We start from the raw sequence: 53,717 nt of genomic DNA on the forward strand, positions 1-53,717 counted from the left end.
TCGCAGCTACCCACAACCTGCTGAAGTTGTTCAGGTTCAGGCGATCACAACAACAGGCGCTGGCGGCGGCATCGGGATGAGGGGCAGCCGCCCTGGCCGATCTGGCCAGGGCGGACTGAGGCCCATCAAAGGGCACGGCCTGCAGAACCCAAGGCGTCTGCATCCTTGCATTCGCTCACATCAGAGGGGTCATTAGACGTGGCCAGAGGGCCGCTGCCCTATTGGCAACAAACTCCTAGGGCACCTGGCCCACCCCACTTCTCAGCGCCGACAAGGCGGCCGACCTCGGTGCCGTTGAGGCGGACGGTAACCACAGGCTGGAGCACATTGGCGCCGTTTTCGTTAATGCGCCGCTGCTGCTGGGCGCTCACCTCAACTGGACCATTGCGCAAGCTGCCGCTGAGACGGTTGTTCTGATAGTCCATCTTCAGAACCTGCCCCAGAGCAGGGCTGCCGAGCAGAGCCCCCATGCTGATCAAGGTAGGAATCAGACCAGCACGCAGATCCACTGGACGAGTAGCTGAGGAGTATCACTCTTCACCGTAAGCAGGGAGGTCATGGAGGCAAGCAGGCTGAGTTGCCGCTTGCCTCACTGACGCAGGTGCCGGCGACTCCATCCCGTGATCGCGGCTTCCACGTTCTCTCCATGCCACTGCAGGGGTCCCTTCCCCTGGGTGCAGCCCCAGCGGCGGAAGTGCTTGCCGGGTTGCAACACCCCCCGCAGCCGCAGCTGACGGAGGGTTTCGCGGCTGATGCCCAGCACATCGCAGGCCTCGGCCGTGGTGATCCAGACCCGCTGGCGGCCCGATGATGCAGCGCTGTCCATCAGCCCAGCTCCCGCACCACATCAACGACGGCGGGGTTCCAGAGGACCTGGTAGCCGCTGTGGCCGTGACGGCAGTAGGGCATCGCCTCGGCCCATTCCTGGCCACGGTCCGTGAGTTCCCATTCATCACGGGCGTTGCGGAACTGCAGGCCGCAGGCTTCCAGGTGTTGGTTGGTGACCCGGGCGGACATGCCCAGCCGCTGGCCCAGTTGGGTGGGATTGAGTGAGCAGATGGGATCTTCTGCTGCCGGTAGAGCCCGACGCAGGGTGTCGACCGCCAGACCGGTGTTCTCCTGGATGCACGTGAGCGTGGCGGCCATGGCGATGCCTGGCTTAACGCCGGGGACTTGGGCCACTGCCTGACCGATCAGCAGCAGGGCGCCGACGCTGTCCTGCTTGTCCGCTGTCAAGGCCGCTGGCTTGGGTGCGATGCCGGGCACGGTGTAGAACCCCGTGCGGCGGATCGCCGGAAGCACCTCATGGGTGACCCAGCGCTTGAAGCGCTTGGCTTCCGGCTTACGGCTGCCCAGTACCAGGTTGTAGAGACCGGGCTCGTTGACCGTCGTCATGGACTGCTCGCCGCCGGGGGTCTCGGTTGAACCGAGACCCTTTTCATCGTCATCGAGGCGACTGAGCGCATCGCTTGGGTTCCGGATTGCCAGGCATGCGCAGACATCGGCGGCGACAAACCAGGGTTCACCCTGCTCATCTGTGATCACCCGGACCTGGCGGCCCTCGAAATCGAGTGGCACCAGGGAGGATTCGCTGCTGCTCATGGGAACTGAAGCGGGGTGACAGGGGTGGATCCGCCGGCAGTGATGTCGGCTGCGGAGGTGAGGAAGGCCTGATCGGTTGCTGGGACCGGCGTCAGCCGCGGCGGCACGGGCCCAGCGATCACCAGCAGCAGGGTGCTCAGCTGGAAAACCAGGACCAGCAGCAGCAGTTGGTAGAGGTGCCGAAGGCTGCTCACGTAGACGGTTGTGGTGGGCCGGCGGGTGCGGCAGAAGGCCGGCAGCTGGGGTTTGCCCCCCTGGGGGCGTCCGCCGCCAACACCGCCGCGGACGCTGTGGAGGTGAGTCATCAGAAGGGTGCCTCCTCGTCGTCATCGGCGGCCCAGTCACTGGAGCCGGTGGATGTGTTGACCGCGGAGTAGCCGTCGAGCTCGTCGAAGCCATCGGTGGGATCGACCTGCTCGTAGGGAACGAACTCGACGACCTGGATGGCCCTTGGCTGGAACGTCATGCCGCAGCCGTTCTCGCCGTCCCAGTCGTAGATGTCGAAGGCGACGATCACCTTTGAGCCGTTGCCGATGGCAGCGCCATCCCAAGGCTGCTTTCTCGCGTCGACAATGCGGGGCCCTTCGGAAAGGGAGCCGTCGCGCCGCTGAAACTGCGGGATCTTGAAGCGCAACACGGTGAGCTCGCTGGGCTTGTCCTTGTCGGCCTTCCAGGGGAAGCCCTTCTCAGCGCGGCGCTTGCGGCTGCCGTGCAGGGCGATGAACTGATCCTCCATCGCCAGCAGGAAGGATTGGGCCTTCTCGTCGGTGTTGGGCAGCAGCAGGTCGCAGGTCCAGGCCAGCGGTTTGCTTTTGTCGAGCTGATGCCTTGGGGTGATCAGGTGGGCCCAGCGCACGGCGGCGAGGGGCGTGCGGAACAGGTCTTTAGCCATGGTGTGAATCGGTGGAAATGGGGTTTTGATCGAAGGGCGGAAGCGGCGGCAGGCCAAAGCGCTCCCGCAGCAGGTGGTGCACCGCTCCGCTGGCGGAGAGGTTGCGGGCCTCCATCAGCTCGCGGATCCGCAGGTAGACGTCGGTGCGCACCTGGGTCTGGATGAAGTGGCGGCCGGCCAGTGAGCGGGGCTGCTCGCCGTAGCGACGGGGCGGCCTGGGGCGATGGCTCGGGCTCATGGGGCTGGCGGCGTGGGAACGACATCCGGCTCCATGCCCCGGCATTCCTCGAGGAAGCGCTCGATGAAGTCGCCGTGGTGGCGCTGGGTGATGCGATCACCGATCGAGCGGGCGTTGCGGGGCACCTGGAAGTGCTCACGGAACGCATGGGTGAGCTCGCGGCGTACGGCCGGCGGCAGATCAAGCACCCGGCGGTGGTAGCCGCTGATCTCCTCGGGCGTCAGTGGAAGCAGTGCTGGATCGCCACCTCCATCGGCGCCACCGCTGCTGCTGGCCTGCTCGTCGACCTGCTGGTCTGAAGCTTGTGCCTCAACATCGGGCACCGGCCGAGCCACAGCCGTCAGCGATCCGTCGGACTTGTCGACCCCACTCTGCTCTGCACTGTCACAGGGCTCTGCAGTCCAAGCCTGCGAGGACACAGGAATGCCCAGCAGCATGGCCAGCATCAAGCCGGTCATGTCCGCCAGAGCGCTGGGCTCGTCGGCCCAGGTCTCGCTGCTGAGCTCAGCGCCAGCGGCGTGCCGCACCGTGACCTGCAGCCTGGAGCGGCCCTGCTGCTCGTCCAACTGGGCGGACCAGCCGATGCCCTGGCGGAAGACAGGGCGTGCAGCCTGCGCGACGGCCCCAAGGTCGGAGAAAGGGATGGCGGATACCTCGGCCTGGAAGCAGGCCAGGGTGTGGGTGAGCTGTTGCTCAGGGGGTTGATGGCACAGGCCCTCCACGGGCCTGGATGGTGTGACCATGGCGAATCAGATCGGGCGGATGCCCGCTGATCGGAATCTTAGGGCTCTTTACTTGCAGCCGCATTAGTAGCGACTGTTAATTCCTAGCCATCAGGCCGAGACTGGCTTCTTGCCCTTGCTGTTGCCGGGTTTGCGCGGCTGGCGGTGGGCGGTCTCCCACTGGTCCAGCCAGCGCTTGGGCTGATATAGGTCGCCCTCGATCCAGAGTGGGGCCAGCTCCTCGGGCTTGTAGTCGCCAAAGCCCGTGAGGACGGCATAGAAGCGCTTGCGGTGCTCCTCGCAGGCTTCTGCCGCCAGGGCGGTGATGGCGTCGCTGGGGTCGAGCGCGCACTCGTCGACCACCCGCCGCAGCTGGTTGCGCCACTTGGCCGACAGCTCGGCGGCCTTGCGCTGGCCGATGGTCGGGGCCGGCGTGGTGCGGAACGCATCCGGCACCTCCCGCAGGCCGCAGTAGCAGGCCCAGAACTCCAGCGGCGTCCAGACCGGGTAGTCGTTGTCTCCGATCGGAACCGAACCCTTCAGCTTCTCCTTGATCGCCTGATCCTTGAGCGGACCCCACTCCTCATTGGCGATCCGACGGTTGAGTTCCCCTAGTTGCCAGAAGGCCTTCTGCCGCAGCTCGCCCGCCTTGCCCTGCTCGATCACCGAGAGGTTGCCGTAGGAGATCGTCTCGAAGCCAACCTCTTCCGCCCAGCTGCAGGCGGTGTACTGAGTCCAGCCGTTGCGTCGGCGCCAGTTCAGCAGCATGCGTCCGAATGCAGCACGGTTCTCCTCCTGGCGCTCAAGCAGCTCCGCGTAGGTGATGGCCACGTTCTGAACTCCGAGTTCTTAGCGGGAAGCTAAGACATACTTGGCAAGCGCAGCCAGAGCCTGTCATGTCTTGGCATGACAGAACCGGTCAGAACCAAGCCTGTTGAGGATGTGCTTGGCTTGTTGCCCAGTGATCGCTTTCCCTGTTTCCACCTGCAATCTCAAAGCCAGGGTGTAGGGATGCTCGCCGGGGTGGGCCTGAGCCAACCGCCTGAGCCGCTGCTGCAGTTCTGGCGGATCCATCAGCGGCTTGGCCGCATCGAGCTCGTCACGGAGAGCGACTGCTCGGCCTCCTCGATGGAGCGGCAGACGGCCGCCACGCCCCCGAGCTGCCCCACGAGCTGCAGAAAGGCCCACTGCTCGGAGCTGACGGCCCCATGGGGGGTCTTGATCTCCAGGGCGACGAACTGGGCGATTCTCTGGCCCACCATCTCGGGCGTGATCTCCAGCGAGCGCAGGCCGATCAGGTCGCTACTGCCCCTGCACAACCCGAAACGCACCAGACGGCCCTGCTGATCGACCAGGGCACCGGTGTTGTTGCGCCACAGCCGCACCGGCCCATGGCCGCAGGCCAGGCGGATGCGCTGCTGGATCTCGTATTCGCTGGGGGAGGAGGCCATGCCTCCTCTTGCCGTGTTGCCCAGGCCTCGCCCCACAATCCCGCTTAGAGTTGGTCATCTAGATGGACAACGGGATGAGGCAGGTCACGGTGGCGGAAGCCAAGGCCCAGCTTTCGAGCCTGCTCGATGCGGTGGAGAGCGGCCAGCCGGTGGTGATCACCCGCCGCGGCAAGGCCATCGCTGAGCTGGTGCCCAGGCATGCCGTGCGCGATCTCCTGCCCCAGCTTCAGGCTCTACGGGACTCTCTGCCCCATCAGGCCACCAGCGGGGTGGAGACCATGCGCGAGCTGCGGGATGAAGCTGGCTCCTGATGCTTTACGTCGATACCTGCGTGCTGCTGGCGGCTCTCACACCGGAGGCCCACTCCGATACCGCAGCGGCCTTTCTCGAGCAGGCCACAGCACCACTGGCAATCAGCCCCTGGAGTGCCACCGAGCTCCATTCCGCTCTCGGGCTCAAGGTGCGCACCAAGGCCCTGACCCCGCCAGAGGCCGAGGCGGTGCTGCTGGGCTTTGAACGCAGCCTGGCCCCAGGCCTTCTGATGCTGGAGGTGGAACCGCAGGACTTCCGTAATGCGAATGCCGCTCTGCGCGGCTGGACCACGGCCTTGCGGGCGTCCGATGCGCTGCACCTGGCGATCGCCTCCGGACGGGGCGCCACCCTTTGCAGCCTGGATGCCCCGTTTGTGCTGGCGGCCCAACAACTGGGGCTCGATGCCCAGTTGATTGGGGCTAACTCAACCTCCGTTCAGACCTGAAGGCCCCGCTGCCGGGCCGCCCAGACATGCTTGGCCCAGCCGGGTTTGTAGCCCCGCTCCTGCTCCCGCTGCTGCAACTGCTCGAAGCTGCGGCAGCCGGCCGAGGGCGACCTGTGGCGTGGCCGCTGCTGTTGGCGGGGCTTGGGCCGGTGGGCACCGGCGATGATCTCGACGAGTTCGCCCTCGAGCTGCTGGAGTCCGCGGCGCTGCTCATCGCACTCTTCGCTGAGGAACAGGTGGCCGCAGTCGTGGCACTGCTGGGCCGCGCTGGGGCAGCTGCAGAAACAGAGCGGGCAGTCCTTGATCGGTATCGAGACGCCCTCCCGCTTGCGGCGGCCAGCCAGATTCCACTCGCGCTCGTCGGTGGGCAGGCCGTGGCGATGGGCATTGCCGACGTGATCGAGGATCACCGCCTCACCCTTCCCCGGGGCAGGCCGCAGGGCCCGGCCGACCATCTGCAGGTACAGGCTCAGGCTGGCGGTGGGGCGCATCAGGATCGCGCCGCCGACCGAGGGGATGTCGGTGCCCTCGGAAATGATCATGCAGCTGGTGAGCACCTCCACCTCGCCGGTGCCCAGCCCGGCGATCAGGCGCCTGCGCACCTCGGCCGGGGTGCCGCCGCTCACCGCCGCTGCCCTGATGCCATCGGCGCGGAACGCAGTCGCCATTTGCTCGGCGTGCTGGATCGTGCAGCAGAAACAGATCGCCGTGGCCGGGTGCAGCCGGCGCCGGTAGTGCGACACCGCATCGCCGATGGCGGCCCGATCGCCAAAGGCGCGTGCTGCCTGCTCCAGGTCGAACTCGCCCATCCGGCGACGAAGTTTGCTGTTGCGCGCCCCTGGCCAGGAGAAGACTCGGGGCCGGGCCAGCCAACCCTGCTCCACCAGCCAGGCCGCTGAGGGCCCCAGCACCAGGGCTTCAAAGAAGCCGCCCGCTTCCACTCCGAGCCCCTTGCCGTCGAGGCGCTCGGGGGTGGCGGTCTTGCCGATCAGGTGGGCACCTGGCCAGGCGTTGATGATCCGGCCCCAACTGTTACCGCTCACCAGGTGGTGGGCCTCGTCCTGAATGATCAGATCCGGAGCCGGCAGCTGAGCCAGGCGCCTCACCACGGTCTGCACCGAGCCCACAGCCACCTGCCGCCCCTGGAGCTGGTGACCGGGGGCGATCAGGTCGGGCTCCAGGCCCCAAGCCCGCACCGTGGCGCTGAGCTGCTCGATCAGTTCGGCCCGGTGGGCCAGGACCAGCACTCGGCGCCCCTTGCCGGCCGCGCCTTGCACGATCGCGCCGATGGTCTGGCCCTTGCCGGCGCCGGTGGGCATCACGGCGCAGACCCGCCTATGCCGCTTCAGGGCGGTGCGCAGGTCGGCCAGGAGCTGGAGCTGGTAGTCGCGCAGGACGATCGGGGCCATGGAGAGGACTGGATGCTTGGCGCTGATCAGCGCGGACTGACACTGCTCAACTTACCAAGCCTTGCCCAGTGTGCTTAGGCTGTACTGCAGATTCCTAGCGAATATGGCTTCCTTTGCTCCGCCCCTGAGCTTCTCGATCACCGAGGGGCAGCTGACTTGGCTTGACCAGCGCCGCCGGCACGGCGCCCTAAGCCGCTCGGCGGCGCTGCGGCAGGTGCTGGATGCCGCCATCGCCGCTGAGCAGAGCGCCAGCAGCGCCCTGCCTGTTGCTTCCGGGACCGCGCTTGTTTCCCAGCGCTGACCCGAGGCGATCACCATGGCCACCGATGTTCTTGCGGCGGCCAGTGGCCGCTGGAGCGAAATCCTTGAGGCACTGGCCGCTCTGCCCCCCGAACAACTGAGCAACCGCCATCAGCCCTGCCCTATCTGCGGCGGCAGGGACCGCTACCGCTTTGATGACCGGGATGGCAGCGGCTCCTGGTTCTGCAACCAGTGCGGCGGCAAGGACCACATGGGTGGCGGTGGCTCCGGGATGGACCTGCTGATGCGGGTCCGCCACTGGAGCTTTCGCCAGGCCTGCGAGGAAGTGGAACGCCATCTGGGCCTGGTGCCCGAACCTGATCAACGACACCGGCCTCAGGCCAGCGCTTCCTCCAATGGCTCATCCGGCAGACCAGCAGCGGCATCGGCTGCCGGCCTCCCCGGCCATGGCGGTCGGCCCTGGCGGCAGCCCGAACTGCCTCCAGCCGATGCACCCCCGCCTGCTCTGGAGCAGGGCGCCATCGCCCAGTGGTGCTACCGCGATCCGGCCGGCGCCCAGCTGTTCTGGATTCAGCGCCTCTGCTCCGGCCGCAGCGGTCGCAAGGCTTTCCTGCACCGCGTCTGGCTCGATGGCGGCTGGCACCGGCCCAGCCGCCGCGACCCCTTTTCCTGTGAGTGGCCTGCGCCCCGGCCCCTCTACGGCCTTCATCACCTGGTCGCCCGCCCGGAGGCACCGGTGCTGGTGGTGGAAGGGGAAGGCACAGCCGATGCGACAGCGCTGCTCTTCCCGCATCACGTGGTGATCAGCTGGCCCAACGGCACCAACGCCACCGCCAAGGCCGACTGGAGTCCGCTGGCGGGGCGATCGGTGACGCTCTGGCCCGATGCCGATGCACCGGGCCGCAAGGTGATGCAACGCCTCGCCCCCCTTCTGGCAGAGCAGGGCTGCCTGGTGCAGCTGGTGGAGCCGCCGGCCGAGTTGCCGCAGGGCTGGGATTTGGCCGATGCCGACTGGACGCCGGCGGAGGCGGCTGAGCGCCTGCAGGCATGGCTCATGCCCTTGCCGGCTGATGAGGCAGAAGGAAGCACGGGTCATGCGGCCGCTGACAGCAGGGCTTCCGGCAGCGAGCCCCCGCCCCCCACTGGCCGCGCAGCTCCGTTTCAGTGCCTTGGCTACGACAGCGAGGCGAACTACTACCAGCCCAGCAGCACCGGTCAGATCCTGCGGCTGGGCCGCTCCTCTCACACGGCAACCCAATTGGTGGCCCTTGCTCCGCTGCGCCACTGGGAGACCCTTTACCCGAGCCGCACAGGCGTGAACTGGGCGGCGGCGGCCAGCGACCTGCACGAGCGCTCCGCCGCCACCGGGATGTTCGCCCCGGAGCGCATCCGCGGCCGTGGTGCCTGGTGGGACAGCGGGCGCACCGTGCTGCACCTCGGTGACCGCCTGATCACCCCGGACGGGGAGCACCCGATCACCGAACCCTTCCCCTCGCGGCACATCTACCAACGCCTCAAGCGCCTCCATGGGCCCGGCGGCGTGAAGCCCCTTTCTGTGGAGGACGCGGCCGTGATCGTGAGCATCGCCAACCGCTTCCGCTGGGAGGTCCCGGCCTCCGGCACCCTGCTGGTCGGCTGGGTGGTGCTGGGCCCGATCTGCGGTGCCCTGCCCTGGCGGCCTCACCTGTGGCTCACCGCTGGTGCGGGAACAGGCAAGAGCGCGATCCTCGATCGCTTCGTGGTGCCACTGCTCGGGGACTTCGCCCTGGTGGTGAGCGGCGCGACGACGGAAGCGGGCCTGCGCCAGACGATCTGCTGCGATGCCGTGCCGGTGGTCTTCGATGAGGCCGAGAGTAACGAGAAGGGCGATCAGCAGCGCATGCAGGCGATCCTCTCGCTGGCGCGGGTGGCCAGCAGCGAAAGCAGCGCCGCCATGCTCAAGGGTTCACCCAACGGCGAGGTGAGCCGCTACAGGGTGCGCTCGATGTTCCTGCTCAGCTCGATCGCCACCGCCCTCAAGCAGGGCGCCGACAAGAGCCGCTTCGCCCAGCTCACCCTGCGCAGCCCAAGCGACATCCCCAAGCAGGAACGGGAAGCCCATTGGGCTTCCCTGGACCGTGATCTGGACTGCCACATCACCCCGGAGCTCAGCCGGCGCCTGATCGCCCGCACCGCCGGCCTGATCCCGATGATCCGCCAGGCCGCCGGGGTCTTCACCCGTGCGGCGGCGCGGCACTTCGATTCCCAGCGCCTCGGCGATCAGTACGGCACGCTGCTGGCGGGCGCCTGGTCACTGCTCAGCGATGTGGGCCCTACAGAAGCCGAGGCCGAGCTCTGCATCGCGGCCCACGAGTGGGACAGCTACAGCCAGAGCACCGAGATCCCCGATGAGCGGCGCTGCATCCAGACGATCCTGCAGCGGCCGATACGGGTGGAGACCAATGACAAGCCGCTGACCCGCACGATCGGCGAGCTTGTGGATCTGGCCACCAGCCGCGACAGCTGCATCGAGATCTCACCGGACCTGGCCGATCAGACCCTGGCCCGCCATGGGCTGCGGGCCGAGCCGGACCGCCTCCTGGTGAGCAACACCGCCAAGGCGATCGAGCAGATCCTCGCTGACACCGCCTGGGTGAACAGCTGGCCGGTGGTGCTCTCCCGGCTGCCTGGAGCAGTGCGCTCCGGCCCCGTGCGCTTCCGCGGCGCGGGGATGGTCACCCGCGCCGTTGCGGTTCCCCTCACTTCCCTGTGACAGCCAATGCGTCACGCCATGGGCCCCCGGAACAGCATCAGTCACGCCGAGAACGGTTGCGGCATCCGGGTTTACGGCATGCGTGACGGTGTGACGGTTCTGGCGGGGCAGAGCCCCCCTTACAGAGATCAAGAGGAATCCCCCTCTCTACTGATCCATCTTCTGCTGCTTGCTAAAGCTTCTATGCCTCTACAGATGGTTACCTCGTTACAAGGGGCTCCAACCCTGCTTCCAGCCAGGGATCTGGGTTGTGACGCTCTCCGTCACCCGCCGTTGCAGCCGAAACGGCCATGCTGACCAGCACCTGGCTCGATCCGATCCCCGGCCTGTGGCGGGAGGAGGCTGCCCACCGCTACTGGCTGGGTGAGCACCTGTTCCCGGTGTCGATCACTGGCGTGCTGGCCCATGGCCTCAGCGCCACCGCCCGCAAGGCGATTGCGGCCAAACGGCCGATCTGGGAACCACGCGGCACCACCGTGCACACGGCCCTGGAGCACTACAGCCAGGCCCGCTTCCTGGTGGGCCGGAGCCCTGAGCAGGCCCTTTTGGCCATCGAGGAGCTGCCGGGGCACCACCGGTACCGGGACTGGATCCTGCCGCTGCTGCAGCTGCCCCTCTGGGACGAGGTGCAGGTGATCGCCAGCGAACGGCTCAGCTGCTGCCTCACCCGCAACCTGGCTGGGGGCTTCGATGGGGCCTATGCGTCACCGGCGCTCAGTGAGCGCTGGGGCCGCGAGGTGAGGGTGCTGTACGACCTCAAGACCCTCTCGGCCCATGGCCGGCCCTATTCCACCGCTGCCCAGCTGGGGGGCTACATGGTGCTGGAGGCTGCCCAGGGAAACCACTACGACCTGGGCCAGACGCTCTGGAGCAAGCCGGGCGAGGCAACTCCCAGCACCTTCTACAGCCGAGAGCAGTGCCTGGCGGCCTGGGCCGCCGCCTGGAGCAGCTACTGCCTGGCCCGCAGGCCCTTCTGAGCTGCCACTATACGCCGATAGGAATTAACAGCCACTGTGATTGCGGCTCTGAAAGCAGAGCCAATACACTGATCTGAGCGCCAGACTGTGTTTCCCTGGCTTGCCTTTCGTTGTGTCGGCCGTCATGACCACCGCCCCCGCCGCTGCTTCTCCATCCGCACCAGCAGCGGAAGCGATCGACGCCCTGCTGGATGCGGTCACCGCGCTCAAGGCACAGCAGAAGCAGCTGGAGCAGCAGCTGGAACCCCTGCTGGAGGCACTCAGCGAGGCGATGGACGCCGGTGAGCTGGATCCCTCTTTCTCGCACAACGACTGGGCCTTCACTCACAACGCGGGCCGGCTGAGCTACGAGTTCCCGCCGGCGGTGCAACAGATCGAGCAGCAACTCAAGGCGGCTCGCGATGCCGCGATTCAGCAAGGCAGCGCAATGGAGAAGCGCGGCAAACCCTTCTGGACCATCCGCCCTCCGAAAGCAGCGGCCCTGCCGATCTGAGCTCCATGCCGCCCTGGTCCGCTGCACCGACTCCAGATCCGATCGAGGAACTGCGCTCCGCTGCCAACGCAGAGGATGACGACGGCCAACCGCTGTATGAACCGACGGATCCGGCCAGGCCGATCGGGCACGCCAATCCTCCCCGCCGGCCCAGGGGCATCGCCACACAACGGCCGCCGAGGCCCTCGCGGCTTGAGGTCGAACGTCGCATCGCCGAGGCGCAGTTGTGGATCGCCCAGCGGATTCCGCTGGTGTTGATCTACGAAAAAGGTCGTGAAAGCTGGGGGGTGAACAACAGCCAGACGATCAACAGGTATCTCAACCTCGCGCGCGAACGGATGGTTGAGGAGCTGATCTCCGATCGCAAGCGTCACCAGGCCGAGCAGATCTACGCCCTGATGGATTGCGCCCGCCGTGCTGCGGACGCCGAGCAGTTTTCTGCTGCCGTCGGTGCCCATCGGGTGATCGCTGAAATCGCCGGGATGCTGCGCGCCCCTGCCAAGCCGTATTCGGAGCGGCCATGACGCCGCTGATGCCACCCTCCACTGCCCTGCTTACCTGGGCCGGTCGCCCTGTCGATGGGGGCCTGCTCCATGGCCCGTACCACCCGGACCCCTGGGCTGACCCCGGTGTGCTGGCCTACCGCGATCCCGACGCGCTCACCGCTGGTGCAGGGCCGCTTTCCCTGGAGCAGTTCATCGCCCTGGCCTATCCCCGCTATGCATTCCACCGCTGGGCACAGGTGCTGATTGCCCTGCTGCAAGCCATCGCCGATGGCGAGCTGAGCCGGCTGATCGTCACCTGTCCGCCGCGGCTGGGAAAATCGCTCTTGGTTTCCAAGCTGTTCCCCGCCTACTTCATCTACCGCCACCCCCATCTGTTCGCCGCCATCGCCAGCTACTCCGGGGAACTGGCCTACGCCCATTCCAGGGAGGCTCGGCACTACTACCGGGTCACCGGCAATCCGCTCTCGAAGGATTCAGCGGCGGTCGGCAACTGGCTGACGCCCGAGCGTGGTGGCTGCATCGCTGCCGGTGTGGATGGACCCTTCACGGGCAAGGGCTACTCGCTCGGCATCATCGATGACCCCTACAAGGGCCCGGCCGATGCCGGCTCCGCCCGGGTGCGGCAGCGCTTGGTGGAGTGGATCAAGGCCGTCTGGTTCCTGCGCGCCGAACCGCAGTTCATTGAGGCCGGCAAGGGAGCCCTGCAGCGCAACCTCTCGGCTCAGGTGATCGTGCTCACCCGCTGGGACCACGAGGACCTGATCGGCTGGCTGCTTCAAGAGGAAGCCGGCGATGCCCCCCACAGCTGGCACCTGCTCAACCTGCCGGCAATCGCCGAGCATCCGGCAGACCGGCAGACCTTCCCGCGGACCTGCACCGTCGAGCCCGACTGGCGCCGGGCCGGTGAGGCGCTCTGCCCCGAGCGCTTTCCGCTCTCGGAGCTGCTCAAGATCCGTTCCCGCTCCGGTTCGTACTGGTGGCAGGCGCTGTACCAGCAGCGCCCTTCCCCGGCCACCGGTTCAATCTTCCTGCGCCAGTGGCTGCGCCCGCCCTTCCCTCGCAGCAAGCCACGTCGCTATGCGCCCCTGGTGCTCTCCTGCGATCTGTCCTTCAAGGGGGAGGAGGACTCCGACCACTGCGGCTTTGTGCTGATGGGGCTGCTGGCACCGGAGCTCGCCCAAGGCGAGACCCAAAGGGCCGGACCCCAGCGGGGCGGGCCCCAGGCCAAGGCCAGCCCGCAGGAGCTGGAGATCGAGGTGCTCTGGGCGGCGCGGCATCGCTTCGGGTTGCCGGAGACGATCCGCTTTCTGCTCTCCTCCCTCGCGGCCCTCCACCACCAGGGCCTCAAGCCCGACGCGGTGCTGATCGAGGACGCCGCCAACGGTCCTGCGGTGCTGCAGATGCTGCGCCGCAAGGTACCGGGCCTGCTGCCGATCCCGGCGCGGGGCAGCAAGACCTTCCGCGCCCATGCCGTCGCGCCGCTGCTGGAGGCCGGCCAGGTTCGTTTTCACCCCCGCGCCAGTCAGCTCACCGAGGAGCTGCCGCGCTTCCCGAAAGGGTCGAAGGATCTGGTGGATGCCTTCGGGCATGGGGCCCTGTGGCTTGAGACCCGCTACTGGCGCGGCCTGGGCATCAAGCGTGATCCGCTGCCGATGCTGCTGACGCGTTGAGCCATGGATCAACTCGCGCTGCCGATCACGATCGTTGCTCCGCCAACTAAGCGGTGCTCTCGCTGTCGCCTTCGTGCTGCCTCACATCCTCAACAGGGTGATGAGCAGCTCTCCCTCAGCCTCCGGCCCTGCCGCCCGCGGCCACGTCGACACCGGCCGAGTAACCCGAACGCCGCGGCACACGCCCTGGCGCTGGCGCACCTGGATCTGGCGGACAAGATCGCCGGCAACTTCGCCCGCCGCACCACCCATTCCTTTGATGATCTGCGCCAGCTCGCGGTGATCGGATTGCTCAAGGCTGCCGCTCGCTTCGATGGCACGGGCGGGCGTTCGTTTCGCCCCTACGCCCGCACCTACGCCAACGGCGAGATCACCCACTACTTGCGGGACCACGGCTTTGCGATCAAGGTGCCCCCCTCCTGGCGCGATCTCTACGCCAGTGGGCAGAAGTTTTTGCGGGAGGGGCTGCCGCCCCATGCGGTGCCGGAGCGGCTGGGGATCACGGCCGAGCGCTGGCGGGAGATTCAGGACGCTTGTTCGATCACGGTGATTGCGCTGCAGCCGGATACCTGAGGGCTTGGTCAATGAGCTGCAACGTTCAAAATCAGAAACGGGCAGGGACTTGAGCATAGGCGGGTCTCTGCGCTCCCGTCTTCTGTATCTTGAGCGTTGGGCTGCCTGCATGCCATCAATCCAATGAACAGGCATAACTAATGTCACGCAACAGCTATGAACAAGCCAATAAGAAAGACAAGCATCGAAAGAACAATCAACGTCTTGGCGCCTTTCAGGCAGTCTGCGTAGAAATCTGCTCTACAGCCCAAGTCCGTGATCACCTCATGAAACATCTTCCGAGTTCTTAGATCAAAGAAATCCGACCTAATGTAATCATCAAGATCTACTACTTTAGAAATGGTGATAGACAAAGGCTGTAATGACAAAAGTATGCCGAGAATTGCAATTATTAAACATGCAAGCAATATGCTCTTTGGATATTGAGTCGACAGGATGCCGGTGAGGCTATAAAGGCCTGCCAAGACCGATTGCAATGACAGCAAACCTCCTAGCTTTGTTTGTAGTAGAGCGATCTTAGTTGTGGCTTGCTCGTGCAAGAACAGTGCCAACTCCCAATGATTGGGCCTATCAGTATAACAAGGATCATTGTCATATCGACAGTTGCTTACCTCGCTAATCCTTACGTTTCCCTCCGGGAACAAGAGGATCCTGAGGAGCATAAAGACTATTCGATCCGAAAACCATCCAACCCACCTATTCATGGCTGAACATCTAAATTAGCAAAGAAGAAATTCGATGCGCTATACTCAAGGAACTCGTCCATCCATACCCATTGGCCATTTGGATTATTCTCAAGGAAGAACCAACTCCCATCTTTAGTGACAACAAAATCAGATGTACAGAAGCGAAGACCGTTCTTTCTCATCAAGTGGATATATCCTTCTGCCACGCTAGAAGGTGGCTCAAGTATCTGATACTGGATGTGTTCCATCTCATTTCTGCGGACATCTAATGGCCCACCGTACAACCCAATGAATAGCGTACTCCCATTTAAGTATACCGTCCTTACGTCAAAGGCTTTCTCCAGCCTTTTCTGAATAAGCGTAGGACACAGGCCAATCAAGGATAGGTTGGTATCAGAAGACTTAAGTTCGTTCGTATAAATGTGCCAGGATTGTTCTCCGTGTGTAACGTAGCCGCAATCTATAGGCTTAAGAATACATTTCCACTCATGCTCCTCTATAAATCTTTTTGCTTCAGTAACTTTGTTTGTGATCACCCATTCTGGGGTTAGGAGGCCACAGTCGTGTGCCAGCATTAACTGGGTAGCTTTCTTGTCAGCCATCCAGTTGTGGGTCGGGAAATTTATCCATTTGTGGATTGGGATCTGCATCATCAGGTTCCACATGGCCTCCTCTATTTCCGCTAGCCGCAATTTTTCTCCAACTGATGTCGGAGTCGCATTATTCTCGAACGGCCTTCTATACCAAAGAAAATCTATATCAGAGAAGGGCTTGGGCTGATTGCTTCCAATTGTGAATACGGGTACGTCGTCTGAATTGATCACTACGCATGTAAGCCAATCAGGTGCCCTTTGAACAATATGAGCTACCGTAGCGTCTGAAGAATTACTCCAAATGCATAGCTTCATAAAGGCTTAAATGAAATAAGTGATCTGTCTGGTGCCTCTTTTGAGACATCTGTCCTGGTCTTTAATCCCTGAAACTCAAACCCATATGATCTCATGCGTGTAACGTATTTGTCGGGTGATTCGCCTGATGTGCGCGTAACAGTCTTGGTCACACTGGATACATTGGATCTTGCTGCCACTAATTCCAAAAAGCACTCAAGCAAGCATTTGGCCTGTGAGTCGCAACCTTCCTGACCACTTAGGTTGTTGTCGTAGTGCGCCAATCGCTTACCGCATGAATCTGCAAGAATAAAGTGTAGTGTGTTTTGCTTATTTTGTCAATTACACTGGCATTCACATTTTTTTGGACGGAGGTCCTTCGTCTGCTGGTTGCTCGCAGCCTGCACAATGCTGCCCTTGAGTGGCAGGCAAGGAGGCTGAGGTTGCGGTGCAGAGAGCTGATGGCGGCCTGTCCACTGGAGGGGCTTGTTGGCTGGTGCTACCCAGTCAATCACCACGCATCTTTCTAATAACGCGCTCAAGTACATTATTGGGAAATAAGCGATAGCGAATTGTGCAGTCTTTCGCAACCCCAGCTTCGAGATGGCAATCAGCTTTTAGTATTGGAGGTGACTGTATGACACCAGCCTGAATCAATGCAGCGACTAGAGATCCTAAGGTCAGAAAGATGATTGCCCCCTGAATTCTCATCGATTGCCTGTGGCGTTGTCTTGATTGTTGAATTTCACTAAGACTTTTAAATGCGCCTGGCAAGACTCTGTATTTATAATCAGCGGTAGGCTGAAGATCCCCGGTAACAGCAAGTGAGCCAAGAAGATACTCAGTCCTCTTCCTCGCGCTGTTTGCCCCTGGATGTAAATACCAGCGATAATTATACATACTAGTCAGGACAGCGCCAGAATCAAATGTTGATCCAGAGACGGCGTATTCATCTACCACGTACTCAAGCAACTTATCTCTATCGATCTCAAGCTGGCTTCGCTGATTAAAAAGGGTTCTTGAGAGATGAGCCCATATTCGCCTCAAGGCTAATAATAGGTGAGGAACCCGACTTAATTCACCGAGCCAGAAATGAGAAGCGCTACTGTATTCAATCTCGCTCGGTCCAATGTAGTGGACTATCTTCAGGCTGAGCGTTGCCGCATAGGGAGTCTGAACACGTATGATCCCGGCATACCTATGCTGGTCTTGATACCAGAGTTTTCCCTGGATATGAGTATCTCCCATGTCAGTCACTAGCAAATAAGGCCTTTCCTCATCATCAATTAGCGTCGAAAAACAATTGACTTGATCAGCAGCTTTGCCGGATCGAGGGATCCGGCTTGGACACTGCTTTGCGAGGGACATCCTTAGACAGGATTTAAAAAGCAGCAGGCTGATTCTCATCATTAAGCCTATGACTAGCCTTTTGGGCCACATTGTCGGCGATGATGTTGTTGTCAACTTGATGTGTTGATATTGTTTAGATGATAGATCTTCTGTGGCCCAGCCAACTTTTTCTTCGACAGATCAGTAGATCACTTCCGATCAGTCTCTCCTTTCCGCTGAACACGGTTTGTATCCCAGCTGGACGCCCTCCAAGATTAGCTCCCGCAGTGACTCCGACTTTCCCGTACTGACCGGCGCCCATGTCTGCCGGTCTGCAAACCACTGTTCGGCAGTAACCATTCAGCCTGCATGCCGGCGGACACCCAGGGCAGGAAGCTTTAGTTGAGTAGGTAGCCCCCACACCTCCTGGTGTTGCTCATCTCCAAGTGACACAGGCGTCCCTGAATCGTGCGGATCCCCTGGACGCCGTGCAGAACGCGGCTGGGGGAAAGGTTCCGCCGTTGGAGTCCGTCTGATGCCAGCCATGGGGGCACTCTCATTGGCACCCACCGGCTGGTAATAGTCCTCAGCAGCAACAGGCGCTTGGCCTCCAGGAGTCGCAACCGATCCCGCAACAAGTGGCTGCCGCTCTCTCCGCCCGAGGCGCAGGCCCTGGCGGCGGTAGGCAGCGCCCCGCTGCTGCAGCCCTGGCGTGAGCACGCCACCCTCCGCTCCCTGCGTGAGCAGTTGCAGCTCTGCTTTGACTGTTGGAACCTGCTAGAAGCACCCGGCGGCACCAGCCGCCGCAGCGTCTACCTGCCGCCTGGCGCCAAGGAGCCTGACGCCAACTACCGCAACCGGGTGGAGAACGCCCGCCCTAGCGGCTTCTTCCGTGATGCGCTGCGCACCTACGCAGGGATGCTCTCCTTCCTGGAGTACCTGGCCCTGCCGCCCTCGCTGCAGCGGGTGATCTCCGATGTGGATGGGCGCGGCACCGACCTCGGGGTGTTCCTGTTCATCGCCGATCTGCTGGTGCTGCGTGATGGCGGCTGCTTGATCCTGGTGCTGCCGCCCCTGCGGGGCTGGCCATCGGAAGGCCACTGGCTCGAGGCGATCCGCCGTGGTGATCGGCTCTCGCTGCCCCGTCTCTCGCTGGTACCGCGTGGTGATCTGCTGGATTGGCATCTGCCCAGCCCCGACAGCCCACCACATCGGATCAGTTGGCGTCAGGACCGCAGGGCACCGCAGCCGCCGCTCTATGACAGCGCCATCCCGGCGCATCACCTCGGCCCTCTGGGTCTGGGCCCGGCTGGTGCCGATGGCGTCACATCGCCACGGCTCGAGGACTGGCTGTACCACCAGGCGACCCTCGGTGATGACGGCCTGGCCGTCGAAACCTTCGCTGCCGTGCCCAAAAGCGCTGCCGCCAGCGGGTACTCCGCCCAACGGCTCGGCCCGCCGCTGCTTCTGCCCCGTCAACACACCATGCCGGTGGTCTGGTACGCCGCTGATGGGGCGGCCTTTGGCGAGGGCGATCTGCCCCACCTGGGCCTCGCGAACCAGTATCTCACCCACTACAGGCTCAAGAGCGAGTACGAGGACCTGCTCAGCCGCTGCGCCCTGCCGGTGGGGGTCCGCAGCGGCCTGGTCGATCAGTACGGCTTCCAGCGCAGCGAGGACGGCGAACCCCGCCCTCCAGAGCAGCTGGTGCTCTCCACCTCCACCTTCATGGACCTACCCGAGGGGGCGGACTTCAACTGGAAGGAGATCCGCGCCCGCTCGCTCGCCGAGCACCGCGCCTACCTGACCCTGCTGGATGAAACCATGCGCCGTGATGCGCTGGTGCCGACCCAGAACCGTGGCGCTGGCCGCAGCGAAACCGAGATTTCACTCACCGCTGGCCAGGCCTACGCCTTGCTGCAGTCGCTGGCCACCCAGAAGACCTCGGTATTCGCAACGGTGCTGGAGCACTGGTGCTCGCTCACCGGTGACAGCCTGGTGCCAGGCGCCGGCCTGGCGCTGACCGTGACGCCGCTCACCCCGCCGCTGCGGCCCCAGCCGTCGGTGGGCGAGTGGCTCACGCTGCATGAACGCGGGGTGATCAGCACCGCTGAGCTGCGCCACCAGCTCTCTCTCGCCGCTGCACCGGGTGTGGTCAACCCGATCAGCGGCTCGGCGACGGAATCGTTCGCCGTTCCCTGCCCGCAGCACAGCTGATGACCAACCCACCTGCCAACCCCACCCCCAACCCAAACGCCTGGCGTCCTGCTGATCTGGAAGCGATCCGCCGCGCCTTGCTGATCCCCGTCGCCGCGCCTGCTCTGCGGGCCATCAATGACGCGATGGCCCAGCTGGAGCGCAGCTACCCCGAGGCGATCCCTGGCGCCAAGGCCTCGCTCGACGCGATCGCTGTGATCGATGCGGGCCTTGCCACTGGCGGCACGCCCGCTGACCCGTTCGTGATCAAGACCACTCGCAAGGCCGCCGCCGGGCCGGTGCCAGCTGAGCTGCCCAAGAAGAAACTCGATGTGATCGAGTACGCCACCGAGCTGCTGATGGAGGAGGTGTCGACGGAATACGCCGAACCGACGGCCAACAGCTACGGCTTCAGCTCCGCCTCCCAGCGGCGCGGCCATGTGGCCAATCTGCTGCTGATGCTTCCCGGCCTGGCCTCCTGGTGCCCGCCGGCGCCGACGCCGTTCTCCGGCACCTTGATCCGCTCCTGATGAGCGCCACCCCGCTCACGGCGCTGCAGGAGGTCGCCAATGTGCGCCTGATGCTTCAGCAGCAGCAGCATCCCGGCGCCAAGAACCCAGTCACGGTCTGCCGCCAGGTGATCGACTGCGCGATTCAGCAGAGCAAGCTGATCTCCAGCCGCGACAACGGCCCCGGCATCGACACCGGCGACATCCTTTGCGAGGGCTACCTCACCCGCGCTGCCCTGCTGCCGCCAGCCACGGCCCTGTCCAACCCCTGGGATTGGCTGGCAGCCGCGCAGGCGTGGCAGACCCCCGGCCTGCGGGCCACCTTCCAGCCGCCGCCGGTGCCGCCAGCAACCGAGTCCCCTCGGCCAACCACCTTGCAGGTGCCCGCCGAGGGGGTGTGCTGGCTGGGTGATCTGTCGCTGCTGCAAGCGCCGGGCGTGCTGCCGCTCAGCCCCCGGGCCGTGTTTGCTGGCGCCAGCCTGCTGATGATCGGCCAGGCCTACGGACCTGGTGGCATCGGCCTGCAGGTGCAGCCGGAGCTGGGGGAGGCGATCAGCTTTGCCCTCAAGCCCAACCGCGTGCTGGTGATCGAAACCGGCGACAGCATGAACCTGATCGCCGAGCGCTACGGCACCACCGTGCAGACCCTGCGAGTGGTCAACCCGGATCTCGCCCAGCAGGGGCCGATCACCACGGCGGCCGGCGACACGCTCAACGTGCTGGCCAGCCGCCACGGCACCACCGTGGATTTCTTGCGCAAGCTCAACCCGTCGCTGTTGCGCGCTGATGGCCACACCACCGCGGCTGGCGACACGCTCAAGCAACTGGCGATCGACTACGACACCACGGTGGATTGGCTGCGGCTCTACAACCCGGACTACGAGCGCTGGCCCCGCAGTGATCCACTTCCGGTTGGCGTGCCCCTCGATGTGCCGGCGATCCGCCCGTCCGATGAGCTAGACGTGGGCCAGGTGTTGCAGGTGCCGCTGATTCGCCCGGCCACCTTGCTGAATGCCGGCGGCTGGATCTACTTGCCGCCACTGCGGGGCGTGAATGCGGCTGATGACCTGTGGGATGTGGAGCTGCCGCCGAATCCTCCGCCCGTCTCGCCGTGACTTGCTGGCAATAGCTGGGGTGAGTGCAGCCCGGATGGGGCGCTCCCTTCAACCACAGCCGTGATGGGTGGACCGATGACCAAACGCCTTCCTCAGGACCTCCGCGTCCTGCAGCAACCGACCGTCGAGCATCAGCAGCTCGTCAGCTACGCGCAGCCGCAGCACTGGCCCAACCAGGAGCTGCCTGCTCAGCCCGAGCCAGAAGACGACGACCTCGAGGATGACGACCTCGACCCGGATGAGCCCCTGGATGAGCCCGGCGAGGAAGTCGAGGCTTCCCGCTCCGAACCATCCGATGCGCTCAAGGCCGAGCGGCGCAAGACCAACCAGCTGGAGCGGGAGCTGCGCACGATCAAGCGGCAGCTCGCCCAGTTCTCCAAGATCAACCCCGACGAGTACGAGCGTCTCCAGGAGGCCGAGCGGCAGAAGGAGCAGCTGGAGCGCGAGATCGCCAGCCGTGAACTCCAGCTCGAGGCTGCCGCCGCCCGCAAGGTGAAAGCCGCTGCCAAGGAACGCGACGAGGCGCTCCAGGACGTGCAGAACCTGCGCAAGGAACGTCTTTTGGAGCGGCTGTTCGTCGATGCCGATGGCCGCGCCGGTGGTGACAACCGCGGTTCCTTCTTTGAGATCTTCAAGCACCAAGTGGGCGGTGAGTTCCGCCTCACCAAGGACGGCGCCGGGCGTGACCTGCTGGAGCCGATCGACTCCAAGGGCAACGTGCTGCTCGGCGATCACGGCAACCTCGATGCCGCCGATCACATCGAGTCGCTCCGCACCCATCCGGTGCTCAGCTTCCTGTTCAACCAGCGCGGCGGCCTCGGCCCCGCCACGGTGATCGCCGAGTTCGATGGCAACGGCCAGCCGACCAACCTGCAGAGCATGAGCGCCAGCGAGCTCTACCTGGCCAGCTACGCCAAGAAGCCAGCCGGCGCCAGGCGTTGATTCATCCGCGCTCCGTCCATCACGGCGGAGCGCACAATCAAGCGCGATGCAGGGCACTCAAGTTCACGATCAATTCAATCAAGTGAAGATCAAAAAGGGGGGATTTACCCCCGAATACGAGAAACTCGCGCCTACCGCTTCGGAAATGTCGAAAAATCTGGAAATTCACTTTTGCGATCACCTCAACGTCGGCGGACCTTCCTCCTGCAGAGACAGTGCTGCCTGAGGCGGCCACGGGGCGCAGCGGAACACCCGAGCAGGAGCGAGCGGTTGGAGCCGCCTGGCCGCCGTCCGGTGCTGCGCAGAGGCTGGCCCGGGAACCCCGAGCAGGCGCGAGCGGGTGGAACGGTGAGCCGCTGGTGCTGGTTCAGCAAGGTCGTCAGCGCTGCTGAGCCTTGCGGGTCTTGCTTCCGTCTCAATCAACTACCCATCAAGTACCGCGTCGGCTCAAACCCGGCGGAAAGGCCGCCGGGTACTGGTGGGGCCCAGGGGCCAGAGGCCCGTGGCCTCACACGGCCCAGCGCAGCGGCAGCTCCTGCTGCGGATCGGCTTCGCTTTCTTCATCGAGCCACTCCACATCCCAGTGGGAGCCGATGAAGCGGCCCACCACCGGCTTGGGCTCGCTCCAGCGGCCGGAGGCGACTTCCGCCTCCCAGGCCTCCTGGTTGGCGGCCCGCTGGGGATCTTTGGCCTTTCTGGCCTGGGCTGGCTGCACCCATTGCTGCAGGACGGTGCCAAGCCAGAAGCCGGCGCTGAAGCAGAGGCCGCAGCAGCACACGACGACGGCCAGGCTGTGGGCCAGGGCTACCTGGATGACGGGACGGGAGGAGGTGGTGATCACGGCTGTGGTGGAGAAGAACGCGCTTCCCACGCACCGGCCAGCGGCGGGGTCAAGGGCGGCGCAGCCGCCGTGCGGCGAGCCGCTCGCCATCGCCCTTGACGCCGGAAGCGAACGCCAGCCCGTGAGAGCAACCACGGCTGCTGGCTGCCGGATGCAGGCTCGATCGCGTTTCGCCACCACCCGTGGCGCCGCCCACGTCACCACCTGAAGCCCCACATCCTCCGCCGGCGCTGCGCTGATGGCTTCCTTGCCGTCGCTCTCTGGCGCCGGCCAGCGGTGGGAAGGGGCAGCCAGCTTGCGCCAGCCACCCCCGGTGGGCCGTGATCAGACCCGGAAGCCGAACTCCCGGCGATAGAGATCAGGGTGGTGGGCTTCGATCAGCTCCATGGCCAGAAAGGCCGGGAATGGGACCAAGCCCGACAGGGTGACCTCCTGGGAAGACAGCCCACGCCGGGGGCGCGCAGGAACCGCGGCAGCGACAGGCTTCTGAAGGGGCTCCATCTGGCGCAGCTTCTGCTCCAGCACCGCCCAGAGATATTTCGGGATGCCGGAGGGCCGAGGACAGCGCCACACCTTGCAGGTGGCATCCCAGGGCCGGGACTCTTCCAGCAGCAGCCCGTGCTTGCCGGCTTTGCTGATCTCGATCATCAGAAGGTGCTCGCTCACCGCCTTGCCGGTGACGGCCCTCCAGGTGATGCCGCTCATCGTGGATGCATAGATCGTGATGGGTGCCATGGCCAAACCAGGCGAAGGACCCCGAAGCCCTGCGTGGGGAGGGCAAGGGGCGCGTCAGCGCCTCGCGCAGCCCTTGCCCCGCCGCGCACGCTGAGGAGGGCCGCCGCCGATCCTGTGGATCATCAGGACCGCTTTGGTGATCCGCTATCGATCTTTGTGTGCATAGGTGATCCACAACGTCAGAGGAAAGGGGCCCGAAGGCCCCATGGGCCTCAGATCACCGAGACGGTGCAGCCCCGGGTGCCCTGCAGCTTGCGGGCGATCGCGAAGGCCTTCTCGGCGGGCACGAAGCGCATCTTCTTGACCGGCTTTCCGCGCCGGCCAAAGAACTGCTGCTCAAAGGGGTGGGCGCCGCCCTTGAGGCCATCGGGATAGAAGTGGACGATGACGCGGCGGATTTCGCAGCTGGGGGCAGAGGGTGTGGCCATGGCCTTGAGGTGAGGAACCCGATCTGGCCGCGCGGCCCGCGCAGGGAAGGCAGGGGGCGCGAAGCGCCTCGCGTCAGCCCTTGCCGAAGCGAGCAGGCCAGCGCAGCCTTCGGGTGCTTCTCACCGGGGCCGTGGCGGGCGCACTCCCCAGCGGTGCTGCCCTAACCGCGTTCGTCCATGGCTGCCGCCGATTCGGGGCAGCGGCGATCGTGCCCCAGCAGCCGACGTCAGAGGTGGTGAAGTTGCAGTTCTGGGCGCCTGACGGAACAGCTGGCTTTCAGCGCGCCCCTGTCTCCTGGCGCTCCACCTGAAGTCGTCCGCGAGCTGGTCAGAACCAGACGACCTCTGCTAGTACAGGTGTTCTCTTTGCTGGTGTCGCCGTGGCTGCTTCCCCGCCCCGCTCCCGCGGCGCCCGGCCGGCGCCCAACTCAACGGCAGACGATGACGGCTACGAGCAGTGGCCCTATCTCGATGAGGATGTGCTGGTGGCCAGCCGCAGCGGCAAGGTCTGCATGACCTGCCACTGGTTTCGCCATCACGCGGGGGTTGACTGCATCCCTCTGCTCACCTGCCAGCTGCACCAGGGTCTGCTGGCCCAGGGAGAGCACCTCACCAGCCGCTGCCAGGGTTGGACTGAGGACATGACGCGCCAGCGGGGCTGGTGCCCGGAGGTGGCATGAGGCGAAAGCGAACCGTGCTGATCTGTGGAACCTGCGCAGTCTGTGCTTTACGGCCACTCTCATCTCTTGGGCTGGGGGGAGCTTCATCAGGACACGCATCAGTTGATGCGTTGATCGAGCAAGCGCAGTACTGCCTGGGTGCGGTTGGCGACCCCCAGCTTCTGCATGATTCCGTGGCCGTGCACGCGCACCGTGCCAAGGCTGATGCCTAGAGCGTCAGCGATCTGCTGGTTGCTCCAGCCCTGCCCCATCGCCTTGAGCACCTCCAGCTCCCTAGGGGTGAGCAGCTCCAAAGCTGGGGTGTCCTGAAGGGTTCGATTGCCAGGCACTTCATTCAGGATTTGCCCGGGGGCGACCTGAGGGGACCCCAAGGGGAGCTCCAGATCCCGCAAAGCCGCTGTGGCCATGGCATCCCACCAGGATGCTCCCCGCAGCAGGGTTTCGATCGCCAGTTGCAGGTCGTGGGCCGAGACGCCTTTGCACACGTAGCCGCGGGCGCCCGTCAGGAGCAAGCGCCGACAGGCGGCGGGGTCCTCCTGGCTGGTAATCACCAGCACCGGTAGCTCCGGGTGATCACTGGCGATCCGCCGGCAGGTTTCTAGCCCCCCCAGCCCTGGCAGCCCCAGATCCAGCAGCACCACGTCCACCGCTTGCCGGCGCAGTAGTTCCAGGGCCTGTTCGCCGTCACTGGCGGTGAGAACGCCAGTGACCTGCTCAAAGGCGGCCAGGGTGATCTCCAGCCCAAGGCGAAACAGCTCGTCGTCTTCGACCACCAGGCAAAGGGCCATCTCAATCGTCCTTGGCCAGGATGGGCAGGTCCACCTCGATTACCGCCCCGCCCCCAGTCCGGTTGCGCAGAGAGATCGTGCCGCCATGGGCGCTGACGATCTGGCGGCAGAGGTAGAGGCCCAGGCCACTGCCCTGGCGATCTGCCGAGAGCCGGTGAAAGCGCTGGAACAGATTGGGAAGTTCCTGCTCAGGAACCCCGGGTCCATGGTCAATCACCTGGAGCCGGTGGGCGGAGCCCAAGCTCGCCAGAGTCACAAGGATCTGGCCGCCGCGCAGGCTGTGGTGGATCGCATTGAGCAGCAGGTTTTCGATCATCCGCCGCAGCTGCACGGGGTCGGCTACCAAGGTGTGCGCCTGCCGCTGGCCGCTGCCCATGAAGGTCAACCGAATCGTCAGCTGCCGTTCCTGGGCCAGGGCACTCACTTCATTGATCACCTCCTCTACGAGCTGGCTCAGATCCAGGTGCTCCAGGCTTAATCGCAAGCCCTCGGCGTCGTTCCCGTAGACCTCAAGCAGGGTCTGGATCTGGCGCAGCGCGCGGGTCTGGCCGCGCTCGATCGTAGAGATCGCCCGGCTCAGCAGCGCTCCATCGGGGCGTTGCTGCTCCCCCAGAAGCTTTGTGGTGGCGATCGTGCCGAGGATCGGGGTTTTGAGGTCGTGGGCCAGGGTAGCGACGAAGTCGCTGCGCAGATCCTCAACGCTAAGGCGCGCCTGGAGATCCAGCCGTTGACGCTGCAGGGCCTGAACCCGTAGGCATTGGCCCGCGGTGACGAGCAGGGCGCCGCAGACCAGAAGCCGGTTGACGACGACGGGCCCTTCCAGGGTCACGGGAGGAGGCAGCACCAGGTTGAGCAGGGTGAGCACGCAGACCAGCAGCGCGTAAGCCCAGAGCGTGCGCGCCGAAGCCGTGGTGCCCAGGCGCAGCATCGGGATCACGTAGAGCGTGCCGAACACAATGTCTTGCGGCGTCACGAATTCCAGGAGGGCGACGGCCAACGTCATCACCGACACCTGGCCGACAGCGGCGCTCATGAGTCCTATGTCCTTGGGTATAGAGCGCGTTGCCCGATTCATACCCACCGGCAGATGCGGACGCTCCAGCGCCCGCCGCAAAGTGACAGAGATCACCGCGATGGACGCTACCGCCCATGACCGACTGGTTTCAGGTTGTCATTTTTGTGGCTCTGGTCTGGGCCGCGGCACCTGTGCTGGGCAAGCACCTCTTTCAGGTTTTCGGCGACCAGCCCCAGCCTCGCTTCGATCGCTGGCTGACACCCGTGGAAAACGGGTTGCTGCGCTTCATCGGTGAGCGCGGTCGCCCGGCTGATCAGGCCTGGGATTATCTGCGGCCCCTGCTGCTCAGCAACCTGCTCTTCGGCCTGGTGGCCCTGGCCTTTCTCCTGTTCCAGCCCCCCTGGCTCAATGCCCAGGGGCTGCCGGCGATGCGCTGGGACACGGCCCTGCACACGGCGATCTCCTTTCTCACCAACACCGATCAGCAGCACTACACGCCGGAGCAGAGCCTCAGTGATCTGAGCCAGCTCGGGGCGTTGCAGTTCCTGTTCTTCACCTCGGCGGCCACCGGTCTGGCGGTGGGCTTCGCCTTCATTCGCGGGCTCTGCGGCCGCCCCCTGGGCAACTTCAACACCGACCTGATCCGCGGGATCACCCGGGTGCTGATCCCGCTCAGCTTCCTGTTCGCCCTGGTGCTGCTGGTCAACGGAGCGCCGATGACGCTGGCCGGCCCGGTCACGCTCAGAACCCTCGAAGGTGCCGATCAGATCCTGGTGCGCGGCCCGGTGGCGGGCTTCGAGGCGATCAAGCAACTCGGCGAGAACGGCGGTGGCTTCTTCGGCGCCAACTCCGCCCACCCGTTCGAGAACCCCAACCCGTTCACCAACCTGCTGGCGATGGTGGCGATGTTCGCCATCCCTGCCGCCACGATCGATGCCTTCGGCCGCTTCCTTGGCAACCGTCGCCAGGCCACGTTGCTGCTGCTGCTCGTGACGGTGCTGTTCCTGACGCTGGCGGCTGTGGCGATCAAAGCCGAGCAGGGGGGCAATCCCCTGCTGGCCGCCTGGCTCAGCGGCCCCAACCTCGAGGGCAAGGAGGTGCGGTTCGGCGCCGGCATCACCGCCCTGTTCGCCACGATCACAACGGGCTCGATGACCGGCGCAGTGAACGGATCGATGGATTCGCTGCTGCCCCTGGGGGGGCTGGTGCCGCTGTTCAACCTGTTCCTGCAGGTGATCTTCGGCGGCCAGGGCACCGGCGTGGCCTACCTGCTGGTGTTCCTGATCCTCACGGTGTTCCTCACCGGCCTGATGGTGGGGCGCACCCCCGAACTGTTCGGCCGCAAGGTGGAGAAGGGGGAGATCGTCTGGAGCAGCCTGATCCTGCTGATCCACCCGCTGTTCGTGCTGGTGCCGGCGGCGATCACCCTCGCCTACGCCCCCGCCCTCTCGGGCATCAGCAACCCGGGGTCCCACGGCATCAGCCAGGTGGTCTACGAGTACGCCTCGGCTTCCGCCAACAACGGCAGCGGCTTCGAAGGCCTGGGAGACGGATCGCTGTGGTGGAACCTCAGCACGATCGTCAGCCTGCTGGGGGGCCGCTACCTGCCGATCGCGGCCCTGCTGCTGCTGGCCGCCGGTTTCGCCCGCAAGACCAAGGTGCCGCCCGGCCCCGGCACCCTCGCCACCGATACCGGTCTGTTCACCGTGGTGACAGGGGTGGTGATCCTGATCCTTGGCGCGCTCACGTTTTTCCCGGTGCTGGCCCTCGGGCCGATCGCCGAAGCCTTTTCGCTGGTAGGAGCCCCATGACGACACTGCAACCGCCGATCTTTCCCCGCATGCCACGGGGTCGCCGCGACCAGCGGCGCTACACCGAGCGTCCCAAGAGCGATGGCCTGCTGGGTCGGGCCGTTGTGCAGTCGTTCGTGAAGCTCGACCCGCGCCTCACCGTGCGCAATCCGGTGATGTTCGTGGTCTGGTGCGGCACGCTTGTGACCCTGGCCGCCACGGTGGAGCCGCGCTTGTTCGAGCTCAGCCCCGAGGCGCCGGGCCGGGGCTTCAACGCCCTGCTCAGCCTGATCCTGCTGGCCACCCTGCTGTTCGCCAACTTCGCCGAGGCGTTGGCTGAGGGTCGTGGCAAGGCCCAGGCCGATGCCCTGCGTCGCACCCAGGCCAGCACCCAAGCCCGGCGGCTGCTGCCCGATGGCAGCGAATCGCTGGTGGATTCCAGTGCCCTGCGCCGGGGCGATCAGGTGCGTGTCAGCCAGGGCGAGATGGTCCCCGCCGACGGGGAGGTGGTCGATGGGGTGGCAGCGGTGGATGAATCGGCGATCACCGGTGAATCGGCCCCCGTGCTCAAGGAAGCGGGCTCTGATGTAGCCAGTTCGGTAACGGGCGGCACACGGGTGGTGTCCGATGAGCTGCTGATCCGGATCACGGCCGACCCCGGCAAGGGCTTCATCGATCGGATGATCGCCCTGGTGGAGGGGGCCGAGCGCACCAAAACTCCCAACGAGATCGCCCTGACTGTGCTGCTGGCGGTGCTCACCCAGGTGTTCCTGATCGCCGTGGCCACCCTGCCGCCGGTGGCCGCTTACATCGGCAGCCCCACTCCTGTGGTGGTGCTGGTAGCCCTGCTGGTGGCGCTGATCCCCACCACGATCGGCGGCCTGCTCAGTGCGATCGGCATCGCCGGCATGGACCGGGTGGCCCAGTTCAACGTGATCGCCACCTCCGGGCGCGCCGTGGAGGCCTGCGGCGACATCACCACCCTGGTGCTCGACAAAACCGGCACGATCACCCTCGGCAACCGCCTGGCGGAGGAGTTCCTGCCGGTTGGCGGCCACAGCGAGCGCGAGCTGGCCACCACCGCCCATGCCGCCAGCTGGTTCGACAACACACCGGAGGGCAAGTCGATCGTGCGCCTGGCCGAGAAGCTCGATGCCGTGACGACCCTGCCGATGGACACGGCCACGGGGCTGGAGTTCTCGGCACGCACGCGAATGAGTGGCACTGATCTGGCTGATGGCAACGAGCTGCGCAAGGGGGCTGTGGAGGCGATCAAGGGGTTCGTGCGCTCCCGGGGCGGCACGGTGCCAGCGGACCTCGATGGGGCCTATGAGCGGGTGTCACGGCTCGGGGGCACCCCCCTGGCGGTGTGCTTGAACGCCGAGATCCATGGGGTGATTTACCTCAAAGACATCATCAAGCCCGGCATGCGGGAACGTTTCGACCAGCTGCGGCGCATGGGCATCCGCAGCGTGATGCTCACCGGTGACAACGCCATCACCGCCGGGGTGATCGCCCGCGAGGCCGGCGTCGACGACTTCATCGCCGAGGCCACCCCGGAGGACAAGATCGCCGTGATCCAGGCGGAGCAACGGCTCGGGCGGCTGGTGGCGATGACCGGCGATGGCACCAACGACGCCCCCGCCCTGGCCCAGGCAAACGTGGGGGTGGCGATGAACTCCGGTACCCAGGCCGCCAAGGAGGCGGCCAACATGGTCGACCTCGATTCCGATCCCACCAAGCTGATCGACATCGTGACGATCGGGAAGCAGCTGCTGATTACCCGCGGCGCGCTCACCACCTTCTCGATCGCCAACGACGTGGCCAAGTACTTCGCGATCCTGCCAGCGCTGTTCGGCAAGGCGGGCCTGGCGCCCCTGAACCTGATGGGCCTGGCCAGTCCCCAGTCGGCGATTCTCTCGGCGATGGTGTTCAACGCCCTGATCATTCCCGCCCTGGTGCCCCTGGCTCTCAAGGGCGTGGCCTTCCGGCCGGCCACCGCTGATCAGCTGCTGCGGCGCAACCTGCTCGTCTACGGGCTGGGGGGCTTGGTGGTGCCGTTCATCGGCATCAAGCTGATCGATTTGGCCGTCTCCGCCCTGCGGCTGGTCTGAGCTGCCGCGCCATTCAGGCCGCTCCGCTCAGGCCGATCCGCGCCTGCTGCTGATCCACGCCCCCAACTGACTCCCCGCCAATCCATCACCCAACCTTCCCCGACCCATGGCTTCTTCGTCTGGTCTCCTGAGTAAACCGCTGTTCTGGCTGCCCCTGGTGCTGGCCCTGGGCACGGCATTGGCCGCACCCCTGTTCGGCTCCAGCCCCAGCCCTCTGCAGACCACCGCCCTTGCCCTGCTGCTCACCGGCACCGTGGTGCTCTCGGGCTATCTGTTCGTTGTGATCTTTCAACCGGAGCGTTTCTGATGTCCTTCCTGCGAGAGGGCTTCAAGGCCCTGCGCCTCACCGCCGCGCTCTGGCTGCTCACCGTGGTGCTCTACACCCTGCCGCTGCTGGCTGTGGGCCAGGGCCTGTTCCCCGCCCAGGCCAACGGCAGCCTGCTGCGCAACGAGAGTGGCCAGGTGCTGGGATCGACCCTGATCGGCCAGCCCTTTGCCTCCGATCGCTACTTCTGGAGCCGTCCGAGCGCCGTCGACTACAGCACCGGCAAGGCGGCACCGACCTCCGCCCCCAGCAACCTGGGCCCCACCAACCCTGATCTGGTGAAACGGATCAAGGACATGGCCGCTACCTACGCCCAGGCGGGCATCGCCAAGCCCGCCGCTGATCAGCTGTATGCCTCCGGTTCGGGTCTCGATCCCCACATCTCTCCGGAAGCGGCGCGTCAGCAGATCCCGAGGCTGGCCGCGGCCCGAGGAGTTCCTAGCAACCGGCTGGAGCCGCTGATCCAGCGCCACACCCAGGGCCGGTTCCTTGGCTTCATCGGTGAGCCGGGCGTGAACGTGCTGGCGCTCAACAACGCCCTCGATCAGATCAAGCCGTGATCCGCATGCTCGGGGGCCCGGGGCGGCACAAGCTGTTCATCGGTATGGCCCCCGGCGTGGGCAAGACCTTCCGCATGCTCCAGGAGGCGCAGGACCTCAAGAGGGAGGGGGTTGATGTGGTCATCGGGGTGCTCGAAACCCATGGCCGCCGCGATACGGCCCGCCAGGCCGAGGGGCTGGAGCAGGTGCCCCGCCGGCGCCTGGTGCACCAAGGGGTGACCCTTGAAGAACTTGATGTTGGGGCGATCCTGGCCCGCCGACCCCAGCTGGTGCTGGTGGATGAGCTGGCCCATACGAACGTGCCCGGCAGCGAGCGCCCCAAGCGCTGGCAGGACGTGGCGGTGCTGCTGGCCGCCGGGCTCGACGTGTATTCCACGGTCAACATCCAGCACCTGGAGAGCCTTAACGACCAGGTGGCCCAGCTCACCGGTGTGGTGGTGCGCGAACGCCTGCCCGATCGGGTGCTGCAGCAGGCCGAGGAGGTGGTGCTGGTGGATGTCACCCCCGAGACCCTGCAGGAGCGATTGCAGGACGGAAAGGTCTATGCCGCCGAAAAGGTGGACCAGGCCCTGGCCCATTTCTTCCGTCGCCCCCACCTGGTGGCACTAAGGGAGCTGGCGTTGCGGGAGGTGGCCGACCGGGTGGAGGAAGACGGCCCGCCGGCCAGGGGCCTGCGGGAGCGGGTGATGGTGTGCCTCTCCACCTACCCCGGATCAAACCGGCTGCTGCGCCGCGCCGCCCGCCTGGCGGGCTTCATGGATGCGCCGTTGTTGGCGCTCACCGTTCAGGACCCCGGCCACTTTCTCAGCAAGGAGGAGGCGGTGCGGCTTGAGGAGTCGATCCGGCTCTGCGAGGATTTCGGCGCCGAGTTCCTGCGCATCGACAGCGACGACGCCCTCGGCACCATCGCGCGAGTCGCCAGCGAACGCGGCATCACCCAGGTCGTGCTGGGCCAGACCCTGCGCTCCCGCCCCCAGGCGTTTCTGCGGCGCACGCTCTCCGAGAAGCTCCAGCACCGCCTCAAGGGCCAAGCGGTGGATCTGCACCTGATCTCGATCGACGCCAGCTCCCCCCAGGCGGAGTTGCCGGAGGATTCCAGGGGCGGCCGAGATCAGCGGATCTCGTAGTGCAGCCAGCGGCAATCGAGGTCGCCTGTACCGATCAACGACTGGCAGGGAACACCATCAACTCGGTGTTGTGGTCTGAACTGATGAGGAAGCCCTCATCGAAGCAAGGGCTCTCTCAATCAACACTGTCGTGGTAGCGATTAGTTAACCAAACTAGGTGAGCATCACGGCCACCTTGATCGTGATGGATAGCGATGATACGAAAGCGAAGCAGGTGATTTCCCGTGCCACCAGTGATCTGCACATGAAGATCCTCCAGCTTGTTGGAGCCGATTGATTGGTCTATCCCTCACAGATGCAGGGACACTGGCTTGGACTTGAGCTCATGCGTCCAAACATGCTGGAGCGGCTCCACTTGTTGCTGGAGTGGGTGGCCGTTTACGACGAGCGGGAGGGGGAGCTGGGCCGGGGCGACCATCGAGAGTGCTTCCTCTCCTACGAGGGCCCGCGAACGCACTGGATCGAGAGGCCCAGCCTGGATGCCCTCAGCGAAATTTCCTGGGATTGAACCCACAGTCCTCAGGCCTCGCTTCTCCAGCCACATCGATAAGGCCTTAACCCACAGCCGACCGCAAGTGGGGCGATCTCGTGAACTCGCTCCCTCGCCCGATCCTGGGTCCCGCCTGGAAGGATCACCAGCCGGCTGGATCCCACTGGGCCACGTCACCGCCAGCACCGAGGAGGAACGGTTTGCCGTACTGACAAGCAAAACAAGCGGATCTATCAATGAATCAGAGGCCTCGACCAGGGCAGCACCAACCAGTTCCCTGCAACCGGCCCAAGGGCGCCCGACACGGGGCGCCCTTCCCATTGGGTACCTGTTCAGCCTTCCTGCAGCTGCGCTGGTATGCCGGCCTTTTGCTCTTCTCCAAGACGGTGTCTGGCTTCCCCGGCAGCGTCATGCCTGGCCAGGTAGCCAGGCCTAGCGTTCGGGCAATGCCGCCGGGTGGGCCATGGCCGTGGTGAACCGCTGTGCGGTGGGGATCTACCCCAGCCAGAAACTGCTCGACTGGGCACGTCAGCTCGAGTTGGATGTGGATGTTGCCGGAGCCAGTGAGCCCTGCCTGTATCTGATCCCCGACTACGACACGCAAGAGGAGGCAGAGGAGATTCTCGAGGAGGTTTACGAGGCGATTTTCGAGGCCGAGCTCGATTACTGGCATCGCGACACTGCCACCTGGCCGGCGGAGCGCACCTACGCGGTGTTTCGGAAGTGGTTCGAGGTGCGCTTCTACCCCTTGATCCAGGACCTGGTGGGCGAAGAGATCACCGCCACCGAGCTGGATGAGGAGTTCATCGGTGAGCTGCGCACGGCGCTGGAGGGTCTGGAGCCGCGCCCCTGAGCGAGGCCAGAAGGGAAGGGCGACGGCCCTCAGACTGGGGTGATGCCCCTGAGCCCGCCCCCACTTGCCACGCTGTTGCTGGCGGTAGTGATGACCTTGGCGGCGACATCCCCGGCGGCGCTGGCCGACCCCGAGGTTCGCGCCACGGTGCTCTCGATCGGTGATGGCGACACGATCCGCGTGCAGCAAGGTGGCAAGCGGATCACGATCCGGCTGGCCTGCATCGATGCTCCGGAGATGGCCCAGTCTCCCGATGGTGCCAACGCCCGCCGCTATCTGCAGACCCGCTTGCGGCTGGGCTCCAGCGTGACCCTCAGGCCCCAGACGGTTGATCGCTATGGGCGCACCGTGGCCGAGGTGATCGGGGAGGTGAACCTCAACCTGGCGTTGGTGGAAGACGGCATGGCGTTCGCCTACCGGAAGTACCTGGGCCAGTGCGACGCCAAGGAGTACCTGGATGCCGAGTTCCGGGCCTCCCGCAGCCGCACCGGGGTGTGGAGAGTGCCGGGCGGCATCACACGCCCCTGGGACTTCCGCCGCGGCAGAAGCTCGGGGCGATTCGTCAGTGGCACCACGTCGATTCCTGGTGGCCGGAGGTATCGCTGCAGTGAGATCGGCTCCTTTGCACGCGCCCAGGAGTTGCTCCGCCAAGGGCACACGTATCTGGATGGGAATGGTGATGGCGAGGCCTGCGAAAGCCTCCGCTGACGGGACGGACACCCGTACTTTTTTGCTCTGGTCACCAACAGCCTGATCGTTATGGTCCAGCTGATTGATGCATCAACACCATGGCCCTCACCGGATCTGACCTGCTCGCCAAAGTCAAGGAGCTGGGTGATGCCTCCAAGTCCGATCTGGTGCGAGCTGCCGGCTATGTGAGCACCAAGAAGGACGGCAGCGAACGGCTGAATTTCACGGCCTTCTACGAGGCCCTGCTGGAGGCCAAGGGCGTCAGCCTCGGAGACGGTGGTGGCAATGGCAAGGGGAAGGCGGGCCGCAGCTTGAGCTATGTGGCCAAGGTGCAGTTCAACGGCAACCTGCTGGTGGGCAAGGCCTACACCGGCCTGCTTGATCTCAAGCCGGGCGATGAGTTCGAGATCAAGCTGGGTCGCAAGCAGATCCGCCTCGTGCCGGCTGGCGGGGCTGACGAGGAGGAGTGAGGGGCAGCTCCGCTGGATTCACTGTGGTGACCAAGGCTTCAATCCCCCCTGTAGTTCCGGCTTCGGCGAGGCCTCCTGGAGATTGGTGCCTCACGGGATTGCCCCGGCGCTGTGGGCCGGCGGGGTATGGGGAGCGAAGCCAATCGCGCACACAGGCCTGAAGCCGCGTGGCTGTCCCATGCTGGAGGCCGCCTCGATGCGTTCCCTTCATGCCACGCCATCGTTACCGCCAGGATCCGTTGCCGCTGGGAGCGGAAGCCCCGCCTGCTGAGGTGTTCGGACCGGAGCAACCGAACCCGCCGGGCTTGCAGGTGGCGGAGCAGGGTCAGTTGGGGGTGGTGCCGCTGGGGCCGTTGTTCGATGGGCAGAGAGGGAACGAAGACAGAAACGAGGCCTGAGCAGCACCATGGCTGACCTCACGATCACCACCCAGGACGATCTGCCAGGCCCCGGTGACGATCGTCCCTATGTGATGTTCGTCAATCAGACCGAGTACGGAATCGGGAAGTTTCTGCGCACCAACGTGCTCTCGGCACGGCCCGATCTCAAGCGGTTCACCTCGATCCGCTTCCGCATGAATTTGAAGCGGCATCCGAGCGACAGCGCTGGGGAGGTCGTGCTGGCCCTGCTGGAGGCGATGGATCTGGATCCACCCCTCTCAGTGTTCTGCAGCGACATCCACCTGGAGATGGAGGGCTACCCGATCGAGGAGGGCTGCACGATCGAAGTGCCGCTGCTTCCGCCTGGTCGGCGGCCTCCGGCCAAGGGTTTCAGCTGAGGCGGCTAAAGCGGCGGGTTTCCGGGCTGAAGCTCCAGGTTGGCCACATTCACCTGGCTGCTCTCGCCATCGGCCCAGACGACGGTGGCCAGCACCAGGGAGCTGCCAGGGCTGATCGGGGCGATCGCCGTCACCGTGCCCCTGGCAAACGGCCCCACGCTGGTGGGGGCCGCCGGGCCGGTGACCATCGCGGTGGACTGCAGGAAGGCACGCGTGAGGCGCACGGTGTCACCGATCTGCAGGGGCGTCGCCACGGCATCAGTTGCAGGCCTCCCATCCTCGCTGGGGTTGCGAGGAGCGGCCGATACCGTGGGGGTCCCCCTGACGAAGCAGCCTCTTGGCGATGGTTGATCACGCGCTCTTGCCGGCCGTGACCCGCATCCTCGAGCGGGTGGAGGAGGTGAGTGGACTGCCGGTGGCCGTGGCTCAGGAGCCCGGTCTCAGCACCCTCGCCACCCTCAAGCCCGCCAACAGGGAACGGCAGGCGCATCTGATTCTTTTCAGGGAGGACGACGAGGCCAGCAGCTACCACGTGGCCTTTGAGGCGGCGCTGCTGCTGCGGCTGGTGCAGGTGCCCCAGGAGTTGCGGGTGAACCTCACGGAGAAGCGGGAGGCCCGCGAGCAGGTGGTGTCGCAGGTGGAGAAGCTGCACAAGGGCAAGCTGCCCTTAGCCCGGGCCAGGGAGCTGGGGCTGCGCTTCTACAACGGCCTGATGGTGCAGCTGCGCTCCATAGGCCCTGGGCTGTGCGCCGACCAGTGGCTGTTCGAGGAAGCACCGGAGCTGCGGGGTCTGCAAGCCGCGGTGCTGCAGGAGCAGGTGCAGCAGAACGTGCCCAGCCTCAATGCCGACATCGACCGAATGGCTCCAGCCGCGGTCGTGAAGGCCAGCCGGGGGATGAACGCGGCCTATGCCTTCCAGGCTGCTGAGCTGGTGGGGCTGCCGCCGCTGGCGGTGCCATACCAGGCGGCAGGGTTTGAGGCGCTGGCGCGGGAGCTGATCGCCAGCACCCGAGAGCAGGCCGCTATGGGGGATCCGGATCGGGAGATGATCGACGCGTGGGCGGAAAGGCTCGGGATTGCACGCTGGTACAGCTGGCAGCCGGCCTATCCGGCCGAGGTTTGCTGAATGGGCATGCAGGCCACCTCATTCACGATCGAGGAGACGACCTTCGATGTGTCGTTGCTGCCGGAGGACTGCCGCAAGCCGGGCAGCGAGGCCTTCCACCGAGCGGTGACCGATTACTTCCAGCAGGCCTATGGCGCCATGGGCGGCCGGGTGGCGGTGGTGTTCGCCAACGGCCGCATCGAGGTGAGCTGGAGCCCAGATACCGAGACAGCCTCTCCGGCAGCCGAGGCGATGGGCACCATCACGCCGCTGCTGAAGCAGCGCCGCTACGGCGAGGCCCGGCCGTTACTGGTGGCCCTGCTGGAGGCCGAACCCGAGAACCGCGATGCCCTCTACAACCTGGGCATGGTGGCGAGCGATGAGGGCCAGCTGAAGGAGGCCCGCGAGCTGCTGCGGCGGTCGGTAGCGGTGGATCCATCCTTCGCCAACGGGCAGGTGGCCCTAGGGGTGGCAGCCCTGCGGGACCTGGACCAGGCGGAAGCACGCCAGGCGCTTGAGAGAGCGATTGAGCTGGAGCCTGACAACCCCTTTGCGCTGCGCACCCTCGGCAGCCTGCTCACCACGGCCGGCGCCCTGGCGGCAGGGGCAGAACGGTTCCGGCAGGCCCTGGCGGTGGCACCGAACGATCTGGTGGCCAGCCTGTGTCTGGCCCAGGCGCTGCTGGAGCTGGATCCAGGCGAGCACCGCGACGAGGCCGATGCGCTGTTGCTGCGGGTGATCGAGCAGCAACCGTTTGGGGAGCTGGGTGAGCAGGCCAAGGCGCTGCGGGGGCAGGTGGCCGCGCGGGATCTACGCCAGGGCAGCCCCAACGGTCTGAGGCAGGACGCGGTGACCTACTGCCTCGATGCCCTGCGCCGCTTCCAAGCGATGGACCAGGCCGAGTTCATGGCGGTGATCAGCGAGGTGGCGGCCGTGGGCCAGGGCGGACTGCAGATCAATGAACCCGGCACCAGCCGCACCCTGAAGAGCCTGCCGGGCAGCTACAGCGACCTGGCCCTTGCCTGCCTGATCCATGTGGGTATGAAGCGACTCACCCCCAACGAGGACTCGGGGCTGGGGATTGAGGCGGAATACGTGGAAGCACTCAGAATGATTGGCCATGACGGAGTAGGACCATGACCCTTTGGCTGATCCACGCCGGCTCCCCGATGGCACAGAAGATCCGGCAATGGATTGATCTTCTCTGATGGGACTGACTCCCTTCCATGCCAAGTATTACGCCCATGACCTGACCAGACGGGCCGCTGGAGGTTTGGATCGTTTGTCGATGTCGTTGTTTGATGCTGCAGTCGATCTCAATCCCCATCAGATTGAGGCGGCACTCTTTGCGTTGCAATCACCGCTTTCGAAGGGTGTGATCCTTGCCGATGAGGTGGGGCTAGGCAAGACAATCGAAGCTGGGATTGTCCTTTGCCAGTACTGGGCCGAGAGGCGACGGCGCTTGCTCGTGATCACACCTGCCTCAATCCGCAAGCAGTGGGCGCTGGAGCTGCAGGAGAAGTTCAACCTCAATGCTGTGGTACTGGACTCCAAGGCCTGGCGAGAAGCACGTAAGAACAGCAAGGATCCATTGGCTCAAGGAGCTGTGGTGGTGATGTCCTATCACTTTGCCAATAGCCACCGCGACGATCTCAAGGCGGTTGGGTGGGATCTGGTGGTGATTGATGAAGCCCACAAGCTGCGCAACGCTTACCGGCCCAGCAACAAGGTCGGCCAGGGGATTCGATGGGCAACAGAGGAGTGCCGCAAATTGCTCCTCACCGCGACGCCGTTGCAGAACTCTCTTGTGGAGCTGTACGGGCTTTCCACATTGATTGACGACAGCCTTTTCGGAGATCTGAATGCCTTCCGTGCCCAGTACACCGGGGCGGGCAGCAACCTGGCGGCCTTGCGCCAACGGGTTTCACAGTTCTGCCGGCGAACGTTGCGCAGGCAGGTCACGGAGTACATCCGCTACACGGAGCGACGACCGATAACGCGCCCATTTCGGCCCACAGACGACGAACATGCCTTATACCAAGCGATCTCAGGCTTTCTGCAGCGAGAAGAAAGCTATGCGTTACCGAGGCGGCAGCGGCAACTGACGACCTTGATCCTGAGAAAACTGTTGGCCTCCTCCTCACAAGCCATTGCCGGCACGCTCGAGACCTTGACCAAACGGCTTGAGAGCCTACGGGACGAGAAAGTGGCGAGTGATCCGGACTGCATTGAAGAACTGCTTGAGGCAGAGGAGATGGAGGGTGATCTCCTCGATGAAATCCTGGAGCCTGATCAGACGGAAGCCTCCGTAGAGCATGAAGCTGAGACGATTGATCGAAGGAAACTTCAGGATGAAATTGAGACCTTGAGGGGTCTTGCTGACTGGGCTCGCAGCATTGGAGTTGATACCAAGTCACGCACCTTGCTCAAGGGTCTTGAGATTGGCTTTGAGCAGATGGGCAAGCTGGGGGCTGAACGAAAGGCACTAATTTTTACTGAGTCGCGTCGCACCCAGGACTATCTTAAATCATTCCTGGAATCGAATGGTTACCAGGGACAGGTCGCCCTGTTCAACGGTAGTAATGCAGGGCCGGAGGCTGCCGATATCTATGAACGCTGGGTCAAAGCCAATGCGGGTTCAGGTCGCGTGTCTGGTTCACGTGCGGTTGATATGCGCACAGCATTGATTGAAGCCTTCCGCGATGAAGGCACGATTTTGATCGCTACCGAAGCTGCCTCAGAGGGAATCAACCTGCAGTTCTGCTCCTTGGTGGTGAACTATGACCTCCCCTGGAATCCTCAACGGGTTGAGCAGCGAATCGGTCGGTGTCATCGCTACGGACAGAAACACGATGTGGTGGTGATTAATTTTCTCAATGAGCGTAATGAAGCTGACCGGCGGGTGCTGGAGCTGCTGACCGAGAAATTCAACCTCTTTAATGGAGTGTTTGGTGCTTCTGACGATGTACTTGGGAGTATCGAATCAGGCGTTGACTTTGAGCAACGCATCCTCGCCATCTATCAAGAGTGCCGTACACGGGCAGAGATCGATGCGGCGTTCAGCGCACTTCAGAGCGAGATGGATGAACAAATTAAGACTCGCCTAGGCAATACCCAGAAAGCACTATTTGAGTATTTTGATGAGGATGTTCATCAGCGCTTGCGTTTGCAACTGGCTGACGCAAAAGCCCAGCTTGATCGGGTTGGCCAAAGGTTTTGGTCACTCACGCGCTACATGCTGGCTGATGATGCCCGCTTCCAGGAGGCTGAATTGGCCTTTGATCTCGATCGGCCGCCACGGCAGGATCTGTCCGGGGGGCGATACCACTTGATTTCCAAGAATCGGCCAGTTGAGGCCTCAAGCCAAGAATCAGAGGAAGGCTTTCTCTACCGGTTGTCTCATCCCTTGGGAGAATATGTGGTGGCAACGGCAAAAGACCTGGGGACTGCATCCGATGAGGTGGTTTTTGATGTCAGCCATCACCCCACCAAGCTCTCTGTGGTGGAGGCCCTACGGGGCCAGAGTGGGTATCTCACGCTGAACAGGCTGACAATTGAGGCTTATGACCAGGTGGAAGAGTTGTTGTTCTCAGGCTTCACCGATGCTGGGGCCAGCCTGGATCAAGAGGCGATGGAGAAGTTGTTTCTCTGCGGTGGAGGTACCACAGGGTTCGGATCGGTCCCTGCAGGCTCATCTTCGCGGCTTGCTGCAGAGGCGGAGCGCCATGCCAGTGCCACCATCCATCGCTCCCTGGAGGAGAACAGCAAATACTTCAAGGAGGCACGGGAGAAGTTGGAGCAATGGGCCGATGACATGGTGGTTTCGGCCGAACGGGCTCTAAGTGCAACGAAGGAGCAGCTCAAGGCCTTGCGCCGTGAAGCGAGGCAGGCGGTGACGCTTGAGGAGCAGCGCCAGATCCAGGAGCAGACCCAGAAACTGGAACGACTTCAGCGCAGCCAGCGCCAGGAGATCTTCAAGGTGGAAGACGAGATCATGGAGAAACGGGATCAGCTGATCGATCAACTGGAGCGTCGGCTGGTGCAACGCACGACCAATGAGACCCTGTTCACGATTCGCTGGTCGGTGGTGTAGGGCGACCATGACAGGCCAGAATAAAAGCCGAGCTGAGCCCATATGAGCCCCAAGTACGAGAAGCTCAAGACCCTGCTCCTGGAGCTGTTCCAGCTCGATAAACCCGAATTGGATTTCGGCATCTACCGCGTGATGCACGCCAAGAACGCCGAGGTGTCTCAGTTCCTCGACAAGGACTTGCTGCCTCAGGTGCAGGTGGCGCTCGGACAGTACAAAACAGCCGACAAGGCAGAGCTTGAGACGGAGCTTGCGAAGGCCATTGAGCAGGCGCAGGCCCTCGGCGCCGATGCCGAGACGCTGCCCAAGGTCAAAGACCTGCGTGCCAGGCTCAAGACCGACGCCGTCGACGTGGGAGCGCTGGAGAGCGAGGTCTACGACCATCTGTTCAGTTTCTTTCGCCGCTACTACTCCGAAGGCGACTTTCTTGCGAAGCGCGTCTACAAGCAGGGCGTCTACGCCATCCCCTACGAAGGCGAGGAGGTGACCCTCCACTGGGCCAACAGAGATCAGTACTACATCAAAACCAGCGAATACCTGCGCGACTACGCCTTCCGGCTGAAACCGGACGATGAAGCCAACCCGATGCGTGTGCACTTCCGTCTGGCGGATGCCGCCGAGGGCGAGCACGGCAATGTGAAGGCCGCCGAGGGGCAAGGACGAGTGTTCGTCCTTGCTGCGGGAGGGGAGAGCGGCCGCGACTTCATCACCGAAGAGGGCGGTGAGCAGGGCAAGGAGCTCAGCATCTGCTTTGAGTATCGACCAGCGACTCTGGCTGATTGGCCCGAGAACGAGCGGGGGGGCAAGAAAAAGCCACCGGCACAGAAAGAACTGAGCGCGCTCGCAGCCAAACAGGTGCTGGCCGTGGCCGACGAGTCAATCGCGCCGTGGATTGCGGAGCTGGGAAAGCCGTATGCCTTGGCCAGCGGTGAGGTGGCCGATTACACGCGCATTGAGACGCATCTGCGCCGCTACACGGCACGCAACACCTTCGACTATTTCATCCACAAGGACCTCGGAACCTTCTTACGCCGTGAGCTTGACTTCTACATCAAGAACGAAGTCATGCACCTAGACGACGTTGAGAACGAGACGGTGCCGCGCGTCGAGCAATATCTCTCCAAGATCAAGGTCATCCGCAAGATCGCCGAAAAGATCATCGCCTTCCTCGCCCAACTCGAGGACTTCCAGAAGAAGCTGTGGCAGAAGAAGAAGTTTGTGGTCGACACGCAGTGGTGTATCAGGTTGGGTTTAATCCCAGAGGAGTTCTACGTAGAGCTCGCAGCCAACGAAGCCCAGCGTGATGAATGGATCGAGCTTTTTGCAATCGATGAGATCAAAGGTGACTTGACTACCCCGGGGTACAGCAGCAAGCTCACGTCAGAGTTCCTTAAGGCGCATCCAACGCTGGTGGTGGATACACGGCACTTTGATGCAGATTTCACTGTGCGGATGATTGAAGCGACGGGCGAAATCGACGATCAGACGGACGGCCTACTGTTTCACAGCGAGAACTTCCAGGCCCTGTCACTGATGAAAGCTCGGTATCGAGAGCATGTGAAGTGCATCTACATCGATCCGCCGTACAATACTGGGAGCGACGGATTCCCATATAAGGACAACTATCAGCACTCTTCCTGGGCATCTATGTTGCTCGACAGGGTCTTGCTTAGCCGCACGTTGCTTCGAGAGTCCGGTCTATTCTTTTGCAGCCTTGATGACCGCGAAGTTAATCGGGCCAGTCAGTTAATAAATAGTGTGTACTCAGAGGATGGCTTTGTTTCTGATATTACGATAGTCAACAATCTCAAGGGCCGACAAGACAGGGCGCACATTGCTACAGCACATGAACATCTCTTGATGTTTCAGATGCCCTTGGGTGAGTCGTTTGGATTCGCACTTCCAGAGGATAGACGCACTCAGTTTGAACGTGAAGACGAAGCAGGGTATTCGTACGAACTCCGTGATCTTAGACGGCGTGGAGGCGGAGATCGGCGCGAAGATCGACCAAACATGTATTTTCCGATTTTCTGGAATGAGGCAGATAAAACTGCGTCTTTGGAGCGAAAAAGTACTGAAGATGTAGAGATTACCCCAAAGCGCTCTGATGGGAGCGATGGCCGTTGGCGCTGGGGAATGGAACGTGTTCAAAGATGCCTTAATATCTTGGAAGCGAAACCAGTAGCAGGCGGTGTCCGATGGAATATCGACTACCGGGTCTATCTAGATAAAGACGGCATGCGTCGGATGAAGCCAAAGTCTTTTTGGAATGAACCTCGTTACTCAACTGATAACGCGGTAAAGATGCTCAAGGCAATGATTCCGGAGGTTGAATACCCCTCGCCGAAAGCAGTGGGACTTCTGAGCGACGTGTTCTCGCATGGTTCAGACGAGGATGATCTGATTTGCGACTTCTTCGCAGGGTCCGGAACCACCGGCCACGCTGTCATCAGCCTGAACCGTGATGACGGCGGGAAGCGCAAGATGATCCTTGTCGAGATGGGCGACTACTTCGACACTGTGCTGCTGCCGCGCATCAAAAAGGTCACCTTCACACCGGAGTGGAAGGACGGCAAGCCCAATCGCCTTGCCACGCCTGAGGAAGCCGAGCGCAGCCCGCGCATCGTCAAAGTGGTCCGTCTCGAATCCTACGAAGACGCGCTCAACAATCTGGAAACCCACCGCACCAAGGAACAGCAAGGCCTTCTCGACCTCGCCCAAGCCCAGGCTACGGACGGGCTGAAGGAGCAGTACATCCTGAGCTACATGCTCGACGTTGAGACACGCGGGAGTCAGTCGCTGCTCAACGTGCAGGCCTTCACCGATCCCACCGCCTACAAGCTCAAGTTCAAACGCCCGGGGTCGGATGAGAGCCGCGAGGTGAATGTTGATCTGCTCGAGACCTTCAACTGGCTGATCGGCCTCACCGTGAAGACCATCGCTGCCCCGCAAGTATTCAGCGCAGCGTTCGAGCGCGATGGTGAGGATCGCCTGCGTCTGAAGGGTCGACTCAAGCAGGAGGTTGAAGCCCCGTACTGGTTCCGCACCGTTACTGGCACCACACCCGACGGCCGCCGGACGCTCATCATCTGGCGCAAGCTCACCGGTGAGCCTGAGCAGGACAACCTCGTCCTCGACGAGTGGTTCACCAAGAAGGGCTACTCGGCCAAGGACAGCGAGTTCGACCTCATCTACGTCAACGGCGGCAATAGCCTCGAGAACCTCAAGACCGCTGATGACCTCTGGAAGGTGCGGCTGACCGAAGAGGACTTCCACCGGCTGATGTTCGAGGCGGAGGGACCCTGATGCCACGGGGACGCCCCAGGAAGAACCCAGAGACAACCGCGACTGCGTCACCCGCCGCCCGGCGAGGTCGTCCGAGCAATAAGCCCCAGGTGCGCTTCGCTGACAAGCTGGTGCTCAACCAATGGCTGCTGTCGCTTTTCAACGTCAAGCAGTTTGATGACCTAGCCAAGCCGCTCCGCAATGAGGCCCTTGAAGGGTTGGATGAGAACAACGTCCACCACTTCCATTACGCCCTGACGTCTCAGCTGCTCAACCTCACGCAGCTCCCCACCGAGCTTCTCCTGGAGTACGACCAGAACATCGTCCGCCACAGTCAGCGTCTGAACGAACGTCGCATCACCCGAGGGGAGGAGCCAATCGTCTGGAAGTACTTCCAGTACCTGGCCTTGCTGTTCAGCGAGATCTACCTCGATCACTACTTCCGCGATGCCAATGGCCTCCTGGCAGCCCTCAACACACAGATCACCTCCTACAACGAAGACAAGTCCGAACCTGACCAGCTCACACATCTGGACGCGGAAGCTGAGGCGTGGCCACAACTGAACAAGCTTGCCTTCTGGATGGCCACAGGTGCTGGCAAAACACTGGTGATGCACACCCACATCCTCCAGTTCCAGTGGTATCTGGAGAAATACGGGCGCCGCCGCGAGTTGAACCGCATCATCCTTCTCACACCCAACGAAGGCCTTTCGCAGCAGCACCTACGCGAATTCGAGTCCGCTGGTATCTCTGCCGAGATCTTCAACAAAGATGGAGGCCGGTTGTTCACGGGGCAGGCGGTCGAAATTCTTGAAGTCACCCGTCTGAAAGATGAGATGGGCATCAAGACCGTTGCGGTGGATGCCTTTGAGGGCAACAATCTGGTGCTGGTTGACGAAGGCCACAGGGGCGCCTCCAGTGGCGGTGACGGTGCCTGGATGCGTTATCGCAACGCCCTTTGTGAGAAGGGCTTTTCGTTCGAATACTCCGCCACCTTTGGCCAGGCGGTGAAGGGGAACCCTGGGCTCACTGAGCTCTACGCCAAGAACACCCTGTTTGACTACTCCTACCGCTACTTCTACGGAGACGGCTTTGGCAAGGATTACCAGATCCTCAACCTCGACGAAACCACCCAGCGCAACCACCGAGACCTTTATCTCACGGCGTGTCTTCTTTCGTTCTTCCAGCAGCAGCGACTGCACCGTGAGCAAGAGAGCGCCTTCAGGCCCTTCCTGATCGACAAGCCGTTATGGATTTTCGTCGGTGGCAGCGTGACGGCGACCTTGGCCAAGCAAGACGCCTCCGACATCGTGGAGATCCTGCAATTCCTAGCGCGCTTCGTTGCTGATCGCCCAGTCAGCATCCAGCGCATCGAGCGCGTGCTGAACCAGGGCCTCATCACCACCAGTGGTGCCAACCTGTTTGCGGGTCGGTTCGCCTACCTGAACACGTGCGGCCTCACTGCCACGCAAGTCTTTGAAGCGACCCTGGCAATCCTCTTCAACGCACCTGGGGGTGGCCAGCTCTATGTAGAGAACCTGAAGGGAGCATCGGGCGAGATTGCCCTGCGGCTTGGCGCCGAGAACGAGCCATTCGGCGTGATCAATGTGGGTGATGATGCCAAGTTGGTCAAGCTGTGCGAGGAGAACGGTCTGGCTTGTGGTGACCGCGAGTTTGCCGGTTCGCTGTTCCACGAGATCAATCAGGTTCACTCCCCCGTGAACCTGCTGATCGGATCAAAGAAGTTCACCGAGGGCTGGTCCAGTTGGCGGGTCTCCACCATGGGCCTGATGAATGTGGGTCGTACCGAAGGGGCACAGATCATCCAGCTCTTCGGCCGTGGTGTACGCCTCAAGGGCTACGAAATGAGCCTGAAGCGCAGCGGACGTGCGCAGCTGCCAGATGGCCTGCAGAGTCCAAAGCACATCGCCGTACTGGAAACCCTTGGCATCTTCGGCATTAAGGCTGATTACATGGCCCAGTTCCGCGACTTCCTTGAAGAAGAAGGACTTCCCACCAATGAGGTCCGTATCGAATTCCTGCTGCCTGTCATCAAAAATCTCGGCACCTTGAAACTCAAGACAGTGCGGCTCCAGAAAACAATCAACGGCGTCAACACTGAGTTCGGCGATGCCTTTCGCAAGCTGGCGCCTATCCCCACCGTGGCGCCACCTGATCCTGATAGCGACCCGAGAACCTGCTCCCTGCAGAAGAACCCGGTCGTCCTGAACTGGTACCCCAAAATCCAAGCCATGAAGTCAAGCGGGATCCAGGGACTTGATTTTGAAGTTTCGCCAAATCAGACGCACTTGACAGCGCAGCATGTTGCTTTTCTGAATCTCACTCAACTGTATTTCGAACTGGAACGCTTCAAGGCCGAGCGTGGTTGGTACAACCTCAACCTCACGCTGGCTGGCATTGCCAGGCTCCTGGCCAACCAAACCTGGTATCTGCTGCTGATTCCTGCCGAAGAGTTGGCCTATGATTCGTTCGAACGGGTGCGTCTGTGGCAGGAAATTGCCCTCGCATTGCTCAAGAAATACACAGAGCGCTACTACATTTCTAGCAAGCGAGACTGGGAAGGCAAGTATTTGGAATACCGCTACTTGGAGGGCGACGATCCGAACTTCTTGGGTGGCAAAGATGCGGGGGAGGAAGGGTATTACCGCATTCTAATTGAAGAATCCCAGGAGGAGATCGTGGCCAAGCTCACTGAGCTTAAGGAAGCGATTGGCAAGGGAGATCTCAAGCCATGGGAGTTTCGGGGCATCAAGGCCCTCTGGTTTGGCAAACATCTCTACCAACCTCTGCTGTATCTCGACTCGAAGGTCGTTGAAATCAGCCCGGTGCCGTTAAACAAAGGCGAGCGGTATTTTGTTGAAGATCTCAAGGTCTTTTATGATGCCAACGCTGATTTCTTCAAAGACAGGGAACTGTACTTGCTGCGCAACCTAAGCAAAGGAAAGGGAGTGGGTTTCTTTGAGGCGGGTAACTTTTACCCAGACTTCATCCTGTGGTTACTGGTTGAGGATCAGCAGCACGTGATCTTCGTGGATCCCAAGGGTATCCGCAATCTCGGCCCTGCAGACCCGAAAATTCAGTTCTACGAATCCATCAAGGAGACAGAAGCTCGCCTCGGCGATCCGGAAGTTCACCTACATTCCTTCATTATTTCCAACACGGCATCAGCCACGATGAAGTTGCTGTGGAACATGGACAAAGATCAAATGCTTAGCAAGCAAATACTCTTCCAAGAAGAAGACAAGGACACCTACATTGGATCAATGCTGACTAGGGTCATGACTGGCCCAACTCAGTGATTGATGCAAAACCTACTTTAACTCGGCACTGTGAGGGCTGGTTTGTTGGACATCTTGCATCCATAGGCCCTCCCAGCGTTGACCTGATCCACCCAGCTTCTGATCAGTGGTGACCAGCATCAGCGCTGACTGGATCACGCTGCGGCAGTCGCTTCCTTCTTCGGCAGGGTTGATGCAAACCCCCCGCATAACGCAGAATCTTTAGCCGTGGTAAGCCCCGCCATGGGGGTCTCCCTCCCCATCAACCTCCGGACAGATCAGCTCCACCGCCTGCCGCGCTTCGCTCAGCACCTGAAACAGCACCTTGGGCGATTCCTTGAGCAATTTGATCCAGTGACCCAGATAGGCGGCATGACTCTCGATCTCGCTGCCGATCTCTAGCCGATCCCCCAGCAGCACCGCCCCCAACTCAGCAACAAGTTCCTCACGGGCATAGCGTGGCTTCCCGAAGACACCGCCCAGATCCCGCTTGAGCCGAGATTCATGGCCGGTGGAGTGGACGGCTTCATGGGCCCAGGTGGCGCAGAACGCCGCTGGTGAGTGGAAGCTGGCGCGATCAGGGAGCTGGATCCGATCAATCGCCGGCAGGTAGCAGGCGCGATCACCCCCAAAGCTGACCGGCACTGGCCAGGCCCCCAGCAGGGACTCGGCGGCCTCCAGGCGCTCGGGCTCCGGCTTGGGCTCCACACCTTCCGCAGCCTTGCGGGCCTCAATCAGGCCAGCCAGTGCTGCTCCCTCGAGATCAGATGCATTGAAGACCGCCACCGGCCGGTAGCTGGCCCAGCTGCGCAGGGTGACTTCACCGCCCTCGCCTGGCTCCTCGCGGCTGTGCAGCTGGGGCCGCAGGATGTGAACGGCCTTGCTGCCCTTCTTGGGGAAGATGCCAAGCTTTCTGGCCTCGGCAAAGCCGCACCAGAACGGCAGGGACGAACCCCGGATGTGCAGACCGAGGGTGAGCAGGATCGGATTGGCGCCGCGGTAGCGATGGCCTGAAAGCAGATTGACGTGGTGGCCGCCGCCGCTGCCATCCCAGGGACGCCGCCAGGGGGCAGAACCTGCCTCCATCAACTCGATCAAGGAAGCAACGATCTTCTCCTCGGCCGTGGGGCCATCGAAGGATTTGCGGGAGCGGGACTGGGACGCGGCCATGAACGGCAAAGCGCGGGACGCCCGAGTGGTGCCCCGCGACGGCAAGGGCGGCGACGGCGCCTGTCGCCGAGCCGCTTGCGCAGCCCTTGCCCGTGGGGCGACCATGAGGAAGCCCGCGCGACCCATCCCCAGGGGGGTCAGTCCCGCAGCAGATCACCGCTGCTCCAGCCACCGCTGCGCCGCACCCGTGACGGCCGAGAGACGGTGGTCTTGGTCATCTTCTGCCGATCGAAGCTGCCCCGCGAGGGGGCCATGGCGACGGAGAAAGCAACGCCCGGTGCGCCGACCACCTGCTGGGGCCAGATGCCGGTGCGGGGCTTGGCGTGAACCCGGGCGATCTGAGCTGGGGCCTTCATCGATCTGGCGCTGATCATCGTGGCGGGCATGGCTTGGCTCCTTGTGTTCAGGCTCCATTGCCAGGGCACGGTTGGCGCTGGCAAGGGGAATTGACGTCTTGCGGCCCCGCTGATGCCTCCTGCCATCCGTGGCTCTGCCAACGGCTCGGCCTTGGGTGAGAAGCCCGGGCCGTCAGGTCCTGCCGGCCCCTGGCGGGTCACGGCCAGGATCAGTGGCGGCCTGGTGCAGATCAGCAACAACCACGAGTCGCGGGTGATCCGCAAGGCGGAAGTGGAGACCTACCTGCACATAGGCAAGGCCAGGTGAATCAAACACTGCCGGGGATAAAAAAGGCGGGGAGTCTTCTGCGTGACGCCTTACGCCGTTGGCACCCAGTTTTCAACATGCAGGCCGCTCACCTGGGCAAACTCGCGGGTGTTGTTGGTGATCAGCGTGGCCTGCAGGCTCAGGGCATGGGCCGCGATCATCGTGTCGAGTGAGCCGATCGGTGTCCCTCGGCGTTCAAGCTCCGCACGCACATCGCCATAGGCCCAGGCAGCACGTTCGTCAAAAGGCAGAATCGTGAGAGGGGCCAGAAACATCTCCAGGGCCTGGCGGTTGCGCGCCGAACCACTCTTGGCCACACCAAAGGCCAGCTCAGCGGCCACCACGCTGCAGAGGCCAATCTCTCCGAGCCGGTAGTGCTTGAACCGCTCCAATACCGCCGGCGGCTTGGCATTGATGATGGTGATGCAGATGTTGGTATCGAGCAGGATCATGGGTTGATCGCCTCCCGGATCTGCTCTTCGGGTTGCTCGCGCGTGATCACAAACCCGGGTTCGAAGGCGGCCAGCCCCGCCTCCAGGGTTTGCCAGGGGTCATCAATGGGCAGCAGCAGCACCCCGTTGCCGAAGTGCTTCACCACCACCTCACTGCCGCTGAAGCGGTACTCCTTCGGCAGCCGCACAGCCTGGCTGCGGCCCGATTGAAACAGACGTGCGGTGTCCATCGGATGCCCCTGATCGGGTAGTGACCCATGGTAGCTACCACTGCTGGAGCTGGGCTCACAGCGACAAGGCCAGCTGGGCAGCCCCCAAAGCCATTGCGCGGCCGCGCATGCTGAGGAATTCCGCTCCACGTCCGTCCACGGCTCGGTCAGATGCTGCCCTGCCTTGATGGGGCGATCCCTTGACAGGCACGCGGCGGGTCCTATGGTATTCCTTGGACGGAATAACGCATGTGGGATGTCGGGCACACCCTGGCCTTTGAGGAGTGGTGGAACGATCTGAGCGAGCAGGAGCAGGACGATGTGACCGCCATCGTGGAGTTGCTCGAGGAGATGGGCCCCAAGCTCCCCTCCCCCTACTCCTCAGGCATCAAGGGCTCACGCCACAGCCATATGCGCGAGCTGCGCATTCAATCCCATGGAGATCCACTTCGAGTTTTCTATGCCTTTGACCCGCAGCGCAGCGCCGTTCTCCTGATCGGAGGTAACAAAACAGGCGATGAAAAGCGGTTCTACAAGAAGCTGATTCCCAAGGCCGACGCGCTCTACGACGACCATCTTCTGAGTCTCCAATCCCAATCAGACCGATGACCCGCCCCTTCTCCGAACTCACCAAGGACTTCAGCAGCGAGCGCCGTGCCCGCATCGATGAGCGTAAGGAGCAACTGCGGCAGGAGATGACCCTGGCTGAGCTCCGTAAAGCCTTCTTGCTCACCCAGGACACCCTCGCTCAGGCCCTCAATGTCAAACAGGCGGAGATCTCCAAGATTGAGAACCGGGCGGACATGCTGATGAGCACGCTGCGGAATTTCGTTCAGGCCATGGGTGGTGACCTCGAAATCCGTGCCGTGTTCCCTGATCGCTCAGTCGAGATTGCCAATTTCTCCTCTCTGGCATCCAAGCGCAAATCGACGCGCGCCTCAGGCAAGAAGGCGGCTGCGATGACGGCGTAGACCCCGTTCGGTTGACCCCGCTGATCAGACCTTCAGGGCCTGGCCGCAGGCCTTTCTGGCAAAGCTGTTGCTTGCCGTGAAACGTGCATAAACCGTCAGGACCGGCAGGCCCCAGGCAAGCTCAGGCCGCAGCCAGTGGCTCTGGTGCCATGGAGGCCTGGACCAGCTCGATCTCCGCTTCGTGGGCGGCCTCCAGCGCCGCATCGATCTCCTGGATGCGGGCCAGGAACAGCTCCATCGCGGGGATCAGCTCTTCCTCCAGCAGGGTGATTTCTTCCTCGCCATAGGGGTGATCGATCCAGAGACGGCGGATTGGCTTGCCTCTGTGGGTGCGCAGCAGCCGGGTGAGCGCCAGGTGGCTGGAGTGGACGAGGGCGACGGGATCCTCGCGGCAGAGGGAATCGAGCCAGAGGGACATGGGGCCTGGCGCCGTGGCGCAGCGATGGGACGCCAGCAGCACCGCCGGATCAGGCAAGGGGCGCGAAGCGCCTCGCGCAGCCCTTGCCCCGGCGGATGATGCGCGATCCCACCGCGCTGGCCGGCACACCAGGAGGTCCTCCTCAGCGTCCGCCGTTTGTGAGCGCTGCTCCGCCCAGCAGGGCGATGAGCAGTTTCAAAGTGGCATCAAAGGCGGCAGTCACCTGATCGAGCACACGCGGACAGACCTCGACCACCTTCTGGCGCTGGGAGTAGGCCACATTTCCGCAGACCCCAGTCGCCACGGTGTACAAGCTGAGCTGGGTGATGATCACAACCGCCAGCAACTTGAAGATGAACCGCTCCCGATCGAAGGGCGGTTTCGAACCGCGCTTCCTCGCAGAGGCTGGTCGCTGACCCGAGCCACTTCCAACACTGCTCGGGTCGTGGCCTGCCACGGCTCACGAGAACAGCCAGGCCCAGCCCGATGACGGACCTTCCGGCAGCCAGCGGGGGTTGGTGTTCTTGAACGAGTAGTGCAGACCTCTGCCGGCCCCGCCGCCTTCTGTGGCCCAGGTGCCGCGGATCAGATCGAGATCGCCGTAGGGGTCATGCACCAGCCAGCCGCTGCTGTTGTAGCCCCGCACCGCGATGTAATGCCCGCCGCCGGAGGGTGCTGAGACTGGACCCTTGTGCAGGATTCCGATTGCCAGGCCGAACCCCCTGTCGATTTCGGCCTTGGCCCGCTCCACCGTGCAGGTGGTGAGGAACCGCCCCGGTGCGTTCAGCTCGGCCAGGGCCTTGGCGTGGGCCGCCTGGCTGGTGGTGTCGCCGTAGCGCTCCACCACCCGCAGGTAGTCGAGGTCGTCGCGGATGCCGGGAACCTGCAAGAAGGCGAGGTTCATGGCGATGCTGGAGCTCTGGCAATGACGCCAGCCCTCGGGCCCGTCGTTGGTCTGATCGAAGAACGGCAACGCCAGCGGATTGCCCCTGGCTGGAGGCGACGCTGCTGGCTTCTCGCTGAACTTGAGCGCCCAGGCGGCCTGCTCATCGAGGATGTCGCCGCTGCCTTCCAGTTCGGCGATCGAGCTGTAGAGGCCCCAGATGCCAGACACCTGCTGGGGTTCGCCCTTGAACGCTTCCCAGCGGTCCTGGAACCGCTCCGGGGTCATCGGCGTGGCCATGGCGGCAAGGGGGTCTCAGGTCCAACCCATTGCCAGGGGCGGCAGCGGTACGCTTTGACGTACGTGCCTGACGCTTTGCTCTGGTGGCCAGCATTTCCGCGACGGAAGCCCGCAAGCGGCTGTATGCCCTCATCGATGAGGTCGGCAACTCCCACGAGCCGGTTCAGATCACCGGCAAGCGCGGCAATGCCGTTTTGCTTTCGGAGGCCGACTGGAACGCCATCCAGGAGACCCTGCACCTGGTTTCGATCCCGGGGATGCGCGAGTCGATCCTCGATGGCCTCGCCACTCCGGCAGAAGAGCTCAGCGAGCAGCCCGGCTGGTGAGCTGGAGCGTTCGTTTCACCAAGCAGGCGCAGAAGGACGCCCGCAAACTCGCTGCCGCCTCACCTGCCCTCAAGGCCAAGGCCGAGCAGCTGCTGCAACTCCTGGCAGAGGATCCCTTCCGGCAGCCGCCGCCCTATGAAGCGCTGGTGGGTGATCTGCGCGGAGCCTTCTCCCGTCGGCTCAACATCCAGCACCGGCTCGTCTACCAGGTGCTCCACGAGGAAAGGATCGTGAAGGTGCTGAGGCTGTGGACGCACTACGAATGAGCCCGGCCGCAGCCGGGCTCGGTGGGCAGGAGACCGAATAGAGCAGCAGCGCCAGAAGCTCCAGACGAGTGAGACCTGCTGCTCCTGCTGCCACCGCTCTTGGGCGAGCTGTCAGATCCAGTTCTCGTAGAGCAGCCCGTCTACCCGCTCGAACTCGCGCAGGTTGTTACTCACCAGGGTGAGGCCCTCACTGCGGGCATGGGCGGCGATGTGCAGATCATTCACCCCGATCGGTGTGCCGCGGCGCTCCAGGGCAGAGCGGATCTGGCCGTAATGCTGGGCGGCCTTGGCGCCATAGGCCAGCACCTCCAGCCGACTGCAGAAGTCCTCCACCACCGCCAGAGAGCGCTGCGGATCGGAACTCTTCTCAGCGCCATGCATCAACTCGGCCAGAGTGATCGACGAAATCGCAAGGTGACTGGCGTTGCGGTTGAACCGCTCCAGCAGCGTCTCCGGCCGCCGCTTGATCACGTAGATGCAGATGTTGGTATCCAGCAGATAGCGCAGCATCGGCGAATCAGAAGGACTCGCGTTCGCCTTGCTGCTGGGAAGCCCGCTCCGCCAAGAAGTCGTCGGGCACTGTGGGTCCACCCTGGAAGAAGCTGTCCCAGCTGCGGCCCAGTGGAGCG

General features: G+C 63.4%; 64 protein-coding genes and 1 pseudogene (1 of these 65 running past the window's edge). 36 read left to right on the forward strand and 29 right to left on the reverse strand.

Annotation, left to right across the window (positions count from 1 at the left end; translation table 11 throughout):
* Positions 1-218: 218 nt before the first annotated feature.
* From KBY93_RS05715 to KBY93_RS05760, 10 genes are all read right to left on the reverse strand, one after another.
* Positions 219-470: a hypothetical protein gene (locus tag KBY93_RS05715; RefSeq protein ID WP_255093289.1), complete on the reverse strand. Its 252-nt coding sequence runs from the start codon at positions 468-470 to the stop codon at positions 219-221.
* Between the two features lie 119 nt (positions 471-589).
* Positions 590-826, reverse strand: coding sequence for a helix-turn-helix domain-containing protein (locus KBY93_RS05720; protein ID WP_255093291.1), 237 nt, complete (start codon positions 824-826; stop codon positions 590-592).
* Entirely contained in the window at positions 826-1,602 is a 777-nt protein-coding gene (locus KBY93_RS05725; protein WP_255093292.1) for a Bro-N domain-containing protein, read from the reverse strand. Before KBY93_RS05725 ends, KBY93_RS05720 begins: the two co-directional genes overlap by 1 nt.
* Positions 1,599-1,907, reverse strand: coding sequence for a hypothetical protein (locus KBY93_RS05730; RefSeq protein ID WP_255093294.1), 309 nt, complete (start codon positions 1,905-1,907; stop codon positions 1,599-1,601). The genes KBY93_RS05725 and KBY93_RS05730 overlap by 4 nt, the downstream gene beginning before the upstream one ends.
* Positions 1,907-2,494 carry a hypothetical protein gene (locus tag KBY93_RS05735; RefSeq protein ID WP_255093296.1) on the reverse strand — a complete coding sequence of 196 codons (588 nt, stop codon included), beginning with the start codon at positions 2,492-2,494 and terminating at the stop codon, positions 1,907-1,909. Before KBY93_RS05735 ends, KBY93_RS05730 begins: the two co-directional genes overlap by 1 nt.
* Entirely contained in the window at positions 2,487-2,732 is a 246-nt protein-coding gene (locus KBY93_RS05740) for a hypothetical protein (protein ID WP_255093297.1), read from the reverse strand. The genes KBY93_RS05735 and KBY93_RS05740 overlap by 8 nt, the downstream gene beginning before the upstream one ends.
* A complete protein-coding gene (locus KBY93_RS05745; protein ID WP_255093298.1) occupies positions 2,729-3,475 on the reverse strand; it encodes a hypothetical protein in 747 nt (248 codons plus the stop codon). The genes KBY93_RS05740 and KBY93_RS05745 overlap by 4 nt, the downstream gene beginning before the upstream one ends.
* 90 nt (positions 3,476-3,565) lie before the next feature.
* Entirely contained in the window at positions 3,566-4,285 is a 720-nt protein-coding gene (locus tag KBY93_RS05750) for a hypothetical protein (protein ID WP_255093299.1), read from the reverse strand.
* A 63-nt stretch (positions 4,286-4,348) separates the two neighbouring features.
* Positions 4,349-4,528, reverse strand: a complete 180-nt coding sequence (locus KBY93_RS05755; RefSeq protein WP_255093300.1) for a hypothetical protein — start codon at positions 4,526-4,528, stop codon at positions 4,349-4,351.
* Complete coding sequence (locus KBY93_RS05760; protein WP_255093302.1) at positions 4,528-4,905, reverse strand: VRR-NUC domain-containing protein; 378 nt, start codon at positions 4,903-4,905, stop codon at positions 4,528-4,530. Before KBY93_RS05760 ends, KBY93_RS05755 begins: the two co-directional genes overlap by 1 nt.
* A gap of 62 nt (positions 4,906-4,967) precedes the next feature.
* Here KBY93_RS05760 and KBY93_RS05765 point away from each other — a divergent pair, with 62 nt between their 5' ends.
* Entirely contained in the window at positions 4,968-5,216 is a 249-nt protein-coding gene (locus KBY93_RS05765) for a type II toxin-antitoxin system Phd/YefM family antitoxin (protein ID WP_255093303.1), read from the forward strand.
* Positions 5,216-5,662, forward strand: coding sequence for a type II toxin-antitoxin system VapC family toxin (locus KBY93_RS05770; RefSeq protein ID WP_255093304.1), 447 nt, complete (start codon positions 5,216-5,218; stop codon positions 5,660-5,662). The genes KBY93_RS05765 and KBY93_RS05770 overlap by 1 nt, the downstream gene beginning before the upstream one ends.
* On the opposite strand, the gene KBY93_RS05775 is transcribed toward KBY93_RS05770, so the two are convergent.
* On the reverse strand, positions 5,653-7,071 hold the full coding sequence (locus KBY93_RS05775) for a DEAD/DEAH box helicase (RefSeq protein ID WP_255093305.1): 1,419 nt from the start codon (positions 7,069-7,071) through the stop codon (positions 5,653-5,655). The genes KBY93_RS05770 and KBY93_RS05775 overlap by 10 nt on opposite strands.
* A 103-nt stretch (positions 7,072-7,174) precedes the next feature.
* Here KBY93_RS05775 and KBY93_RS05780 point away from each other — a divergent pair, with 103 nt between their 5' ends.
* The 7 genes from KBY93_RS05780 (at position 7,175) to KBY93_RS05810 (ending at position 14,303) form a co-directional block, all read left to right on the forward strand.
* Entirely contained in the window at positions 7,175-7,372 is a 198-nt protein-coding gene (locus KBY93_RS05780) for a hypothetical protein (protein WP_255093306.1), read from the forward strand.
* A gap of 15 nt (positions 7,373-7,387) precedes the next feature.
* The gene (locus KBY93_RS05785) at positions 7,388-10,084 is read left to right on the forward strand and encodes a primase-helicase zinc-binding domain-containing protein (RefSeq protein WP_255093307.1); all 2,697 of its coding nucleotides are present in this window, start codon (positions 7,388-7,390) and stop codon (positions 10,082-10,084) included.
* Positions 10,085-10,374: 290 nt separating this feature from the next.
* Entirely contained in the window at positions 10,375-11,061 is a 687-nt protein-coding gene (locus KBY93_RS05790; RefSeq protein WP_255093309.1) for a hypothetical protein, read from the forward strand.
* A gap of 124 nt (positions 11,062-11,185) precedes the next feature.
* Positions 11,186-11,554 carry a hypothetical protein gene (locus tag KBY93_RS05795; protein WP_255093310.1) on the forward strand — a complete coding sequence of 123 codons (369 nt, stop codon included), beginning with the start codon at positions 11,186-11,188 and terminating at the stop codon, positions 11,552-11,554.
* 5 nt (positions 11,555-11,559) lie between these two features.
* On the forward strand, positions 11,560-12,078 hold the full coding sequence (locus KBY93_RS05800) for a hypothetical protein (RefSeq protein ID WP_255093311.1): 519 nt from the start codon (positions 11,560-11,562) through the stop codon (positions 12,076-12,078).
* Complete coding sequence (locus KBY93_RS05805; RefSeq protein ID WP_255093312.1) at positions 12,075-13,730, forward strand: terminase; 1,656 nt, start codon at positions 12,075-12,077, stop codon at positions 13,728-13,730. The genes KBY93_RS05800 and KBY93_RS05805 overlap by 4 nt, the downstream gene beginning before the upstream one ends.
* A gap of 3 nt (positions 13,731-13,733) precedes the next feature.
* Complete coding sequence (locus KBY93_RS05810; protein WP_255093313.1) at positions 13,734-14,303, forward strand: sigma factor; 570 nt, start codon at positions 13,734-13,736, stop codon at positions 14,301-14,303.
* A gap of 143 nt (positions 14,304-14,446) precedes the next feature.
* On the opposite strand, the gene KBY93_RS05815 is transcribed toward KBY93_RS05810, so the two are convergent.
* From KBY93_RS05815 to KBY93_RS05825, 3 genes are all read right to left on the reverse strand, one after another.
* Positions 14,447-14,842, reverse strand: a complete 396-nt coding sequence (locus KBY93_RS05815; RefSeq protein WP_255093315.1) for a hypothetical protein — start codon at positions 14,840-14,842, stop codon at positions 14,447-14,449.
* 161 nt (positions 14,843-15,003) lie between these two features.
* Positions 15,004-15,813, reverse strand: coding sequence for a hypothetical protein (locus tag KBY93_RS05820; RefSeq protein WP_255093317.1), 810 nt, complete (start codon positions 15,811-15,813; stop codon positions 15,004-15,006).
* A gap of 570 nt (positions 15,814-16,383) precedes the next feature.
* On the reverse strand, positions 16,384-17,244 hold the full coding sequence (locus tag KBY93_RS05825) for a hypothetical protein (protein ID WP_255093318.1): 861 nt from the start codon (positions 17,242-17,244) through the stop codon (positions 16,384-16,386).
* Positions 17,245-17,808: 564 nt separating this feature from the next.
* On the opposite strand from KBY93_RS05825, the gene KBY93_RS05830 reads away from it, so the two are divergent.
* The 4 genes from KBY93_RS05830 to KBY93_RS05845 all read left to right on the forward strand — a co-directional run bounded on the left by KBY93_RS05830 (position 17,809) and on the right by KBY93_RS05845 (position 21,967).
* Entirely contained in the window at positions 17,809-19,422 is a 1,614-nt protein-coding gene (locus KBY93_RS05830) for a DUF4055 domain-containing protein (RefSeq protein WP_255093319.1), read from the forward strand.
* Entirely contained in the window at positions 19,422-19,931 is a 510-nt protein-coding gene (locus KBY93_RS05835; protein WP_255093321.1) for a hypothetical protein, read from the forward strand. Before KBY93_RS05830 ends, KBY93_RS05835 begins: the two co-directional genes overlap by 1 nt.
* Positions 19,931-21,025 carry a LysM domain-containing protein gene (locus KBY93_RS05840; protein WP_255093323.1) on the forward strand — a complete coding sequence of 365 codons (1,095 nt, stop codon included), beginning with the start codon at positions 19,931-19,933 and terminating at the stop codon, positions 21,023-21,025. The genes KBY93_RS05835 and KBY93_RS05840 overlap by 1 nt, the downstream gene beginning before the upstream one ends.
* A gap of 75 nt (positions 21,026-21,100) precedes the next feature.
* Positions 21,101-21,967 carry a hypothetical protein gene (locus tag KBY93_RS05845; RefSeq protein ID WP_255093325.1) on the forward strand — a complete coding sequence of 289 codons (867 nt, stop codon included), beginning with the start codon at positions 21,101-21,103 and terminating at the stop codon, positions 21,965-21,967.
* A gap of 508 nt (positions 21,968-22,475) precedes the next feature.
* On the opposite strand, the gene KBY93_RS05850 is transcribed toward KBY93_RS05845, so the two are convergent.
* The 3 genes from KBY93_RS05850 to KBY93_RS05860 form a co-directional block, all read right to left on the reverse strand.
* Positions 22,476-22,943, reverse strand: a complete 468-nt coding sequence (locus KBY93_RS05850) for a hypothetical protein (protein ID WP_255093326.1) — start codon at positions 22,941-22,943, stop codon at positions 22,476-22,478.
* 189 nt (positions 22,944-23,132) lie between these two features.
* Positions 23,133-23,543: a hypothetical protein gene (locus KBY93_RS05855; protein ID WP_255093327.1), complete on the reverse strand. Its 411-nt coding sequence runs from the start codon at positions 23,541-23,543 to the stop codon at positions 23,133-23,135.
* 212 nt (positions 23,544-23,755) lie between these two features.
* A complete protein-coding gene (locus KBY93_RS05860) occupies positions 23,756-23,971 on the reverse strand; it encodes a hypothetical protein (RefSeq protein WP_255093329.1) in 216 nt (71 codons plus the stop codon).
* 80 nt (positions 23,972-24,051) lie between these two features.
* On the opposite strand from KBY93_RS05860, the gene KBY93_RS05865 reads away from it, so the two are divergent.
* Together KBY93_RS05865 and KBY93_RS05870 are read left to right on the forward strand one after the other, a co-directional pair.
* Complete coding sequence (locus KBY93_RS05865) at positions 24,052-24,282, forward strand: hypothetical protein (RefSeq protein WP_255093331.1); 231 nt, start codon at positions 24,052-24,054, stop codon at positions 24,280-24,282.
* A 69-nt stretch (positions 24,283-24,351) separates the two neighbouring features.
* A complete protein-coding gene (locus KBY93_RS05870; RefSeq protein WP_255093333.1) occupies positions 24,352-24,651 on the forward strand; it encodes a galactose oxidase in 300 nt (99 codons plus the stop codon).
* A 98-nt stretch (positions 24,652-24,749) separates the two neighbouring features.
* Here KBY93_RS05870 and KBY93_RS05875 read toward each other — a convergent pair whose 3' ends face one another.
* Both KBY93_RS05875 and KBY93_RS05880 read right to left on the reverse strand, forming a co-directional pair.
* The gene (locus tag KBY93_RS05875; protein ID WP_255093334.1) at positions 24,750-25,439 is read right to left on the reverse strand and encodes a response regulator transcription factor; all 690 of its coding nucleotides are present in this window, start codon (positions 25,437-25,439) and stop codon (positions 24,750-24,752) included.
* Between the two features lies 1 nt (position 25,440).
* Entirely contained in the window at positions 25,441-26,472 is a 1,032-nt protein-coding gene (locus tag KBY93_RS05880) for a sensor histidine kinase KdpD (protein WP_255093336.1), read from the reverse strand.
* Between the two features lie 116 nt (positions 26,473-26,588).
* Between KBY93_RS05880 and kdpA the strand changes: the two genes are divergently transcribed.
* The 11 genes and pseudogenes from kdpA (at position 26,589) to KBY93_RS05935 (ending at position 35,651) form a co-directional block, all read left to right on the forward strand.
* Positions 26,589-28,265, forward strand: coding sequence for a potassium-transporting ATPase subunit KdpA (gene kdpA / locus KBY93_RS05885; protein ID WP_255093338.1), 1,677 nt, complete (start codon positions 26,589-26,591; stop codon positions 28,263-28,265).
* Positions 28,262-30,358 (forward strand): potassium-transporting ATPase subunit KdpB, encoded by a 2,097-nt coding sequence (gene kdpB, locus KBY93_RS05890; protein ID WP_255093339.1) that lies wholly within the window; start codon positions 28,262-28,264, stop codon positions 30,356-30,358. The genes kdpA and kdpB overlap by 4 nt, the downstream gene beginning before the upstream one ends.
* A 106-nt stretch (positions 30,359-30,464) precedes the next feature.
* Positions 30,465-30,665, forward strand: a complete 201-nt coding sequence (locus KBY93_RS05895; protein ID WP_255093341.1) for a potassium-transporting ATPase subunit F — start codon at positions 30,465-30,467, stop codon at positions 30,663-30,665.
* Positions 30,665-31,243, forward strand: coding sequence for a K(+)-transporting ATPase subunit C (gene kdpC, locus KBY93_RS05900; RefSeq protein ID WP_255093342.1), 579 nt, complete (start codon positions 30,665-30,667; stop codon positions 31,241-31,243). Before KBY93_RS05895 ends, kdpC begins: the two co-directional genes overlap by 1 nt.
* A gap of 5 nt (positions 31,244-31,248) precedes the next feature.
* Positions 31,249-32,370, forward strand: a complete 1,122-nt coding sequence (locus KBY93_RS05905) for a sensor histidine kinase KdpD (RefSeq protein WP_255093421.1) — start codon at positions 31,249-31,251, stop codon at positions 32,368-32,370.
* Between the two features lie 79 nt (positions 32,371-32,449).
* A pseudogene (locus KBY93_RS05910) lies at positions 32,450-32,728 on the forward strand (NAD-binding protein); the annotation flags it as partial.
* 595 nt (positions 32,729-33,323) lie between these two features.
* Positions 33,324-33,713, forward strand: coding sequence for a hypothetical protein (locus tag KBY93_RS05915; protein WP_255093343.1), 390 nt, complete (start codon positions 33,324-33,326; stop codon positions 33,711-33,713).
* A 42-nt stretch (positions 33,714-33,755) separates the two neighbouring features.
* The gene (locus tag KBY93_RS05920) at positions 33,756-34,421 is read left to right on the forward strand and encodes a thermonuclease family protein (RefSeq protein WP_255093344.1); all 666 of its coding nucleotides are present in this window, start codon (positions 33,756-33,758) and stop codon (positions 34,419-34,421) included.
* Between the two features lie 80 nt (positions 34,422-34,501).
* Positions 34,502-34,873, forward strand: coding sequence for an AbrB family transcriptional regulator (locus tag KBY93_RS05925; protein ID WP_255093345.1), 372 nt, complete (start codon positions 34,502-34,504; stop codon positions 34,871-34,873).
* Between the two features lie 209 nt (positions 34,874-35,082).
* Positions 35,083-35,271, forward strand: a complete 189-nt coding sequence (locus tag KBY93_RS05930; RefSeq protein WP_255093346.1) for a hypothetical protein — start codon at positions 35,083-35,085, stop codon at positions 35,269-35,271.
* Between the two features lie 8 nt (positions 35,272-35,279).
* A complete protein-coding gene (locus KBY93_RS05935; RefSeq protein WP_255093347.1) occupies positions 35,280-35,651 on the forward strand; it encodes a hypothetical protein in 372 nt (123 codons plus the stop codon).
* Positions 35,652-35,656: 5 nt separating this feature from the next.
* Here KBY93_RS05935 and KBY93_RS05940 read toward each other — a convergent pair whose 3' ends face one another.
* Positions 35,657-35,905 carry a hypothetical protein gene (locus KBY93_RS05940; RefSeq protein ID WP_255093348.1) on the reverse strand — a complete coding sequence of 83 codons (249 nt, stop codon included), beginning with the start codon at positions 35,903-35,905 and terminating at the stop codon, positions 35,657-35,659.
* 116 nt (positions 35,906-36,021) lie between these two features.
* Between KBY93_RS05940 and KBY93_RS05945 the strand changes: the two genes are divergently transcribed.
* The 5 genes from KBY93_RS05945 (at position 36,022) to KBY93_RS05965 (ending at position 47,451) form a co-directional block, all read left to right on the forward strand.
* Positions 36,022-36,777 carry a hypothetical protein gene (locus tag KBY93_RS05945; RefSeq protein WP_255093350.1) on the forward strand — a complete coding sequence of 252 codons (756 nt, stop codon included), beginning with the start codon at positions 36,022-36,024 and terminating at the stop codon, positions 36,775-36,777.
* 6 nt (positions 36,778-36,783) lie between these two features.
* Positions 36,784-37,896 (forward strand): tetratricopeptide repeat protein, encoded by a 1,113-nt coding sequence (locus tag KBY93_RS05950; RefSeq protein ID WP_255093351.1) that lies wholly within the window; start codon positions 36,784-36,786, stop codon positions 37,894-37,896.
* A gap of 67 nt (positions 37,897-37,963) precedes the next feature.
* Complete coding sequence (locus tag KBY93_RS05955; protein WP_255093352.1) at positions 37,964-40,849, forward strand: SNF2-related protein; 2,886 nt, start codon at positions 37,964-37,966, stop codon at positions 40,847-40,849.
* A gap of 42 nt (positions 40,850-40,891) precedes the next feature.
* Positions 40,892-44,152 (forward strand): site-specific DNA-methyltransferase, encoded by a 3,261-nt coding sequence (locus KBY93_RS05960; protein ID WP_255093353.1) that lies wholly within the window; start codon positions 40,892-40,894, stop codon positions 44,150-44,152.
* 89 nt (positions 44,153-44,241) lie between these two features.
* Positions 44,242-47,451, forward strand: coding sequence for a DEAD/DEAH box helicase family protein (locus KBY93_RS05965; RefSeq protein WP_255093354.1), 3,210 nt, complete (start codon positions 44,242-44,244; stop codon positions 47,449-47,451).
* Positions 47,452-47,652: 201 nt separating this feature from the next.
* Here KBY93_RS05965 and KBY93_RS05970 read toward each other — a convergent pair whose 3' ends face one another.
* Positions 47,653-48,600 carry an ArdC family protein gene (locus KBY93_RS05970; RefSeq protein ID WP_255093355.1) on the reverse strand — a complete coding sequence of 316 codons (948 nt, stop codon included), beginning with the start codon at positions 48,598-48,600 and terminating at the stop codon, positions 47,653-47,655.
* A 137-nt stretch (positions 48,601-48,737) separates the two neighbouring features.
* The gene (locus KBY93_RS05975) at positions 48,738-48,986 is read right to left on the reverse strand and encodes a hypothetical protein (RefSeq protein WP_255093356.1); all 249 of its coding nucleotides are present in this window, start codon (positions 48,984-48,986) and stop codon (positions 48,738-48,740) included.
* 82 nt (positions 48,987-49,068) lie between these two features.
* On the opposite strand from KBY93_RS05975, the gene KBY93_RS05980 reads away from it, so the two are divergent.
* Positions 49,069-49,263, forward strand: coding sequence for a hypothetical protein (locus KBY93_RS05980; RefSeq protein WP_255093357.1), 195 nt, complete (start codon positions 49,069-49,071; stop codon positions 49,261-49,263).
* Between the two features lie 50 nt (positions 49,264-49,313).
* On the opposite strand, the gene KBY93_RS05985 is transcribed toward KBY93_RS05980, so the two are convergent.
* Positions 49,314-49,715: a type II toxin-antitoxin system VapC family toxin gene (locus KBY93_RS05985; RefSeq protein ID WP_255093359.1), complete on the reverse strand. Its 402-nt coding sequence runs from the start codon at positions 49,713-49,715 to the stop codon at positions 49,314-49,316.
* Positions 49,712-49,945 carry an antitoxin gene (locus KBY93_RS05990; RefSeq protein WP_255093360.1) on the reverse strand — a complete coding sequence of 78 codons (234 nt, stop codon included), beginning with the start codon at positions 49,943-49,945 and terminating at the stop codon, positions 49,712-49,714. Before KBY93_RS05990 ends, KBY93_RS05985 begins: the two co-directional genes overlap by 4 nt.
* A 228-nt stretch (positions 49,946-50,173) precedes the next feature.
* Between KBY93_RS05990 and KBY93_RS05995 the strand changes: the two genes are divergently transcribed.
* On the forward strand, positions 50,174-50,533 hold the full coding sequence (locus tag KBY93_RS05995; RefSeq protein WP_255093362.1) for a type II toxin-antitoxin system RelE/ParE family toxin: 360 nt from the start codon (positions 50,174-50,176) through the stop codon (positions 50,531-50,533).
* The gene (locus KBY93_RS06000) at positions 50,530-50,895 is read left to right on the forward strand and encodes an XRE family transcriptional regulator (RefSeq protein WP_255093364.1); all 366 of its coding nucleotides are present in this window, start codon (positions 50,530-50,532) and stop codon (positions 50,893-50,895) included. The genes KBY93_RS05995 and KBY93_RS06000 overlap by 4 nt, the downstream gene beginning before the upstream one ends.
* A gap of 121 nt (positions 50,896-51,016) precedes the next feature.
* Here KBY93_RS06000 and KBY93_RS06005 read toward each other — a convergent pair whose 3' ends face one another.
* The 3 genes from KBY93_RS06005 to KBY93_RS06015 form a co-directional block, all read right to left on the reverse strand.
* On the reverse strand, positions 51,017-51,370 hold the full coding sequence (locus tag KBY93_RS06005; RefSeq protein WP_255093365.1) for a hypothetical protein: 354 nt from the start codon (positions 51,368-51,370) through the stop codon (positions 51,017-51,019).
* A gap of 85 nt (positions 51,371-51,455) precedes the next feature.
* Positions 51,456-51,770, reverse strand: a complete 315-nt coding sequence (locus KBY93_RS06010; RefSeq protein WP_255093367.1) for a hypothetical protein — start codon at positions 51,768-51,770, stop codon at positions 51,456-51,458.
* Between the two features lie 3 nt (positions 51,771-51,773).
* Complete coding sequence (locus KBY93_RS06015) at positions 51,774-52,496, reverse strand: C39 family peptidase (protein ID WP_255093368.1); 723 nt, start codon at positions 52,494-52,496, stop codon at positions 51,774-51,776.
* Positions 52,497-52,579: 83 nt separating this feature from the next.
* Between KBY93_RS06015 and KBY93_RS06020 the strand changes: the two genes are divergently transcribed.
* Both KBY93_RS06020 and KBY93_RS06025 read left to right on the forward strand, forming a co-directional pair.
* Positions 52,580-52,822 carry a type II toxin-antitoxin system Phd/YefM family antitoxin gene (locus KBY93_RS06020; protein ID WP_255093369.1) on the forward strand — a complete coding sequence of 81 codons (243 nt, stop codon included), beginning with the start codon at positions 52,580-52,582 and terminating at the stop codon, positions 52,820-52,822.
* Positions 52,819-53,088: a Txe/YoeB family addiction module toxin gene (locus tag KBY93_RS06025; protein ID WP_255093371.1), complete on the forward strand. Its 270-nt coding sequence runs from the start codon at positions 52,819-52,821 to the stop codon at positions 53,086-53,088. Before KBY93_RS06020 ends, KBY93_RS06025 begins: the two co-directional genes overlap by 4 nt.
* 111 nt (positions 53,089-53,199) lie before the next feature.
* Here the strand turns inward: KBY93_RS06025 and KBY93_RS06030 are convergent, their stop codons facing one another.
* Positions 53,200-53,598, reverse strand: a complete 399-nt coding sequence (locus KBY93_RS06030) for a type II toxin-antitoxin system VapC family toxin (protein ID WP_255093372.1) — start codon at positions 53,596-53,598, stop codon at positions 53,200-53,202.
* Positions 53,599-53,605: 7 nt separating this feature from the next.
* On the reverse strand, positions 53,606-53,717 hold the end of the coding sequence (gene vapB, locus KBY93_RS06035) for a type II toxin-antitoxin system VapB family antitoxin (protein WP_255093373.1). The gene runs 125 nt beyond the window's last position; only the last 112 of its 237 coding nucleotides appear in the window; its start codon lies off the right edge, out of view — the gene reads right to left on this strand; it ends in the stop codon at positions 53,606-53,608.

It is taken from the genome of Synechococcus sp. J7-Johnson, from assembly GCF_024345795.1.
In the GTDB taxonomy this organism is placed as follows: domain Bacteria; phylum Cyanobacteriota; class Cyanobacteriia; order PCC-6307; family Cyanobiaceae; genus Regnicoccus_A.

Coding starts and splice junctions, on each gene's coding strand:
- KBY93_RS05715 (WP_255093289.1), bottom strand. CDS start 470: ATGGGGGCTCTGCTCGGCAGCCCTGCTCTGGGGCAGGTTCTGAAGATG.
- KBY93_RS05720 (WP_255093291.1), bottom strand. CDS start 826: ATGGACAGCGCTGCATCATCGGGCCGCCAGCGGGTCTGGATCACCACG.
- KBY93_RS05725 (WP_255093292.1), bottom strand. CDS start 1,602: ATGAGCAGCAGCGAATCCTCCCTGGTGCCACTCGATTTCGAGGGCCGC.
- KBY93_RS05730 (WP_255093294.1), bottom strand. CDS start 1,907: ATGACTCACCTCCACAGCGTCCGCGGCGGTGTTGGCGGCGGACGCCCC.
- KBY93_RS05735 (WP_255093296.1), bottom strand. CDS start 2,494: ATGGCTAAAGACCTGTTCCGCACGCCCCTCGCCGCCGTGCGCTGGGCC.
- KBY93_RS05740 (WP_255093297.1), bottom strand. CDS start 2,732: ATGAGCCCGAGCCATCGCCCCAGGCCGCCCCGTCGCTACGGCGAGCAG.
- KBY93_RS05745 (WP_255093298.1), bottom strand. CDS start 3,475: ATGGTCACACCATCCAGGCCCGTGGAGGGCCTGTGCCATCAACCCCCT.
- KBY93_RS05755 (WP_255093300.1), bottom strand. CDS start 4,528: ATGGATCCGCCAGAACTGCAGCAGCGGCTCAGGCGGTTGGCTCAGGCC.
- KBY93_RS05760 (WP_255093302.1), bottom strand. CDS start 4,905: ATGGCCTCCTCCCCCAGCGAATACGAGATCCAGCAGCGCATCCGCCTG.
- KBY93_RS05765 (WP_255093303.1), top strand. CDS start 4,968: ATGGACAACGGGATGAGGCAGGTCACGGTGGCGGAAGCCAAGGCCCAG.
- KBY93_RS05770 (WP_255093304.1), top strand. CDS start 5,216: ATGCTTTACGTCGATACCTGCGTGCTGCTGGCGGCTCTCACACCGGAG.
- KBY93_RS05775 (WP_255093305.1), bottom strand. CDS start 7,071: ATGGCCCCGATCGTCCTGCGCGACTACCAGCTCCAGCTCCTGGCCGAC.
- KBY93_RS05780 (WP_255093306.1), top strand. CDS start 7,175: ATGGCTTCCTTTGCTCCGCCCCTGAGCTTCTCGATCACCGAGGGGCAG.
- KBY93_RS05785 (WP_255093307.1), top strand. CDS start 7,388: ATGGCCACCGATGTTCTTGCGGCGGCCAGTGGCCGCTGGAGCGAAATC.
- KBY93_RS05790 (WP_255093309.1), top strand. CDS start 10,375: ATGCTGACCAGCACCTGGCTCGATCCGATCCCCGGCCTGTGGCGGGAG.
- KBY93_RS05795 (WP_255093310.1), top strand. CDS start 11,186: ATGACCACCGCCCCCGCCGCTGCTTCTCCATCCGCACCAGCAGCGGAA.
- KBY93_RS05800 (WP_255093311.1), top strand. CDS start 11,560: ATGCCGCCCTGGTCCGCTGCACCGACTCCAGATCCGATCGAGGAACTG.
- KBY93_RS05805 (WP_255093312.1), top strand. CDS start 12,075: ATGACGCCGCTGATGCCACCCTCCACTGCCCTGCTTACCTGGGCCGGT.
- KBY93_RS05810 (WP_255093313.1), top strand. CDS start 13,734: ATGGATCAACTCGCGCTGCCGATCACGATCGTTGCTCCGCCAACTAAG.
- KBY93_RS05825 (WP_255093318.1), bottom strand. CDS start 17,244: ATGTCCCTCGCAAAGCAGTGTCCAAGCCGGATCCCTCGATCCGGCAAA.
- KBY93_RS05835 (WP_255093321.1), top strand. CDS start 19,422: ATGACCAACCCACCTGCCAACCCCACCCCCAACCCAAACGCCTGGCGT.
- KBY93_RS05840 (WP_255093323.1), top strand. CDS start 19,931: ATGAGCGCCACCCCGCTCACGGCGCTGCAGGAGGTCGCCAATGTGCGC.
- KBY93_RS05845 (WP_255093325.1), top strand. CDS start 21,101: ATGACCAAACGCCTTCCTCAGGACCTCCGCGTCCTGCAGCAACCGACC.
- KBY93_RS05855 (WP_255093327.1), bottom strand. CDS start 23,543: ATGGCACCCATCACGATCTATGCATCCACGATGAGCGGCATCACCTGG.
- KBY93_RS05860 (WP_255093329.1), bottom strand. CDS start 23,971: ATGGCCACACCCTCTGCCCCCAGCTGCGAAATCCGCCGCGTCATCGTC.
- KBY93_RS05875 (WP_255093334.1), bottom strand. CDS start 25,439: ATGGCCCTTTGCCTGGTGGTCGAAGACGACGAGCTGTTTCGCCTTGGG.
- KBY93_RS05880 (WP_255093336.1), bottom strand. CDS start 26,472: ATGAGCGCCGCTGTCGGCCAGGTGTCGGTGATGACGTTGGCCGTCGCC.
- kdpA (WP_255093338.1), top strand. CDS start 26,589: ATGACCGACTGGTTTCAGGTTGTCATTTTTGTGGCTCTGGTCTGGGCC.
- kdpB (WP_255093339.1), top strand. CDS start 28,262: ATGACGACACTGCAACCGCCGATCTTTCCCCGCATGCCACGGGGTCGC.
- KBY93_RS05895 (WP_255093341.1), top strand. CDS start 30,465: ATGGCTTCTTCGTCTGGTCTCCTGAGTAAACCGCTGTTCTGGCTGCCC.
- kdpC (WP_255093342.1), top strand. CDS start 30,665: ATGTCCTTCCTGCGAGAGGGCTTCAAGGCCCTGCGCCTCACCGCCGCG.
- KBY93_RS05905 (WP_255093421.1), top strand. CDS start 31,249: ATGCTCGGGGGCCCGGGGCGGCACAAGCTGTTCATCGGTATGGCCCCC.
- KBY93_RS05915 (WP_255093343.1), top strand. CDS start 33,324: ATGGCCGTGGTGAACCGCTGTGCGGTGGGGATCTACCCCAGCCAGAAA.
- KBY93_RS05920 (WP_255093344.1), top strand. CDS start 33,756: ATGCCCCTGAGCCCGCCCCCACTTGCCACGCTGTTGCTGGCGGTAGTG.
- KBY93_RS05925 (WP_255093345.1), top strand. CDS start 34,502: ATGGCCCTCACCGGATCTGACCTGCTCGCCAAAGTCAAGGAGCTGGGT.
- KBY93_RS05930 (WP_255093346.1), top strand. CDS start 35,083: ATGCCACGCCATCGTTACCGCCAGGATCCGTTGCCGCTGGGAGCGGAA.
- KBY93_RS05935 (WP_255093347.1), top strand. CDS start 35,280: ATGGCTGACCTCACGATCACCACCCAGGACGATCTGCCAGGCCCCGGT.
- KBY93_RS05950 (WP_255093351.1), top strand. CDS start 36,784: ATGCAGGCCACCTCATTCACGATCGAGGAGACGACCTTCGATGTGTCG.
- KBY93_RS05955 (WP_255093352.1), top strand. CDS start 37,964: ATGGGACTGACTCCCTTCCATGCCAAGTATTACGCCCATGACCTGACC.
- KBY93_RS05960 (WP_255093353.1), top strand. CDS start 40,892: ATGAGCCCCAAGTACGAGAAGCTCAAGACCCTGCTCCTGGAGCTGTTC.
- KBY93_RS05970 (WP_255093355.1), bottom strand. CDS start 48,600: ATGGCCGCGTCCCAGTCCCGCTCCCGCAAATCCTTCGATGGCCCCACG.
- KBY93_RS05975 (WP_255093356.1), bottom strand. CDS start 48,986: ATGCCCGCCACGATGATCAGCGCCAGATCGATGAAGGCCCCAGCTCAG.
- KBY93_RS05980 (WP_255093357.1), top strand. CDS start 49,069: ATGCCTCCTGCCATCCGTGGCTCTGCCAACGGCTCGGCCTTGGGTGAG.
- KBY93_RS05985 (WP_255093359.1), bottom strand. CDS start 49,715: ATGATCCTGCTCGATACCAACATCTGCATCACCATCATCAATGCCAAG.
- KBY93_RS05990 (WP_255093360.1), bottom strand. CDS start 49,945: ATGGACACCGCACGTCTGTTTCAATCGGGCCGCAGCCAGGCTGTGCGG.
- KBY93_RS05995 (WP_255093362.1), top strand. CDS start 50,174: ATGTGGGATGTCGGGCACACCCTGGCCTTTGAGGAGTGGTGGAACGAT.
- KBY93_RS06000 (WP_255093364.1), top strand. CDS start 50,530: ATGACCCGCCCCTTCTCCGAACTCACCAAGGACTTCAGCAGCGAGCGC.
- KBY93_RS06015 (WP_255093368.1), bottom strand. CDS start 52,496: ATGGCCACGCCGATGACCCCGGAGCGGTTCCAGGACCGCTGGGAAGCG.
- KBY93_RS06030 (WP_255093372.1), bottom strand. CDS start 53,598: ATGCTGCGCTATCTGCTGGATACCAACATCTGCATCTACGTGATCAAG.